This is a genomic window from Leucobacter musarum subsp. musarum (assembly GCF_001273845.1).
In the GTDB taxonomy this organism is placed as follows: domain Bacteria; phylum Actinomycetota; class Actinomycetes; order Actinomycetales; family Microbacteriaceae; genus Leucobacter; species Leucobacter musarum.
The window spans coordinates 229,292-285,832 of sequence record NZ_JHBW01000065.1; the positions used below are offsets into that span (position 1 = coordinate 229,292).

The 56,541-nt window shown below is 67.8% G+C and carries 51 protein-coding genes and 2 riboswitches (2 of these 53 only partly in view); of the genes, 28 read left to right on the forward strand and 23 right to left on the reverse strand.

Features of this window, described 5'->3' with window-relative positions; all coding sequences use genetic code 11:
• Positions 1-99, forward strand: partial view of a TetR/AcrR family transcriptional regulator gene (locus tag CH42_RS03930; RefSeq protein WP_053351893.1) — the 3' end only. Its footprint begins 462 nt before the window's first position; 99 of the gene's 561 nt are visible here — the last part of the coding sequence; its start codon lies off the left edge, out of view; it ends in the stop codon at positions 97-99.
• Between the two features lie 18 nt (positions 100-117).
• Here the strand turns inward: CH42_RS03930 and CH42_RS03935 are convergent, their stop codons facing one another.
• The 4 genes from CH42_RS03935 to CH42_RS03950 all read right to left on the reverse strand — a co-directional run bounded on the left by CH42_RS03935 (position 118) and on the right by CH42_RS03950 (position 5,365).
• Positions 118-1,599: an MFS transporter gene (locus tag CH42_RS03935; protein ID WP_053351894.1), complete on the reverse strand. Its 1,482-nt coding sequence runs from the start codon at positions 1,597-1,599 to the stop codon at positions 118-120.
• Positions 1,596-2,942 carry a M20/M25/M40 family metallo-hydrolase gene (locus tag CH42_RS03940; RefSeq protein ID WP_053351895.1) on the reverse strand — a complete coding sequence of 449 codons (1,347 nt, stop codon included), beginning with the start codon at positions 2,940-2,942 and terminating at the stop codon, positions 1,596-1,598. Before CH42_RS03940 ends, CH42_RS03935 begins: the two co-directional genes overlap by 4 nt.
• Positions 2,943-2,976: 34 nt before the next feature.
• Positions 2,977-5,004, reverse strand: a complete 2,028-nt coding sequence (locus CH42_RS03945; protein WP_053351896.1) for an NADPH-dependent 2,4-dienoyl-CoA reductase — start codon at positions 5,002-5,004, stop codon at positions 2,977-2,979.
• Between the two features lie 157 nt (positions 5,005-5,161).
• Entirely contained in the window at positions 5,162-5,365 is a 204-nt protein-coding gene (locus CH42_RS03950) for a cold-shock protein (protein WP_053351897.1), read from the reverse strand.
• Positions 5,366-5,717: 352 nt separating this feature from the next.
• On the opposite strand from CH42_RS03950, the gene CH42_RS03955 reads away from it, so the two are divergent.
• The 5 genes from CH42_RS03955 to CH42_RS03975 are packed head-to-tail and all read left to right on the forward strand — an operon-like array spanning position 5,718 to position 11,812.
• Positions 5,718-6,668, forward strand: coding sequence for an NUDIX hydrolase (locus CH42_RS03955; protein ID WP_053351898.1), 951 nt, complete (start codon positions 5,718-5,720; stop codon positions 6,666-6,668).
• Positions 6,665-7,996 (forward strand): quinolinate synthase NadA, encoded by a 1,332-nt coding sequence (gene nadA / locus CH42_RS03960; protein WP_082309281.1) that lies wholly within the window; start codon positions 6,665-6,667, stop codon positions 7,994-7,996. Before CH42_RS03955 ends, nadA begins: the two co-directional genes overlap by 4 nt.
• A complete protein-coding gene (locus CH42_RS03965; protein WP_053351899.1) occupies positions 7,993-9,741 on the forward strand; it encodes an L-aspartate oxidase in 1,749 nt (582 codons plus the stop codon). Before nadA ends, CH42_RS03965 begins: the two co-directional genes overlap by 4 nt.
• On the forward strand, positions 9,735-10,583 hold the full coding sequence (nadC, locus tag CH42_RS03970) for a carboxylating nicotinate-nucleotide diphosphorylase (protein ID WP_053351900.1): 849 nt from the start codon (positions 9,735-9,737) through the stop codon (positions 10,581-10,583). Before CH42_RS03965 ends, nadC begins: the two co-directional genes overlap by 7 nt.
• Positions 10,580-11,812 (forward strand): cysteine desulfurase family protein, encoded by a 1,233-nt coding sequence (locus CH42_RS03975; RefSeq protein ID WP_053351901.1) that lies wholly within the window; start codon positions 10,580-10,582, stop codon positions 11,810-11,812. The genes nadC and CH42_RS03975 overlap by 4 nt, the downstream gene beginning before the upstream one ends.
• On the opposite strand, the gene CH42_RS03980 is transcribed toward CH42_RS03975, so the two are convergent.
• Together CH42_RS03980 and CH42_RS03985 are read right to left on the reverse strand one after the other, a co-directional pair.
• On the reverse strand, positions 11,781-13,127 hold the full coding sequence (locus tag CH42_RS03980; RefSeq protein ID WP_053351902.1) for a DUF4192 family protein: 1,347 nt from the start codon (positions 13,125-13,127) through the stop codon (positions 11,781-11,783). The two genes, CH42_RS03975 and CH42_RS03980, sit on opposite strands and share 32 nt — an antisense overlap.
• 239 nt (positions 13,128-13,366) lie before the next feature.
• Entirely contained in the window at positions 13,367-15,157 is a 1,791-nt protein-coding gene (locus CH42_RS03985; protein WP_053352053.1) for an FAD-binding protein, read from the reverse strand.
• A gap of 77 nt (positions 15,158-15,234) precedes the next feature.
• Between CH42_RS03985 and CH42_RS03990 the strand changes: the two genes are divergently transcribed.
• Entirely contained in the window at positions 15,235-16,200 is a 966-nt protein-coding gene (locus CH42_RS03990; RefSeq protein ID WP_053351903.1) for a LysR family transcriptional regulator, read from the forward strand.
• A gap of 41 nt (positions 16,201-16,241) precedes the next feature.
• Here the strand turns inward: CH42_RS03990 and sufU are convergent, their stop codons facing one another.
• The 5 genes from sufU to CH42_RS04015 all read right to left on the reverse strand — a co-directional run bounded on the left by sufU (position 16,242) and on the right by CH42_RS04015 (position 20,524).
• Positions 16,242-16,712, reverse strand: a complete 471-nt coding sequence (gene sufU, locus CH42_RS03995) for a Fe-S cluster assembly sulfur transfer protein SufU (protein WP_053351904.1) — start codon at positions 16,710-16,712, stop codon at positions 16,242-16,244.
• The gene (locus CH42_RS04000) at positions 16,709-18,028 is read right to left on the reverse strand and encodes an aminotransferase class V-fold PLP-dependent enzyme (protein WP_053351905.1); all 1,320 of its coding nucleotides are present in this window, start codon (positions 18,026-18,028) and stop codon (positions 16,709-16,711) included. Before CH42_RS04000 ends, sufU begins: the two co-directional genes overlap by 4 nt.
• A gap of 97 nt (positions 18,029-18,125) precedes the next feature.
• Positions 18,126-19,427, reverse strand: a complete 1,302-nt coding sequence (locus CH42_RS04005; protein WP_053351906.1) for an MFS transporter — start codon at positions 19,425-19,427, stop codon at positions 18,126-18,128.
• A 38-nt stretch (positions 19,428-19,465) separates the two neighbouring features.
• Entirely contained in the window at positions 19,466-19,804 is a 339-nt protein-coding gene (locus CH42_RS04010; RefSeq protein ID WP_053351907.1) for a hypothetical protein, read from the reverse strand.
• 60 nt (positions 19,805-19,864) lie between these two features.
• Positions 19,865-20,524, reverse strand: a complete 660-nt coding sequence (locus CH42_RS04015; RefSeq protein WP_053351908.1) for a DsbA family protein — start codon at positions 20,522-20,524, stop codon at positions 19,865-19,867.
• A 112-nt stretch (positions 20,525-20,636) separates the two neighbouring features.
• Here CH42_RS04015 and rsmI point away from each other — a divergent pair, with 112 nt between their 5' ends.
• The 5 genes from rsmI (at position 20,637) to ispG (ending at position 26,593) form a co-directional block, all read left to right on the forward strand.
• Positions 20,637-21,455 carry a 16S rRNA (cytidine(1402)-2'-O)-methyltransferase gene (gene rsmI / locus CH42_RS04020; protein ID WP_053351909.1) on the forward strand — a complete coding sequence of 273 codons (819 nt, stop codon included), beginning with the start codon at positions 20,637-20,639 and terminating at the stop codon, positions 21,453-21,455.
• 167 nt (positions 21,456-21,622) lie between these two features.
• A complete protein-coding gene (locus tag CH42_RS04025; RefSeq protein ID WP_053351910.1) occupies positions 21,623-22,678 on the forward strand; it encodes an FKBP-type peptidyl-prolyl cis-trans isomerase in 1,056 nt (351 codons plus the stop codon).
• A gap of 112 nt (positions 22,679-22,790) precedes the next feature.
• Positions 22,791-23,879, forward strand: coding sequence for a 1-deoxy-D-xylulose-5-phosphate reductoisomerase (gene dxr / locus CH42_RS04030; RefSeq protein ID WP_053351911.1), 1,089 nt, complete (start codon positions 22,791-22,793; stop codon positions 23,877-23,879).
• Positions 23,880-23,941: 62 nt separating this feature from the next.
• Positions 23,942-25,366 carry a M50 family metallopeptidase gene (locus tag CH42_RS04035; RefSeq protein WP_053351912.1) on the forward strand — a complete coding sequence of 475 codons (1,425 nt, stop codon included), beginning with the start codon at positions 23,942-23,944 and terminating at the stop codon, positions 25,364-25,366.
• Positions 25,367-25,441: 75 nt separating this feature from the next.
• The gene (gene ispG / locus CH42_RS04040) at positions 25,442-26,593 is read left to right on the forward strand and encodes a flavodoxin-dependent (E)-4-hydroxy-3-methylbut-2-enyl-diphosphate synthase (protein WP_193392069.1); all 1,152 of its coding nucleotides are present in this window, start codon (positions 25,442-25,444) and stop codon (positions 26,591-26,593) included.
• Between the two features lie 9 nt (positions 26,594-26,602).
• Here the strand turns inward: ispG and CH42_RS04045 are convergent, their stop codons facing one another.
• Positions 26,603-28,087: an RNB domain-containing ribonuclease gene (locus CH42_RS04045; protein ID WP_053351914.1), complete on the reverse strand. Its 1,485-nt coding sequence runs from the start codon at positions 28,085-28,087 to the stop codon at positions 26,603-26,605.
• Positions 28,088-28,125: 38 nt separating this feature from the next.
• Between CH42_RS04045 and CH42_RS04050 the strand changes: the two genes are divergently transcribed.
• The gene (locus CH42_RS04050) at positions 28,126-29,226 is read left to right on the forward strand and encodes an LOG family protein (RefSeq protein WP_193392070.1); all 1,101 of its coding nucleotides are present in this window, start codon (positions 28,126-28,128) and stop codon (positions 29,224-29,226) included.
• A gap of 13 nt (positions 29,227-29,239) precedes the next feature.
• Here the strand turns inward: CH42_RS04050 and CH42_RS04055 are convergent, their stop codons facing one another.
• A complete protein-coding gene (locus tag CH42_RS04055) occupies positions 29,240-31,594 on the reverse strand; it encodes an ATP-binding cassette domain-containing protein (RefSeq protein ID WP_053351916.1) in 2,355 nt (784 codons plus the stop codon).
• A 125-nt stretch (positions 31,595-31,719) separates the two neighbouring features.
• Here CH42_RS04055 and CH42_RS04060 point away from each other — a divergent pair, with 125 nt between their 5' ends.
• Complete coding sequence (locus CH42_RS04060) at positions 31,720-32,106, forward strand: hypothetical protein (RefSeq protein ID WP_053351917.1); 387 nt, start codon at positions 31,720-31,722, stop codon at positions 32,104-32,106.
• Between the two features lie 89 nt (positions 32,107-32,195).
• A complete protein-coding gene (locus CH42_RS04065; protein ID WP_239683942.1) occupies positions 32,196-33,020 on the forward strand; it encodes a CPBP family intramembrane glutamic endopeptidase in 825 nt (274 codons plus the stop codon).
• 21 nt (positions 33,021-33,041) lie between these two features.
• Here CH42_RS04065 and aroQ read toward each other — a convergent pair whose 3' ends face one another.
• Entirely contained in the window at positions 33,042-33,482 is a 441-nt protein-coding gene (gene aroQ, locus CH42_RS04070; protein WP_053352055.1) for a type II 3-dehydroquinate dehydratase, read from the reverse strand.
• A 138-nt stretch (positions 33,483-33,620) separates the two neighbouring features.
• On the opposite strand from aroQ, the gene trmB reads away from it, so the two are divergent.
• Entirely contained in the window at positions 33,621-34,367 is a 747-nt protein-coding gene (gene trmB / locus CH42_RS04075) for a tRNA (guanosine(46)-N7)-methyltransferase TrmB (protein WP_053352056.1), read from the forward strand.
• A 50-nt stretch (positions 34,368-34,417) separates the two neighbouring features.
• A complete protein-coding gene (locus tag CH42_RS04080; RefSeq protein ID WP_053351918.1) occupies positions 34,418-35,380 on the forward strand; it encodes an NAD(P)H-dependent flavin oxidoreductase in 963 nt (320 codons plus the stop codon).
• A gap of 29 nt (positions 35,381-35,409) precedes the next feature.
• Here CH42_RS04080 and CH42_RS04085 read toward each other — a convergent pair whose 3' ends face one another.
• Entirely contained in the window at positions 35,410-36,060 is a 651-nt protein-coding gene (locus CH42_RS04085; RefSeq protein WP_053351919.1) for a M15 family metallopeptidase, read from the reverse strand.
• Positions 36,061-36,146: 86 nt separating this feature from the next.
• Between CH42_RS04085 and CH42_RS04090 the strand changes: the two genes are divergently transcribed.
• Genes CH42_RS04090 through CH42_RS04100 form a run of 3 tightly spaced genes read left to right on the forward strand, consistent with a single transcriptional unit; the run spans position 36,147 to position 38,550 of the window.
• Positions 36,147-36,857 carry a response regulator transcription factor gene (locus tag CH42_RS04090; protein WP_053351920.1) on the forward strand — a complete coding sequence of 237 codons (711 nt, stop codon included), beginning with the start codon at positions 36,147-36,149 and terminating at the stop codon, positions 36,855-36,857.
• The gene (locus CH42_RS04095; RefSeq protein WP_053351921.1) at positions 36,854-37,933 is read left to right on the forward strand and encodes a sensor histidine kinase; all 1,080 of its coding nucleotides are present in this window, start codon (positions 36,854-36,856) and stop codon (positions 37,931-37,933) included. Before CH42_RS04090 ends, CH42_RS04095 begins: the two co-directional genes overlap by 4 nt.
• Positions 37,930-38,550, forward strand: coding sequence for a VanZ family protein (locus tag CH42_RS04100; RefSeq protein WP_162231059.1), 621 nt, complete (start codon positions 37,930-37,932; stop codon positions 38,548-38,550). Before CH42_RS04095 ends, CH42_RS04100 begins: the two co-directional genes overlap by 4 nt.
• Here CH42_RS04100 and CH42_RS04105 read toward each other — a convergent pair.
• The 5 genes from CH42_RS04105 to CH42_RS04125 form a co-directional block, all read right to left on the reverse strand.
• Positions 38,544-39,272: a FadR/GntR family transcriptional regulator gene (locus CH42_RS04105; RefSeq protein WP_053351923.1), complete on the reverse strand. Its 729-nt coding sequence runs from the start codon at positions 39,270-39,272 to the stop codon at positions 38,544-38,546. The two genes, CH42_RS04100 and CH42_RS04105, sit on opposite strands and share 7 nt — an antisense overlap.
• Positions 39,273-39,370: 98 nt before the next feature.
• Positions 39,371-40,162, reverse strand: coding sequence for a 3-oxoacyl-ACP reductase (locus CH42_RS04110; RefSeq protein ID WP_204374521.1), 792 nt, complete (start codon positions 40,160-40,162; stop codon positions 39,371-39,373).
• A gap of 42 nt (positions 40,163-40,204) precedes the next feature.
• Complete coding sequence (locus tag CH42_RS04115; protein ID WP_053351924.1) at positions 40,205-41,560, reverse strand: aldehyde dehydrogenase family protein; 1,356 nt, start codon at positions 41,558-41,560, stop codon at positions 40,205-40,207.
• A complete protein-coding gene (locus tag CH42_RS04120) occupies positions 41,557-42,375 on the reverse strand; it encodes a gamma-glutamyl-gamma-aminobutyrate hydrolase family protein (protein ID WP_053351925.1) in 819 nt (272 codons plus the stop codon). Before CH42_RS04120 ends, CH42_RS04115 begins: the two co-directional genes overlap by 4 nt.
• Positions 42,356-43,726, reverse strand: a complete 1,371-nt coding sequence (locus CH42_RS04125; RefSeq protein WP_053351926.1) for a glutamine synthetase family protein — start codon at positions 43,724-43,726, stop codon at positions 42,356-42,358. The genes CH42_RS04120 and CH42_RS04125 overlap by 20 nt, the downstream gene beginning before the upstream one ends.
• Positions 43,727-43,943: 217 nt before the next feature.
• Here CH42_RS04125 and CH42_RS04130 point away from each other — a divergent pair, with 217 nt between their 5' ends.
• The 7 genes from CH42_RS04130 to CH42_RS04160 all read left to right on the forward strand — a co-directional run bounded on the left by CH42_RS04130 (position 43,944) and on the right by CH42_RS04160 (position 53,909).
• On the forward strand, positions 43,944-45,494 hold the full coding sequence (locus CH42_RS04130) for an amino acid permease (protein ID WP_053351927.1): 1,551 nt from the start codon (positions 43,944-43,946) through the stop codon (positions 45,492-45,494).
• Positions 45,495-45,587: 93 nt separating this feature from the next.
• A riboswitch (glycine riboswitch) is annotated at positions 45,588-45,689 on the forward strand.
• A riboswitch (glycine riboswitch) is annotated at positions 45,690-45,792 on the forward strand. It begins immediately after the preceding riboswitch.
• Between the two features lie 46 nt (positions 45,793-45,838).
• The gene (gcvP, locus tag CH42_RS04135) at positions 45,839-48,688 is read left to right on the forward strand and encodes an aminomethyl-transferring glycine dehydrogenase (RefSeq protein WP_053351928.1); all 2,850 of its coding nucleotides are present in this window, start codon (positions 45,839-45,841) and stop codon (positions 48,686-48,688) included.
• 8 nt (positions 48,689-48,696) lie between these two features.
• Positions 48,697-49,827: a glycine cleavage system aminomethyltransferase GcvT gene (gcvT, locus tag CH42_RS04140; protein WP_053351929.1), complete on the forward strand. Its 1,131-nt coding sequence runs from the start codon at positions 48,697-48,699 to the stop codon at positions 49,825-49,827.
• A gap of 53 nt (positions 49,828-49,880) precedes the next feature.
• Positions 49,881-50,267, forward strand: a complete 387-nt coding sequence (gene gcvH, locus CH42_RS04145; RefSeq protein WP_053351930.1) for a glycine cleavage system protein GcvH — start codon at positions 49,881-49,883, stop codon at positions 50,265-50,267.
• 16 nt (positions 50,268-50,283) lie between these two features.
• A complete protein-coding gene (locus tag CH42_RS04150) occupies positions 50,284-51,711 on the forward strand; it encodes an L-serine ammonia-lyase (RefSeq protein ID WP_053351931.1) in 1,428 nt (475 codons plus the stop codon).
• 62 nt (positions 51,712-51,773) lie between these two features.
• Entirely contained in the window at positions 51,774-53,195 is a 1,422-nt protein-coding gene (locus CH42_RS04155; RefSeq protein ID WP_053351932.1) for an MFS transporter, read from the forward strand.
• Between the two features lie 42 nt (positions 53,196-53,237).
• A complete protein-coding gene (locus tag CH42_RS04160) occupies positions 53,238-53,909 on the forward strand; it encodes a dihydrofolate reductase family protein (RefSeq protein ID WP_053351933.1) in 672 nt (223 codons plus the stop codon).
• On the opposite strand, the gene CH42_RS04165 is transcribed toward CH42_RS04160, so the two are convergent.
• Both CH42_RS04165 and CH42_RS04170 read right to left on the reverse strand, forming a co-directional pair.
• Positions 53,906-54,712, reverse strand: a complete 807-nt coding sequence (locus tag CH42_RS04165; protein ID WP_053351934.1) for a DUF1206 domain-containing protein — start codon at positions 54,710-54,712, stop codon at positions 53,906-53,908. The two genes, CH42_RS04160 and CH42_RS04165, sit on opposite strands and share 4 nt — an antisense overlap.
• A 76-nt stretch (positions 54,713-54,788) precedes the next feature.
• Entirely contained in the window at positions 54,789-55,385 is a 597-nt protein-coding gene (locus CH42_RS04170; protein WP_053351935.1) for an isochorismatase family protein, read from the reverse strand.
• Between the two features lie 110 nt (positions 55,386-55,495).
• On the opposite strand from CH42_RS04170, the gene CH42_RS04175 reads away from it, so the two are divergent.
• Complete coding sequence (locus CH42_RS04175) at positions 55,496-56,452, forward strand: GlxA family transcriptional regulator (RefSeq protein WP_053351936.1); 957 nt, start codon at positions 55,496-55,498, stop codon at positions 56,450-56,452.
• A gap of 16 nt (positions 56,453-56,468) precedes the next feature.
• On the opposite strand, the gene CH42_RS04180 is transcribed toward CH42_RS04175, so the two are convergent.
• Positions 56,469-56,541: the final stretch of a GntR family transcriptional regulator gene (locus CH42_RS04180; RefSeq protein WP_053351937.1), read on the reverse strand. It continues 623 nt past the right edge of the window; 73 of the gene's 696 nt are visible here — the last part of the coding sequence; its start codon lies off the right edge, out of view; its stop codon occupies positions 56,469-56,471.

The window sequence follows — 56,541 nt, forward strand, 5'->3', positions numbered from 1 at the left end:
AGTACCGTGTGGCGCTGGGCGCACCTCGGAGCCGGGCGTCACCAGCTCAACGCGCTGTTGCTTGAATCGCTCGGCGCGGCCGACACGGTCTTCGCATAGACGAATCGCGGTGCGGGATCACCCCGCCTGCGACGGCGACACCGGTTGCGGTGCGCTCTCCCGATCGCGGAACGCCTGCTGCGGCACGACGAACCTCAGCGCGATGGCAGCGACCAAAGCTGATCCACCGCAGACGCACCAGACGATGACATAGCCGGTGAACGATCCCGCGGTGCCCCCGCCGGCCTCAGCGCCCGTGGCTCCTGCAGCTCCCGCGACGCCGTGCATCAGGGCGATCCCGAAGATCGCGGAGGCGATGGCACCGCCGACGGTCTTCGTCGAATTGGTGAGGCCGGTCGCGACGCCCGTGAGATGATCCGGTGCGCCGGCCGCGGCTGCTGCGGGCAGTGCGGCGACCAACGCGCCCGAGCCCAGCCCCGCGATCATCATGTTGGTGACCATGTGGGTATAGGTGTCGTGGAACGGGAGGAACAGTAGATAACCGATCGCGACGAGCAGCGCGGCCCCCGCGAGCGTGTTGCGGGGCGTGCTGAGCCGGGCGACGAACGGGTAGAGCAGCGCGCCGATCACCATCGCGATGAGATACAGCCCGATGACGAGCGACGTGGCGAAGCCGCCGATGCCGAGGCCGTACCCCGCGGACTCGGGGTCGGTGCGAATGAACGTCGACAGGGGCGCTTGAGCGCCGAGCACGCTCATGCCGAAGAGGGCGGCGGTGACGAAGACCGGAGCCAGAGCCGGCGAACGGAACATGCGCACGTCGATCAGTGGATCGGGGTGGCGCAGCTCCCAGCGCGCGAACGGCACGACGAGCACGAGGCCGAGCAGTACGACCGCCCAGGCGAGCACACTGCCCACGCCCTGCAGACGCAGCAGGCTCAGGCCGCCGGTGAAGGCGAGGAGCGCCACGGTGATGAGCATGAGGCCGACGTAATCGAGGCGGCCGCCGAGCTGCTCGGGTGACTCTGCGACACCGAAGGCGATCACGAAGAAGCACAGGGTGACGAGCACTCCCGGCACCAGCAGCACGCCGAAGATCGGGAACGAGTCGATCAGCTGCCCTCCAATGAGTGCGCCCGAGATCGCGCCGGCCTCGAGCGCGGCGACGAGAATGCCGGCGGCGCGAGCGGTGAGCAGTGAACGGCCGTCGCGACCAGAGGTGCGCGACCAGACGAGCGCGATTTCGAGCGGCAGCCACACGACGTAGACGCCCTGCAGTGTCCACGCGGCGAGGAAGAGTGGGAAGGTCTGGGCGAACGGCAGCGCGAGGCTTGCGACGGCGGTGATCGCGGTCGACCAGAGCAGGATCCGCTTGTGCCCGACCATGTCGCCGAGTTTGGCGAGCGCCGGCACGACCAGTGCCGACAGCATCAACTGCGAGCCCTCGAGCCAGTTCACATCGGCATCGGGCACATCGAGGTGACGCGCGATGTTCGAGAGCATGGGCGTGTAATAGCCCTGCAGAAACCCGCTCGTGAACTCGACGAATGCGAGGAAGCCGACGATGCCGGCGAGTACGCCGAGCCGCACGCGGGTCATGCGGCCGAATCCCCGCCGGGCAGGCTCTCGATGAGACTGCGGTGGAATCGGGCACCCCGCTCGAGTTCGTCGATGGCGACACGCTCATCGACGCCGTGGATGGTCGCGCGGAGCTCGGCCGACATCGCGAGAGGCGCGAAGCGGTAGACCGCGGGGGCGAAGCGATGGAAATGCCGGGAGTCGGTGGCGGCCATCATGATGTACGGCACCGTTTCGGCCGCCGGATGCGACTGGCCGACCGCGCGCGCGATGAGCCCGAACTGCGTGTTCTCGCTCGACGATTCGGGTGAGGGCTCCTCGCCGTCGACGACCTCGATGGTGACTCGCCGGTCGGCGATCCGTCGACGAATACGGTCGGTGGTGCGCGCGACCGTTTCGCCCAGGGCGATGCGCAGATTCACCGTGGCGCTCGCCTGCGAAGGGAGCACGTTTGCCGCTGTGCCGCCTTCGAACATCGTCGGGGCGACCGTGGTGCGCACCATCGCGGCGGGTTCGCCTCCGAGCCGCTCGAACACCCGTGCGGTGAGCCAGGGCTTCGCCGCCAGCAGACGGTACAGCGGTCGTGCGGCACCGCCCGAGCGCGGTGCGAAGCGCGCGAGCATGCGAGTGACCCCTTCGGGAGCATGCGCGGGGAACGTGCCGGGCGTGAGGCGCCCGACAGCTCGTGCGATGCGTGCGACCGCGGTGAGCGTCGGAGGGGCGGAAGCGTGACCGCCGTCGCCTCGGGCGCTCAGTCGCACCGTCATCGGCCCCTTTTCACCGACACCGACCATCGCGGCTTGCCCACGCACGAACGGGAGCGGGGCATCGACCACCGCCCCGCCCTCGTCGAGCACGAGCCAGGGGATGATGCCGCGTTCCTGGAACGTCTGCGCAATGGTGTGCGCCGCCTCGCCGAACGTCTCCTCGTTGCCGCCGAATGACAGGTAGACGTCGCGCGCGGGCACGAAATCGTCGGTGAGGAGCGCCTCGACGGCCTCAAGCACAACGAGCAAGGGGCCCTTGTCGTCGAGTGCGCCGCGGCCGTAGACGAAACCATCGGCAATGCGTCCGTCGAACGGGGGATAGGTCCACGCATCGGACGCATCGACGGGTACGACGTCGAAGTGCGCCATCAGCACCACCGGATCGAGCGCGGAATCGGCGCCGCGCCAGTGAAAGAGCAGCCCGAGATCGGTGATGCGCTCGCGCTGCAATTCGGCATGCACCCGCGGGTAGAGCTCCTCGAGCAGCGCGACGAAGGCCTCGAACGGTTCGGCCCCGCGCTCGTCGATCTCCGCCGACACCGTCGGAATCTGGATCATGCGGGAGAGGCGCTCCGCTGCACCGGATGAGCTCGTCATGGCATCACCGTATCCGATCGTCGTTCCGCAGCGTTCACAGTGCGGCCGCGAGTCGAGTGCCCTGATCGATCGCCCGTTTCGCGTCGAGTTCGGCCGCGACATCGGCGCCGCCGATCACGTGCGACGCGCGCCCCGCCGCGAGCAACTCGTCGTGCAGCTCCCGCGACGGGTCTTGGCCGGTGCACAGCACGATGGTGTCGACCTCCAGGGTGCGCAGGGCGCCATCGATATTGATGTGCAACCCGGCGTCATCAATCGCGAGGTATTCCGCGCCGGCGATCATCTGCACCCCGCGGCGCGCGAGTTCGGTGCGGTGGATCCACCCGGTGGTCTTGCCGAGGCCGGCACCGAGCTTGCCCGATTTGCGCTGCAGCATCACGACCGAGCGCCTCGGCCGAGTTTCCACTGCGACGGTGAGCCCGCCCGCGCGCGCGTATTCCGCGTCGACGCCCCAGTGCGCGAGGAACCCCGAGACATCCCGCGGGTCTTCAGCGTGATCGGTCGTGAGAAACTCGGCGACGTCGAAGCCGATGCCTCCGGCGCCCAAGATTGCAACGCGGTCGCCGACCGGCACGCGATCGCGCAGCACGTCGAGATAGCCGACGACGCTCGAGTGGTCGAGCCCGGAGATGTCAGGCCGCCTCGGCTGCACGCCCGTGGCGAGGACGACCTCGTCGAACGCCCCGGCGTCGAGCTCTGCGGCGCTCACCCGCTCGCCGAGGCGCAGCTCGACTCCCGTTTCGGCGATCCGGCCCGCAAAGTAGCGCAGGGTCTCGCGGAACTCGCTCTTGCCCGGCACCTGCAGCGCCACATTGAGCTGGCCGCCGATGCGCGAGTCGGCCTCGTAGAGCACGACCTCGTGGCCCCGGGATGCTGCCGTGGTGGCGCACGCCAACCCGGCCGGGCCCGAGCCGACGACCGCGATACGTTTGCGCCGGGTGGTGGGGGCGATGATCAAGTCGGTCTCGTGAGCGGCGCGCGGGTTCACGAGGCACGAGGCGACCTTGCCCGCGAAGGTGTGATCGAGGCAGGCCTGATTGCAGCCGATGCAGGTATTGATGCGCTCCGGAGTGCCGGCGGCCGCCTTTGCCATGAACTCGGGGTCCGCGAGAAAGGGGCGGGCGAGCGACACCATGTCGGCGCAGCCATCGGCGAGCAGCTGCTCAGCCGTCTCGGGAGTATTAATGCGGTTCGTGGTGATCAGTGGGATCGACACTGCGCCCATGAGTCGGTGCGTGACCCACGAGAACGCGCCGCGCGGCACTGAGCTCGCAATGGTCGGAATGCGCGCCTCGTGCCACCCGATACCGGTATTGAGTAGCGTGGCGCCGGCGGCTTCGACATCGAGCGCGAGCGCAATCACTTCGTCGAGCGTGGACCCGTCGGGCACGAGATCGAGCATGGAGAGACGGTAGATGAGGATGCCGTCGTCGCCGACCGCCTCGCGCACCCGCCGCACGATCTCACGCGGAAAGCGGCGGCGGCGTTCGGCATCGCCGCCCCAGCGATCATCACGATGATTCGTGTGCGCCGCCGCGAACTCGTTGATGAGGTAGCCCTCCGAGCCCATGACCTCGACACCGTCGTACCCGGCCTCACGGGCGAGCCGAGCCGTGCGGGCGAAATCGTCGATGGTGCGCTCGATCTCGGTGTCGGTGAGTTCGCGCGGGGCGATGGGGGATATGGGGGCCTGCACCGGGCTCGGCGCCACAATATCGGCGTGCGCACCGTACCTGCCGGCGTGCAAAATCTGGAGGAGGATGCGCCCGCCCACCTCGTGCACGGCGTCGGTCACCAGGCGGTGGCCGGCGACATCGTGTGCGTCGGTGAGCATCGCGGCATGAGCGGTCAACCTGCCCTCGGCATTCGGCGCGACCCCGCCGGTGACGATGAGCCCCGCACCAGCGGCGGCCCGTTCGCGGTAGAACGCGGCGAGGCGTTCGAAGCCCCCGGGAAGCTCTTCGAGGCCCACATGCATGGAACCCATCAGTACGCGGTTCGGGAGGGTGATGCCGCCCAACTGCAGCGGGGCGAGGAGGTGCGGGTACGTCTGCGTCGACATGGAGCTCCGGGTGTTCTCGGATCGGATCGCCCGGCCGTGCGGCACGAGCGCGATGTTCCGAATGTAGCGATGCTCTGAAAACCTGTCGACAGAAATGTGCCGAACATACAAAAACGAGGTGCGGGGGAAACCCCCGCACCTCGAATGTTCGCGCGACTTAGAGTGCGCGGATGTTGCTTGCCTGCAGGCCCTTGGGGCCCTGCTCGACGTCGAATTCGACCTTCTGCTCTTCGAAGAGGTCGCGACGGCCGCTGCCCTGGATCGCGCTGAAGTGCGCGAAGACGTCGGATCCGCCGTCATCGGGCGTGATGAAGCCGAAGCCCTTTTCGGAGTTGAACCATTTCACGGTGCCGGTGGCCATACTGTTTTCCTTCATGTTGCTGGTCGCGAATGCGACCTGGGTGCCACGGCGACGGCGCCGACGTGGAGACTGGTAGCGTGCCGCATCGCTGCGGCAAATAAAACGTGCTGGAGAATCCCTACGTTCGGCATTACTGGTCTTACTCTGTGAGCCTATACCCACGGTGTGACATGGCGCGAGCGTCGGCTACGCAATCGTTACCTTGGGTGACGATTGTTCATTCGGCTTGACAGTTGCACGATCGCGCGTGATGCTACTTACAGTCATAGTGACTCTAAGTGACCGCCTCGCGTCGATCGCCTGATGCCATCAGAGATCCGCGCGCAAGGTCACCGCGAACCCGGGAGCAGCGATGGAATACGCAGAGGCGAGTGCGAGCGCGCGGCGCACGCTGCCGCCTGCCGTGGCGGTGTCGAGTGTGGCTTTCGCGCTCCAGCCGCCCTCCGGCGCGTTGCGATGCGGTGGAAGCGGCTTTCCAAGTGTCGACGCTGAGCTCGACGACGCCGCACCGTCGCTCTGGATTCCGCTGGTGCGGCGCATTCGCGAGCCCTTCCGAGGGCAATGGGCCCTGCCGGGAGGGCCGACGCACTGGGATGAGACCCTCGCCGACACCGCCCTGCGCTCGATTCGCGACGCCGCGGGGCACGACCCCGGCTACCTCGAGCAGCTGTACGCATTCGGGGGCGTCGAGCGGTCGGCCGATGCGCAGCGTCTCGTGACCATCGCCTACTGGGCGCTCTTCGGTGAGGCCGATCTGGTGAGCGCGCCGTCGATGCCGTCGGCTGATGCCCCCTCTGCGGCGACGACTGCGGACGCGTCGGCCACTCGTGCGGGTGCGGACGATGGACATGGCCGAGAGGCCCAGCGCTGGGATGATCCGGCACCGAAGCCTGCGTCGGTGCGCGTCGCACCCCTGCCGCGAGACCGAGACGTGTCCGATGAACCAGGAAACGTCGCGTGGTGCGCCGCCGACCGGCTCCCGGAGCTCGCCTTCGACCACGCTGAGATCGTCGCCTACGCGCTGGCGCGATTGCGCAGCAAGACCGCGTACGCCGCAGTCGCGCACCGTTTTCTCGGGCCCGTGTTCACGATCGCGCAGTTGCGGGCCGTGCACGAGGCAGTGCTGGGTCACGCCGTCGAGCCAGCGAACTTTCGACGGCAGATGCTCGCTCAAGGCACCCTCACCGACACCGGAGCGCGCGAGGTGGGCACTCCCTACCGGCCCGCGCGGCTCTATCGCTTCCGCGAGGAGGCGGCGCCGAGTTTTCCCACCGATCGTCCCGAACCGAGGAGCCGACCATGACGAGCGTGCACGAATTGATCCGCGGTGCCGCGGCGCGCGAGCGATCCGCAACTGGGCGCCCCGCCGCTCCGACATCGCCGCACCGCAAGCCGATCGCGTTGCGGGCGACCGGGGCGTCGAGCTGCGATTCCGGGCTGGTGCAGGATCCCTGGACCATCGACCGCGCACCCGGGTACGGGCCGGGGGCGTCGAACGTCGACGTCATTCCCGGTGACGCGCCGCGCCAGGGGGCACTGCCGGCGCGATACACGTCGGCGAGCGATGCCGAACTGCACGATTGGATTGTCGCCGCTCGGGCTGCACTCGGCAACCGCGTGCAGATTCTCGGCCACTTCTACCAGCGCGACGAGATCGTGCAGTACGCCGATTTTGTGGGCGACTCGTTCATGCTCGCGCAGGCGGCGAAAGGCAGCCCCGGAGCAGAGGCGTTCGTGTTCTGCGGCGTGCACTTCATGGCCGAAACCGCCGACATTCTCTCGGGCCCCGAGCAGGCCGTGATTCTGCCGAACCTGGCAGCCGGATGCTCGATGGCTGACATGGCGACGATCGAGCAGGTCGAAGACTGCTGGCGCGAACTGACGGCCGCGCTGCCCCAGACCGAGAATGGTGGCCTGCAGCCAGTGATCCCGGTGACCTACATGAACTCGTCGGCCGCCATCAAGGCATTCTGCGGACGCAACGGCGGAATCGTGTGCACGTCGTCGAATGCGCGCACAGTTCTTGAATGGGCCTTTGCCCGCGGCCAGCGCGTCGTCTTTTTCCCCGACCAGCATCTCGGACGCAACACCGCGAAGGCGATGGGCATCGGAGAAGACCAGATGCCGCTCTGGCGCCCGCACCTTCCGCTTGGCGGCAACACGGCGGAGCAACTCACCGATGCGCGCGTGATCCTCTGGAACGGATTCTGCTCCGTGCACAAGCGCTTCACCGTGGCGCAGATCGACCGCGCGCGCAAAGAGTTTCCCGGCGTTCGCGTGATCGTGCACCCCGAGTGCCCCGCGGACGTCGTCGAAGCCGCGGATGGTGCCGGATCGACCGAGTACATTCGTCGCGAGATCGAGAACGCGCAGCCCGGCAGCGTCATCGCGATCGGCACCGAGATCAATCTCGTCAACCGACTGCAGCAGCAGCACCCCGAGCTGACGATTTTCTGCCTCGACCCGGTCGTGTGCCCCTGCTCGACCATGTATCGCATCCACCCCGCCTACCTGGCTTGGACGCTCGAGTCGTTGCTCGCCGGCGAAACCCCCAACCGCATCAGCGTGAGCGACGCGGTTGCGGGTGACTCACGAGTGGCGCTCGAGCGCATGCTCGCCGCGAAACCATGATCGTCGTCGGCACCGGTGTCGCCGGGCTCTCGGCGGCGCTCGCCGCGCTCGAGCGCGATGCAGACGTCACGGTCGTCACCGAGGGCGACCTCGATCACGACCCGGCGGGAAACACCCCACGAGCGCAGGGCGGTATCGCGGCGGCGATCGGCGCGGGGGATCGCCCCGCTGATCACCTCGCCGACACCCTGGCGGCGGGGGCGGGGCTCGTCGACCCCGGCGCGGCCGAAGTGCTGACACGCGAGGGAGCCCGCATCATGCGAGGGGTGCTGGCGGACGGGTTCGCGGCCGATCGTGTGCCGGTGCACGGCAGCGCGGGCGGTGAGCCGGTACTCGGTCTCGAGGCGGCCCACGGTCGCGCGCGCATTGTGCACGCGGGCGGCGACCGGACGGGAGCCGTGCTGCACGCTCACCTGGCCGCACGGGTGCGCACTGCGGCGCGTGCCGGGCGGCTTAGGCTGATCGAGCGTCGTCGTGTGCGGTCTCTCGTGGTCGATGCCGGTACCGTGCGCGGCGTGGTGCTGGCGGCGACTGGCTCGGTGCGCGAGGAACGGGTGTGCGACGACGCTGTGGTGCTCGCGACCGGCGGATACGCATCGCTGTTTCCGGCGAGTACGAACCATCCGTCGTCGGTGGGGCACGGAGTCGTGCTTGCCGCGCGGGCGGGTGCGATGCTCGCCGACCTGGAGTTCGTGCAGTTTCATCCGACCGCGCTCGTCGCTGCGGGCGGCGGCTCCTTTCTGATTTCTGAAGCGGTGCGCGGTGCCGGTGCAGTGCTGCGCGATGACGCGGGCGCGCGATTTCTCGATGGTGAGCATCCGCTGGCGGAATTGGCGCCGCGCGATGTCGTGGCGCTCGCCACGCACCGTGCGTTGCGACGCAGCGGCCAATCTGCGGTGTGGCTCGACGCAACCGGGATCGAACGAGCCGGAGGACCAGGCACCCTTGCTCGTCAGTTCCCCGCAATCTCGCGCGTGCTAGCCGACCTCGGGTTCGATTGGCGCACCGACCCGGTACCAGTCGCCCCCGCGGCGCACTACACGATGGGGGGCGTTGCGAGCGATCTCGACGGGCGTACGAGTGTGCCCGGACTGTTCGTCGCGGGCGAAGTCGCGTCGACCGGCGTGCACGGAGCAAATCGACTGGCGTCGAATTCGCTGCTCGAAGGCCTTGTCTTCGGCACACGGGCGGGTGCCGCCGCTGCGGCGTATCGCGCACGTCTCGATCCGTGGCCGGTGCGCGGCGCGGGAATGGCCGCACTGATCGCGAAAGCGGCAGTGGTGGAGATTCCGAACATGCCGGCCGCGGGTGACAGCGGCCGCTTGATCGATCGGCCCAGCGAAACGTCGATTGAGTCACCCGTCGTCGCACGGGCGGAAACGTCGGAAGTGCTCTCCTCGCTTTCTGAGACCATCGGTGCGCAACTCGGAATCGAACGCGAGGCTTCGGGGCTGGCGGAAATGCGTCGTAGCGCTGAGCACGCCATGCAGACGACTGATGCAGACGTGGTAAACCGGGCAGCGCTCGCCGCAGCGATTGCCCAGGCGGCCGATGTTCGCGAGGAATCGCGCGGGGCCCATCGACGCGCAGACTTTCCGCAGGTCGACGAGCGGTACGCGACGCGTCGCGCGCTGTGCTGGGTCGACCGTGCGGGTGCTGGGGCACCTGCCGTGTCCGCCCGATCACACCCATTCGCGAGTGGCGAACCTGCCGCTCAAGCACCGAGGAGCGTTTCCGCATGCTGACTGCAGCCCTGATCGAATCGGTCGTGCGATCCGCACTCGCCGAAGACGCGCCGTGGGGTGACCTCACCGTCGAACTCGCCATCGCCGAGGACGCTGTGCTCGACACCCGTCTGGTGGCTCGTGAAGCTGGAGTCTTCGCCGGTGGCGCGCTCGTGCGCGAGGCGTTTCGGCAGCTCGACCCCCGTGTCGCCGTGACTGACCTCGTTGCAGACGGGACGTCATTCGCAGCGGGGGACACCCTCGCGCGAATCGCGGGGCCGGCACGGGGGGTGCTGACGGCTGAGCGCGTGGCGCTAAATTTCGTGCAGCGTCTGAGCGGCATTGCGACGCTCACCGCACAGTTCGTGAGCGCTGTCGCGCACACGTCGGCGCGGATTGCGGACACGCGGAAGACGACTCCGGGGCTGCGGGCGCTGGAGAAGCATGCCGTGCGTGCCGGTGGCGGCTCCAACCATCGATTCGGGCTCTCGGACGCGATGATGATCAAGGACAACCACCTCGCAGCGCTCGGTGCGCATGATGCAGAGTCGATTACGTCAGCGCTGAGAGCGCTGCGCCAGCGCGCGGGGCATACGACGTCGATCATTGTGGAGGTTGACGACCTCTCCCAGCTCGACGCAGTGCTCGACGCCAATGTGACGGGAATTCTACTCGACAATTTCTCGACCGATGATCTCGCGGTGGCGGTCGAGCGGATCGCGGGGCGCGTGGTCGCCGAGGCCAGTGGGGGCGTGTCGCTCGATACCGTCGCCGGGATCGCTGAGAGTGGCGTCGATGTGATCTCGGTGGGCCAGCTGACGCACGGTGCGCGTGCGCTCGACATCGGTCTCGACGCCGCATGAATGCGGATGCGGATGCGGGTACGAGTGCGGGTGCCACGAGTCACTGGTACCTCGATGCCGCCGCGACCGCACCCTTGCGCCCGGAAGCTCGCGCGGCGATGGTGGCGGAATTCGACGCCGGCGCAGCGAACCCGTCGAGCGTGCACCAGGCCGGATATCGAGCGCGGGCGTCCGTCGACGCTGCCCGCGCCGGGATCGCGCGTGCGTTCGATACTCGGCCGAGTGAGGTCGTCTTCACCTCTGGTGGAACCGAGGCGAACAACCTCGCGATCATTGGTCTCGCACTTGCGAATCCGCGTGGCCGACACGTGGTCACCTCTGCGATCGAGCATCCGTCGGTGCTCGAGAGCTGCCGGTACCTGGAGCGCGTATTCGGCTTCTCGTGCGAGGTGTTGCCGGTCGACTCCGACGGTCGTGTCGACCCCCGTGATGTCGCACGTTGCGTGACCGACCGCACCGCGCTGGTGTCGATCGGGCTCGCCAATGCTGAAATCGGCACCGTACAAGACATGCCGAGCATCGCCGCGATTACCGCTGCGCAGGGCGCGCTGCTGCACTGCGATGCAGTGCAGGCGGCAGCATCGCTGCCGGTCTCGTTTGGCATGGGGCAGCCTCACGATGGGTGGCCGGGGCCGGGCATCGACGCGTTGACGATCGCTGCGCACAAATTCGGTGGGCCGCAGGGAATCGGCGCGTTGCTGGTGCGGCCCGGGCTCGCGATGGAGCCGTTGCTGCACGGAGGCGGACAGGAAGGCGGCCGGCGCTCGGGAACCGAAAACGTTGCGGCCATTGCGGGGTTCGCTGCTGCGGTGCGTGCTTCGCACGCCGACGTCGGGTCACGGGGCGTCGCACTGCTGGGATCACGGGAAACGCTGATTGCGCGTGTGCTGGCCGAGGTGCCGGGCGCGCAGCTCACCGGCCATCGCGAAGAGCGCCTCCCCGGCCACGCCTCATTCGTCATTGCCGGCGTGAGCGGGGAGTCCTTACTCGTCGCACTCGATGCCGCCGGAGTCGCCGTATCGTCGGGGTCGGCCTGCGCTGCCGGCTCAGACGACCCATCACCGGTGCTGCTGGCGATGGGGATCACGCCGGAGCTGGCGCAGACTGCGATTCGGTTCACGCTACCGACGGTGCTGCCGAGCGCGGTGATCGACCGTGTGCTCGCCGTGCTGCGGTCTGAAGTCAGTGCTCGAACGGTCATGCGGCCTCCGGCTCCACCAGCGGCGTAGTCGCCCCACCGGCCGCTCCGGCGACGAAGCGCGCATACAGTGGCTGGTCGGTCAGCCGACGCAGCATGCGGAGCAGCGGATCATCGGGGTCGATGGACTGCGCTGCATCGAGTTGCCGCTGCGCCACCGATTGCGTGCCGCTCAGCCACCACACCCAGGCGCTGAGCCCCAGGAGCCCGGGTCGCAATGCCTCGGGAGTGAGCGAGAGTGCCTCCCGTAAGCGAGCGCGCAATTCGGGGAGGCGCTCATGCGCGGTGAACTCGGGGCAGATGCTCGCCAGCAGACGGTAGATCGACCAGCCCGGCGGAGGCGCATGCAGTGCACTGCGGCACACTCCGTCAGAGTCAGGCTCTCCGTGTGCGCAACGCCCGACCCACCCGGCTGCAATCGCCGCAGATGACTGCGGGCGCGAGGCAGGTGCGATGCCCAGGTCGATATCGAGCTCAATCGGGATTGCGATGAAGTTGCCGAGCGGATGCTCTCGCCCGAGTTCGACGGGGAACTCCGGTCGGGTGATGACGCCCAGAGCGAGTACGAACCAGCGGCTCGGATGCGCGGCGGCGCGGATGAGGCGCGCCACGGCGTCGGCATCGAACTCGGCATTGCCGAGCAGCCACCGTGTGACCACCGCCGTCTCCGTCATCCACCCGAGCGCGTACTCGGTGAGGTTCCCGGTCTCGGGCGGGTGCGGGGGGACACCCGCCGAGACCGGGAAATCGTGGGGCAGAACGCGGTCGAGTGCTGCACCGACCGCCTCCGCCAAATCTGGATCTGGCTCGGGGATGACACTGAGGTGGGCCAAATCGCTGGGCTCGGCTCCGTGGGAGCGCGCTTCGTGCGCGACAGGGCTCTCGGCGATCTCGCTGAGCGGTCTGCCTTCGCGAGGTGCACGCGAGTCGAAGAAGCTCACCCAGGCATCGGCAGCGAGCACGCAGAGTTCTTGCACCGGCACGCGCTCACGACGCAGTCGGCGTTCGATGCGTCGTGCCAACCGCTGCTGCGGCGGAGAGTCGGGAGAGTCGGCGAATCGTTCACTGGTCGCAATGACGATGGCGAGTGCGCATCGCGTACCGCGCGCCGTCGAGATGTCTCGTGACAGGCCGCTGATGAAGTCGAGGAGAGCCAGTGTGTCGCTCGGTGAGTCGCGTGCCGGCAGATCTGCGCGCACTGCCTGCCCGGAGCGACTTCCGTCGAAGCACACGATAAAGATGCTGTCGGTTGCGGTGAAGCCGGTGAGATGCGGCAGCGCCGCGAGGAAGTCGGCGGTGCCTTGGCACCGCACCACGGGGCGTGAATCGAGTACGTCTGGGGTCATGCGTCGATTCTGCGCGGCCGCGGAACGCGTCGGAGCGTTGTCCACAGGATGCGGACAATGGGGGCGGTGAAGTCGGGAAACTCCAAGGCTGTGAGCGCATGACCTTTCGCCTGCGGTTCCGACGCGCACCGGAGCACATCGATGGAGGCGGCGAGGCCCATCACACGACTGCGGCCGCCGACGTGACCGAGCAGATGTGCTCGGCCTCATCGACGGCCGCAGACGGGAACGTGCGAGCGCTACTCGACGAGCTTGCCCTGCACCGAGTCGTCGGCCTCGGCATAGGCGAGATCGCGGAACGACTCGGGCGCCTCGGGGAGCGGCTCGAAGACCGCGCCGCCGTCGGGCGTCCAGACGAAGTTGCCCTGCAGTGCCGCATCCTGCTCCGGGAAATCTGAGCGGTTGTGGCAGCCGCGCGTCTCGCGACGCTCGCGAGCGCACTCGAGCGTCGCGCGAGCGGCAAGCATCGAACCGTACAGGTCGAAGGCGTGCGCGAGATCATCAAAACCGGCGATATCGGGGTGCGCGGTGACGCGATCCACTCGCTCCTGCAGGGCGTCGAGCTTCTCGAGGCCCGCGGTGAGGCCGGCCTCGCTGCGCACCACGCCGACGTGTTCGGTCATGAGGTCGCGCAGCGCACGCTGCAGACGGCGCGGGCTCTCGGTGCTCTTGCCCGCTGCGCCGTCGCCCACGAGCAGATTCTGCATCTCGGCGCGAGCCTCGGCGACGGCGGCCGGGTCGCGACGCACCTCGGTGAGCCCGGTCACGTAGTCGGCGGCGTCCCCACCGGTGAGGCGTCCGTAGACGAGCAGTTCGATGAGCGAGTTGCCGCCGAGGCGGTTCGCGCCGTGCAGGCCACTTGAGGCCTCGCCGATCGCGTACAGCCCGTCGACGCCGGTGCTGTGCTCGTCGGGTGTGACCCACACGCCGCCCATGGAGTAGTGCGCAGTCGGGGCGATCTCGATGGGCTGCTCGGTGATGTCGAGCATCTGCAGGTCGATGAGCGTGCGGTAGACGCGAGGGAGCTTCGAGAGGATCTGCTCGCGCGGCAGGTGCGATACGTCGAGGTAGACGCCGCCGTTCGGGGTGCCACGCCCCTCCGAGATCTCGGTGTAGCTCGCGAGCGCCACGCGGTCGCGGGTCGAGAGCTCCATGCGCTCCGGGTCGTAGCGCTCCATGTAGCGCTCGCCGAGCGAGTTGCGCAAAATGCCGCCTTCGCCGCGCGCGGCCTCCGAAACAAGGGTGCCGGCTGCGTCAGCCGGCTCCAGGATGCCTGACGGGTGGAACTGCACGAGTTCGGCGTCGCGGATCTTGCCGCCGGCGAGCGCGGCGAGGCGGAACGAATCGCCCGTGTTCTCGTCGCGTCGCGACGAGGTGTTGCGCCAGATGCGCGTGTGGCCGCCGGCCGCGAGAATGACGGCGTCCGCGTGAATCACGACGGGCGCGCCGTCGACGATGTCGAAGCCGTAGGCACCGAAGATCTTGCCCTCGCTGACGAGCAGGCGGGTGATGTAGACGGTGTCGATGATCTGTACGCGCAGCTCGGAGGCGCGGCGCATGAGCGTGCGCTGGATCTCGAGCCCGGTGTAGTCCCCGGCGTAGGCCGTGCGGCGGTACTTGTGCGCGCCGAAGAATCGCTGGCTAATGCGGCCGTCGGACTCGCGTGCGAAGGGCATGCCCCAGCGCTCCAGGTCTTCGATGCCGCGTGCGGCGTTGCGCGTCACGGTTTCCACGATTGCGGGATCGGCCAGGAAGTACGATTCGCGCAGCGTATCGGCGGCGTGCTGCTCCCAAGAGTCCTCGGGGTCCATTGTGCCGAGCGCAGCATTGATGCCGCCGGCGGCGAGTGTGGTGTGCGCGTCGTGGGCGCGGCGCTTGCCGACGGCGAGCACCTGCACGCCGCGTTCGGCGAGCTCGATGGAGGCGCGCAGCCCGGCACCGCCCGTGCCGATGACGAGCACGGAGGTGGAGAGGAGACGTTCGCCACGGGCGGTGCCCTGGGCGTCGACGGTGGGGGATGAGGTGGTCATGCGATCCACGTTAGGTCTGCCTTATCCATTACTCCAATGAATAGAGCTGATGATCGTCATGCGCGTAGGCTATCGACATGAACCTCGAGCAATTGCGCGGCTTCGTCGAGATCGCCCAGACCGGCCACTTCACCCGCGCGGCCGAACGCCTGCACCTTGCGCAGCCCTCGCTCAGCCGACAGATCGCCACGCTCGAGACCGACCTCGGCGTCGAGCTGCTGCATCGTGTGCGGGGCAACGTGGCGCTGACGGCGGCAGGGGAGCGGTTGCTGCCGATCGCGCGACGCATGCTCGCCGACGCCGACGCGGCGCGCGATGAGATGGCGGATCTCGCCGGTCTCCGTCGCGGACGCATCCGTCTCGGTGCGACCCCGACACTGTGCACGAGCCTCGTCGCCGACGTGCTGGCCGAGTTCAGGGAGCGCTACCCGGGTATCGACATCGAGATCCTCGAGCGCGGATCCCGATCCCTCATCACCGCACTGATGGAGGGCGGACTCGACCTCGCACTCATCGTGACCAGCGTCTCCTCCGGTGCGGCGCGCGCGGTGCTCGAGCGCGAGCAGATCCTCAGCGAGCGTCTCGTCGTCGTGTCGGATCCGAGCCGCCCCGATCCGTTCGGACGCGACTCTGCCTCTGATACGCCGGTGCGCCCGATCGAAATGGCCGAGCTGGCGCGCGTGCCGCAGGTCGTGTTTCCCGAGAACTACGATCTGCGCGTGACGGTCGACGCGGCGTTCCGTGCGCACGGGCTCACGCCGCTGGTTGCCGTCGAGGGGGCCGAGATGGATGCGGCGCTGAGCTTCGCGGAGCGGGGCATCGGGGTGGCCGTGGTGCCCGCGATGGTCGCGGCGGATCATCCCACGCTGCGCACGGCTCCCCTCGCCGATGCTGCGCTCGCTCGTACCGTCAGCCTGGCTCGCCGCGCCGACATGGCCCCGACACGAGCCGGCGCTGCGCTGCAGGCCGTGGTGCGCGAGATCGCCGATCGGGTTACTGCTCCCGGGGCTGAACTGTCGAGTCTCGTCACGCGCGTGCTGTGACAGGAGCGCCGCGATCCGCCTCGCGGTGACGACGCGCGAGGTCAGGCCCGCTGCGCCTCGACCTGCTTGAGGTCGGCCTCGAGTGCCACCCAGCCGAGCATCGCGCACTTCACGCGCATCACATACTTCGACACACCCTGGAGCGCGACGGCGTCGCCGAGCAACTCCTCGTCGGGTTCACCCTCGCCGCGCGCGTGGATCATCTCGCGGAACGCGTCAACGCGAACGCGCGCCTCGTCGATAGTGAGCTGATCGTCGCGCACGAGTTGCGACAGAATCGACGCCGACGCCATCGAGATCGAGCAGCCCTGCCCCTCCCAAGCGACCTGGTCGATACGACCGGTCTCGGGGTCGACCGAAATGGAGAGATCGATCTCGTCACCGCAGCTGGGGTTGAACTCGTGGTGCGACGCGGTGAGCGCCGACTCGGCAGCGGCGAGTTCGCCCTTGCCGATCGGTCGTTTCGAGTGATCGAGAATGACCTCTTGGTACAGCCCGTCGAGCGCGCTCACGCCGACACCTCCGCTCCGAAGTACCGCTGGGCGCCGCGGAGCGCGTCGAGGAATCGATCGACCTCGTCTACTGTCGTGGTGAAATGCACGCTGGCGCGCGTGCTCGACGTGATGCCGAGTGCGCGGTGCAGCGGCTGGGCGCAGTGGTGCCCCACGCGCACGAGCACACCCTGCTCGTCCAAAAACTGCCCGACGTCGTGGGCGTGCACGCCTTCGACCGACACTGCGGTGAGCGCGACGCGCTGCGTCGTGTCGGCGGGGCCGAGCAGCCGCAGGCCCGGCGTCGCTTCGATACCGGCGACGAGGCGCTCGACGAGCTCGTGCTCACGCGCTGCGGATCGTGCCATGCCGATCTCTTCGAGGAACGCGACGGCGGCGCCGAGCCCGACGGCTTGCGACACCGGTTGCGTGCCCGGCTCGAAGCGCTGGGGAGCGGGCATAAACAGCGCCGATTCCATGGTCACCTTGGTGATCGCGGAGCCACCAGTGCGCGACGGCGGCAGTGCATCGAGCAGCTCGGGCTTGCCGTACAGCACGCCGATGCCGTTCGGGCCGAGCATCTTGTGGCTCGAGAACGCGGCGAAGTCGACGCCGAGGGCTGCGAAATCGACGGGAATGTGCGGTACGGACTGGCATGCGTCGAGCACCGTAATCGCCCCGACCGCTCGTGCGAGTTCTGCGAGTTCAGCGACGGGCGCGACGAACCCGGTCACGTTCGAGACGTGGGCGAACGCAAAGATGCGCGTGCGCTCAGTCAGAGCTTCGCGAGCGTCATCGAGGGTCCAGGTGCCGTCTTCGCGCACCGGGATGTATCGGAACATTGCACCGGTCTTGGCCGCGAGCCGCTGCCAGGGAATGAGGTTCGCGTGATGCTCGGCCTCGGTCACCAGGATTTCGTCACCGGGCTCAAGCGTGAATCGATCGCTGCCGGCGACCCCCAACCCCGCGTTCGCCTCGCCGATGCCGAGCGCGACGATGTTCAGCGCGTCGGTCGCGTTCTCAGCCCACACGATCTGCTCGGCGCTCGCCGCGCCGACGAACGCGGCGACGGCGGCTCGGGCGCCCTCGAATGCTGCGGTCGCTTCGCCCACGGCGCCGCTCGTACCGCGGTGCACCGCGGCGTTCGCCGTTTCCAGGAAGTGCCGCTCCGCGTCGAGCACTCGTGCGGGTCGCTGCGAAGTCGCGGCCGCGTCGAGATACGCCGGCGCAGAGTGGAGCGCGTCATTCGCCGCGAAGTAGGGGAATGCGGCTCGCAGCTCGGTGACGTCGGCCGCGGTGAGCTCTGTGGTGAGTGCGGATGCAGGCATGATCTCCATTCTTCCACTCGGTGAGTGGCGATGCTGGCCTCCCGTGCAACGCCGCGTTGCTCTGGCCTATTCCGCGTGCACGGTCGCGCAAACGGGGTGCCCCGGGTTATTCGGCGGCGGGGGCCGCGATGTGCACGGGAGCGGTGTTCGGCCCACTGCCGGCTCGGTCGCCCGGGCCGCTCAGCCACCAGTTCACGGCTCCTGTCGCGAGGGCGAGCAGTGCAGATGCCAGGGGGAGAACCAGAGCGGCTTGTGTGCCGAGGTCGGTCGCGATGACGCCGGTGAGGGCGGCAGCTGCGGATTGGCCGACCATCAGACCCGAACCCAGCATCGTCATGACGGTCGCCGAGCGGCCGATCGGGCTGCGTTGTGCGCCGAAACTGTAGAGCGTGACGAGCAACGGGCCGACACCGATGCCCATGACCGCCAGGCTCAGGAGCATCGTCGGAAGGTCGACCGCGAATTGGAGCAGCGCGGTGCCCGCGATGATGCAGAGTGCAAAGACCGGCCAGCGTGCGCGCAGCGAGAACCTCGGGGGGAGTGCGGCGACACCGATCGCGAAGATCGCGGACCCGACGCCCATCGCGCCGTAGATCAATCCGGCCTGCTCGGGGTCACCGCGATCTTGCATGAAGGAGGTGAGCGACGTCAGCATCGAGCCGAAGAAGAGCCCGACCGTGATGATGCCGGCGACGGTGACGAGCAAGGCGGGGCGCGCGAGATGCGAGGCCGGCGCAAGCACCGCCGCGCGCTCCGCGGCGGTGCTTGCGGGCGTCGCGGTGTGGTGCAGTGCAAATGCGGTGACGAAGATCAGGGTCAACGCACCGGCTCCGGCAACCGGCGCCCACGCACCGAATGCCGTCGCGAGCACGCCGACGATGACTGGGCCGAAGACGAAGATGACTTCGTCGGCAGCCGACTCGTAAGCGAGCACGTTCGAGAGCATCCGCGGACGGCGTGGGGCGGGCAGCTCGTGCGTCACAATCGTGACGAGTCGCGATCGTGACATGGGCGAGGTCTGCGGCACGGTGGCGCCGGCCAGGAACGACCCCACGAACAGCACCCAGATCGGGAGCGACGAGAACGCGATCCACGCAAGCACCCCGAGCAGCACGCTGTTGATCGCAGCGGCGATGAGGAGCGTCGGTCGCTGGCCGAAGCGGTCGGCTGCCGCGCCGATGATCGGTCCGAAGCAGGCGACCCCGAGGCCGACCATTGCGGAATTGATGCCGCCGAGTTCGACCGATCCGCGGGCCGAGACGACCAGCGTGAGTACCCCGATCACCATCATCGCGAACGGAAGCCGCGAGATCAGGGCCAGTGGAAAGTACGCCTTACCGGTTCGCGAGAAGAGCGTCGGCGTGGCCGCTGACGCGTCGGGAACTGGGTGCTCGCTCGTCTGATGCATAGCCGACCGACTCTACCAGGAGTTTGCGGGCGGTAGGGCTAGGAGGCGGCGCCCACCGCGATGCCCTGACCGGCGAGAAACTTCGTAAAGGCGCCCGAATCATCGAGCGCGCCGGAGTAGGGCACTCCGTCGACGACGACGAACGGCGTGCCCGTGATCGCGAGATCAGGGTCTTCGGCGTGCGGCACCGGGTTGGCGAACGCCCAGCTGTTCAGCGCCTGCGCAAACGGAACGAATTTCTCGGTTTCGATGCAGGATCGCGCATCGTCGTTCAAACCGCCGGCACCGGCGTCGACCGCGTCGATGAGCGCGGCATTGTCGAGTCCGGGTGTGGACTCTGCGGGCTGCACGTTTCGGTCGAAGAGGTGTCGGTTCACGTCCCACGCAGCCTCGGGCTGAGCATCGGCGACGCAGGCAAGCGCGCCGGCCGCGCGAGACTAGTAGTAGTCGGTGCCGATGCGATCGAGGAACGAGAGCGGGGTGAGTTCGAGTGTGACCTGGCCGCTCGACACAATCTGATCGAGGGTCGTGCCGTTCGTGGATTCGAACTGGCCGCAGTAGGGGCAGCGGTAGTCGACGTATAGCTGCACCCGGTGTTTCGTCGCTATGGAATCGGTCGGTTCGGGGGCCTTCGACTCGGGGGCATCTGAGGGCGCCACTCCGTCGGTGGTAAAAGTGACGGCTCCCGTCGCCATATTGCGCGGCCAGACAATCTCCGCGTTCGTGCCCGACTGGCCGAGGGCGCCCGTCGAGCCCCCACCGGCGGTCGGTGTCGCCGACACGATCAGCAGCATGACGCCCACGATGATCGCGGCGATCAGGGAGATCGCCCCAGAGATCACCCCGACGAGCGCAGGAACCTTCAGTAAACGAGAGATGAGGCCGAAGATGCCGAGCACCACCGCGGCAAGACCGAGGAGCGCGGCGAGGATCGCGCCGGGCGCGAAGTAGAGCAGCGAGATCACCGCGGTGACGACGCCTGCAAGGCCGGCACCCATCGACGCGATCGACAGCGCGCCCGAACCGCGCAGGGCGGGGCGCTCGGGAACGGCGTAGGGGTGCGGAGGCGGGGCGGTCGGCAACTGTGGATCGCTCATGCGTTCCATTCTGGCAGCGACCACCGACATCGAAGCTCAGGCCGAAACCCTCCGAAGGCAGTCAGCGGTTGCGCCGCGCACAGCGACTGGTGGCTGCGCCTACGATTGACGCATGATCATTCTCGCCGCGACTCCCATCGGCAATCTCGGTGATGCATCGACCCGTTTGCGCGCGACGCTCGAGATCGCCACGGTCGTTGCGGCAGAAGACACCCGCCACACCGCGCAGCTGCTGCGGCTTCTCGAGATCGAGAATCGCCCAGAACTCATCGCTTTGCACGACCACAATGAGCACGAGCGTGCAGCATCGCTGGTGGAGCGCGCGCGTGACGAAGACATCGTGCTCGTCAGCGACGCGGGCATGCCCACCGTTTCGGACCCCGGCTTCCGCGTCGTACAGCTCGCGGCAGAAAGCGGAGTCGAGGTGAGTGCCATTCCGGGCCCGAGTGCCGTGATCACCGCACTCGCCGTTGCGGGGCTGCCCACGGATCGATTCGCGTTCGAGGGCTTTCTGCCGCGCAAAGCGGGCGAGCGATCCCGTACGCTCCGCGAACTCGCCGCTGAGCGACGCACCCTGGTGTTCTTCGAGGCGCCGACGAGGCTCGCCGCGTCACTCACCGACTTGGCGTCGGCCTTTGGCGATGACCGCCCCGCCGCGGTGTGCAGAGAACTCACCAAACTGCATGAGGAAGTGCGTCGCGGGGGCCTGAGCGATCTCGCTGCCTGGGCCGCCGATGGCGTTCGGGGTGAGATCGTCGTGGTGGTCGGGGGCGCTCCCGAAGTCGAGACCTCACCGGAAATCGCACTCGTCGAGGTGCAGGAACGGGTGCGCGGGGGCGAACGCCTGAAAGACGCGACGCGAGCGGTGGCGGAAGCGACCGGCCTGTCCTCTCGCGAGTTGTACGCTGCGGCGCTCGCCGATCGCGGCTGAAACTCCGCACCAGACTCTGCACAGGGGAACTTCGGGCGCCTCTCAGCCGAAACGGCGCGGAATGCGACATACTCGGAGTGCATTCATGGCCGCACTCCGACCGTCTCGTATCGCAGCACGCTGATCGGGTCGCGTGGCCTCTCGCGAACCAAAGGACTTCAACCACTGTGAAATTGACGCGCGTACTCGCCCCCGCCGCTCTTGTCGGTGCCCTACTGCTGGTCGGGTGCACCGCCGGCGGGTCGGCGAAAGCCGATGCTTCGGGAGCCGACTGCCTCGCCGGGGGTTCCGCGAGCTCGGGTGTGAAGATATCGGGCTCGGTAGGTGAAGACCTCAAGCTCACTTCTAAGACACCGGTGTCGGCGAAGAAGGTCGAGCGTTCCGTACTCAAAGAGGGCTCGGGCGACGTTGTCGAGGAGGGGCAAAACGTACTGACCTCGATGACACTTTTCAACGGCGCAGATGGTTCAGTGCTGCAGCAGCTGCCGGCGAGTGAAATCACGGTCGCCAAAGATGGCTTAACCGAGTGGGCCTACGACGGTCTGCGTTGCGCAACGAAGGGCGAGCAGATCGCACTTGCCGCACCGTATGCTGAGGTGTTCGGCGATGCGGATCCCGCGGATAGCGGGCTCGAGGGCGTGACGAAAGACGACTCGCTCGTCATCGTCATGGAGTTCGGTGAGATCGCTGATGCATCTGCCGACGACTCGGCCGACGATTCCGCGGCTGCCGGTCAGCCCGGCACGCTGTCTGATGACCAGCTGCTCAAGAAAGCCGAGGGCAAGACGGTCGCCGCGCCCGATGGATACCCGACCGTGACGCTCGCCGACGACGGCGAGCCCACAATCACGATTCCGAAGGACGTCGACCCGCCGTCAAAGCTCGAGATCGCGACCCTGATCGAGGGCGACGGCGAGACAGTGGAAGCGGGCGATCGCGTGTATGTCAACTACCGTGGGGTCATTTGGCGCACCGGCGAGGAGTTTGACTCGAGCTGGAGCCGAGGCGCGCCGACCGACTTCACGACGGACGGTGTGATCGGTGGATTCCAGAAAGCGCTTGAGGGTCAAAAAGTCGGCTCGCAGGTCATTTCGATCGTGCCCGCAGAAGACGGTGGGTACGGCGCGACCGGGCTTGAGCAAATGGGGCACGAAAGCGACGACGTCATGGTGTTCGTGCTCGACATCTTGGGAACGGTGCACGCGGACGCGTCAACTCAGTAGCGCATCAACTCAGCGGTTCGTAGATGTGCAGTGCCCCGGTGCTTCCAAGCATCGGGGCACTGCTGTGTGCGGGCTCCGTGCAGTCCGCGCGGTCGCCGAGTAGCCTGGACGCATGAAGCGCGTCATCATTCTGGGTTCCACCGGTTCGATCGGCGAACAGGCGCTCGACGTCATTCGCAAGCACCCGGCGAGGTACCAAGTCTCGGGCCTCGTCGCGGGTTCGCAGGCGGATCGGCTACAGCAGCAGGCCGATGAGTTCAACGTGGAGCATACGGCGCTCGGTGCGGCCGACGCCGTGCGGCTGATCCATGACGTGCAGGCCGACCTCGTACTCAACGGCATCACGGGCTCGGTCGGCTTGGGGCCGACGATTGCCGCACTCGAAGCCGGTCGCACCCTCGCGCTCGCGAACAAGGAGTCGCTGATCGTCGGGGGAGACCTCGTCACCGGGCTCGCGAAGCCGGGCCAAATCGTGCCGGTCGATTCCGAACACTCGGCCATCGCGCAGGCATTGCGCTCGGGCAGCCGCGATGAAGTGCGCCGGCTGATCCTCACGGCCTCAGGCGGCCCGTTCCGAGGCCGCACTCGTGACGAACTCCGCGGGGTGACTCCGGCCGAGGCCATGGCCCACCCGACCTGGAACATGGGGCGCGTGGTCACGACGAACTCTGCGACGCTCGTGAACAAGGGGCTCGAAGTCATTGAGGCGCACCTGCTCTTCGGCGTCTCCTACGGAGACATCGACGTCGTGGTGCACCCACAGTCGATCGTGCACTCGATGGTCGAGTTCGTCGACGGCTCGACGATCGCGCAGGCTTCGCCCCCCGATATGCGGTTGCCGATCGCGCTGGGGTTGTCGTGGCCGGATCGCATGGCGAACGTCGGGGTGCCGCTCGATTGGCGATCCGCGTCGAGCTGGGACTTCGCGCCGCTCGACGACGAGACCTTTCCCGCGGTCGAGCTGGCCAAGGAGGTCGGGCGAGCACGCTCCACTTACCCCGCGGCCTACAACGCCGCGAACGAGGAAGCGGTCGAAGCGTTCCACGCGGGGCGCATCGGATTCCTCGACATCGTCGACACGGTGCGCGAGGTGGTCGAGGCGCACGCGACGCCGGCAACGCTGACGCTCGAAACGCTCACGGAGGCCGAGCGCCAGGCGCGCGAGCGCGCGCAGCAGGCGATTTCTGCTCGCACTCGGTGACGCACGGCTCCTCCCCGGGGTGCTCCCCGAAACCCCACAGCACCGCGCAGTAATCTGAGCTGGTGACTGAGGTTCTGCTCTACGTGCTCGGCATCTTGATCTTCGTGGTCGGGCTCGCCGTTTCCATTGGCTTGCACGAAATCGGGCACCTGGTGCCGGCGAAGCTCTTCAAGGTGAAGGTGACCCAGTACATGCTGGGGTTCGGTCGCACGATCTGGTCGAAGCGGAAGGGCGAAACCGAGTACGGGGTCAAGCTGATCCCGCTCGGCGGCTATGTCGCGATGACCGGCATGTTCCCTCCGGGCAAGCCGGGGGAGGCTCCTCGCGCGTCGACCACCGGGTTCTTGAACACGGTGGTGCAAGAAGGCTCGGCGCTCGGCACGTCGGGGGCCAGTACGAACGTAGAGGCGCGACCCGATGAGGCGCCGAAGCGCGGCGTCGTCGGCATGGTTGAAGATGCGCGGCTCGCGAGCGCGGAGTCCATTGACGAGGGCGAGGATCACCGCACCTTCTATCGGCTGGCGCCGTGGAAGAAGATCGTCATCATGCTCGGCGGGCCGCTGATGAACCTCGTGCTCGCGTTCGTGTTCTTCGCGATCGTGCTCGTCGGATTCGGTGTGCCGCAGAACAGCACCACGCTCGGCCAGGTGAGCGAGTGCCTCGTGTCGGCATCGAGCACGGCGACCTCGTGCAGCAGCGATGATCGGGCAGCCCCCGCAGCAGCCGCCGGCTTGCGCCCGGGAGACACGATCATTTCCGTCGATGGCACGGACATCACGAGCTGGGACCAGTTCCGATCGATCGTCTCCGAGGCCCCGGGCACATCGCTGGCGGTGCGCATCGAGCGCGACGGTGCCGAGCAGACGCTGCAGCTCACCCCCGTCGAAAACGAGCGCGCGGTGACCGACGCGTCGGGCAAGGTCGTCGAGAACGCCGACGGCACGGTGAAAACCGAAGTCGTCGGCATGATCGGTGCGACCCCGGCCAGCGAGAACGTGCAGCAGCCGATCACGGCGGTGCCCGCATTCCTGGGTGAGAACGTGCAGAGCGTCGTCGGCATCGTGGTGCGGATGCCCGAACGCATGGTGGACGTCTGGAACGCCGCGTTCGGGTCGGAAGCGCGTGACCCGAACGGGCCCATCAGCGTTGTCGGTGTCGGCCGCATGGCAGGCGAGATCGTCAGTCTCGAAGACGCGCCGGTCGCGGCGCGCGCCCAGACCATCATCGGGCTGCTCGGTTCGCTCAACGTCGCGCTCTTCGTGTTCAACCTCGTGCCGCTGATGCCGCTCGACGGCGGTCACATCATCGGTGCGGTGTACGAGTGGTTGAAGCGCGGTATCGCTCGAATGCTGGGCCGGCCCGATCCGGGGCCGATCGACACCGCCAAGATGGCGCCGGTCACCATGGCGGTCGCCGTCGTGCTCGGTGCGATGTTGGTGCTGCTGGTCTACGCGGACATCGTGAAGCCGGTGTCGTTGTTCGGCTGACCGGCAGCTGTGACCGTCGCGTCGGCACGTTGAGCCCGGGGGTCGCACGCATTTCGCGAGAGTAGACTCGGCCGCGTGCCAGCAGTCAATTTGGGAATGCCCCAGGTCCCCGAAGTACTCGCCCCGCGCCGCAAATCCCGGGCGATTCAGGTCGGGTCGGTCACGGTGGGCGGAAACGCTCCGGTCTCCGTCCAGTCAATGACCACGACCCCCACGACCGACATCAACGCGACGCTGCAGCAGATCGCCGAGCTCACCGCCGCCGGCTGCGACATCGTGCGCGTGGCCTGCCCCAGCCGCGATGATGCCCAGGCGCTGCCGATCATCGCGAAGAAGAGTCAGATCCCGGTCATCGCCGATATCCACTTCCAGCCGAACTACGTGTACGCGGCGATCGACGCCGGTTGCGCCGCGGTGCGCGTGAACCCCGGCAACATTCGCAAGTTCGACGACCAGGTCGGCGAGATCGCGCGTCGAGCCCAGGCCGCCGGTGTCTCCCTGCGCATCGGTGTCAACGCCGGGTCACTCGACCCTCGACTGCTGCAGAAGTACGGCAAAGCCACCCCCGAGGCGCTCGTTGAGAGCGCGGTCTGGGAGGCGTCGCTGTTCGAGGAGCACGACTTCCACGACTTCAAGATCTCGGTGAAGCACAACGACCCGATCGTCATGGTCAAGGCGTACCGGCAACTCGCCGAGCGGGGCGACTGGCCGCTCCATCTCGGCGTCACCGAGGCGGGCCCGGCATTCCAGGGCACCATCAAGAGCGCGACGGCGTTCGGCATCCTGCTCTCCGAAGGCATCGGCGACACGATTCGCGTCTCGCTCTCGGCGCCCCCGGTCGAGGAGGTCAAGGTCGGGCTGCAGATCTTGCAGTCGCTGAACCTGCGCGAGCGCAAGCTCGAGATCGTGTCGTGCCCGTCGTGCGGCCGAGCTCAAGTCGACGTGTACACACTTGCCGAAGAGGTGACGCAAGGGCTCGAGGGCATGAGCGTGCCGCTGCGAGTCGCGGTCATGGGCTGCGTCGTGAACGGGCCGGGCGAAGCGCGCGAAGCAGATTTGGGTGTGGCCTCGGGCAACGGCAAGGGCCAGATCTTCGTCAAGGGCGAGGTCATCAAGACGGTCCCTGAGAGCGAGATCGTGGCGACGCTGATCGAAGAGGCGAACCGACTCGCTGCCGAGATGCCCGCATCGGTGGGCTCCGGATCACCGGAGGTCGTCACGGCCTGAGCCGAGTGGTCAGGCGCTCGCGCGGTGCGTTGTCGCGCTCGATGGCGTCGTGTCTGTAACGGAGGGCTCCGGCGCTTCTGCAGGCTCCAACTGCACGGTTCCCGACGCGACATCCGCAGCCGCGACGCGCACATCCACGCGCGTGCCGGCGGTGAAGCCGCTCGCCGAGACCTGTGCGGTGACCGCCGGGTCATCGAGCTGCACGCGTGCGCGCTCGCCGCGCACCTCCACGACGACGGCAGAGAGCACCTCGCCGACGCGGTCGCGCAGCAGCGCCGCCTCGACGCGGTCGATCGCTGCGGCACCGATCTGCCCAGCGCGCTGATTCGATGAGCGCATGAGCGAGGGCAACTCGTCGAGCGACTCGCGTGCCCAGCTCGGAATCGGCTCGCCCGCGCAAATCGCGGCGCAGATGACGAGGCCCCACCGATCGACGAGGCGGCGCAGGGGTGCGGTGACGTGGGCGTAGGGGGCCGCAATGGCGGCCTGCAGCGGCTGCTCGGGCGGGGTGCCATCGAACGGGGTGTAGTCGGCGCCGCGGAACAGCGTCGCGGCGGCCTGCAGCACACCCGGCGTCGTGGGCGAGTGCTCGTCGAGGCGCTCCAAGTACTCGCCGTACGCGAGGTCGCGGGGCCAGGGGTGTCCGAGCGCCGCAACCTTCGTGCGGAAGCTGGCGAGCGCGTCGTCATCGGGAGCCGGCATAGTGCGCAGGATGCCCACTCTCGCCTCCAACATCATGCGGCCGGCCGTGATACCGGCGAGCAGCGAGAGCTGCGCGTTCCATTCTTCGATGGGCAGCGCGTAGCGGCGCACGATCCGATACCCGTCGGGGTCGCGCACGACCTCCTCATCGGGCATATTCAGGCTCGCGCCGCCGCGGGCGCGCTCCTGCGCGATGCGGAGCTTGCCGACTTCAGGGAGCAGCTGCAGCATCTCGTCAGCCGCGCCCGCATCGAGGTCGGCTTGGGCCGCCGGGTAGTCGAGCTGTGCGCGCGAGCGCACCTGCGCGCGTTCCACACGACCGGAATGGTCGGCACCGGCCGCGTCGACCTCGACGGTCCACACGTAGGCGACGCGATCCTCGCCCGGGAGCAGCGACGCACGGCCCTCGCTGAGTTCCGGCGGATGCAGCGGAACACGAGCATCGGGGAGGTACAGGGTTTGACCGCGCTCGCGCGCCTCGCGATCGAGCGCGCCGCCCGGAGCGACGAAGCCGGGGAGGTCGGCGATGGCGTAGCGCACGACGAACCCGGTCTCCGAACGCTCGATGTGGAACGCCTGATCCAGATCTTGTGATCCGGGCGGGTCGAGCGTGACGAACGGGATGTCGCGCAGGTCGAGATCGGGCACCGTCGTCTGCGCGGCGGCTGCCTCGGCGACCGCGTCCTCGGGGAACCCGTCAGGGATCGCGTTCGCCTCCCGGAGCGCGGCGAGCGCCGCCGCGAGTTGTCCGTGTGCGGTCTGGGGGGAGAGGTGGGCGCGCCGTGTCGGCATGCGGCCAGCCTACTGGTCGGCGCTCCTAGACTGTGAGCGTGAGTACCGAAGCCCAGCAACACTCAGATGATCCGCAGGCCGCGAGCACCGTTGTGGAGGCTGCTGCCGCCCACCCTGAGGCCGTGCGCGAGCAGCTCGACGCGCTCATCGAGACCGCTGGTGCCGGGGCGCAACGGGGGTTGATTCGTCGCATTCTCACCGCGGGATTGGGCCTGGGATCTGATGGAACCAGCCGGCTCGACCTGAAGATCACGGCTTCCGCGGTCGAGGAGATGCGCGCCGCATTCCGACTGTTCGCGCCGTTCGTCGGCATCCCCAAGGTCACGATTTTCGGTTCGGCGCGCACCCAGTCGCAGGATCCGCTGTGGCTCGGTGCCGAGGCCGCCGCGCGCGGGCTCGCGGAGCGCGGGTGGATGGTCGTCACGGGCGCCGGCCCCGGCATCATGGAAGCGGCCGCGACGGGTGCGGGGCCCGAGCGGTCGCTCGGCGTCTCCATTCGACTGCCGTTTGAGGAGACACCGCTCGACGAGCCGGCCGACGATGGGCACCGCGTCGCGATGAAGTACTTCTTCACCCGCAAACTCATGCTCGTGAAGGAATCGCGCGGCTTTGTCTGCCTGCCCGGTGGATTCGGCACGATGGACGAGACGTTCGAACTGCTCACCCTGCAGCAGACCGGCAAGATGGAGCCGATGCCGATCGTGCTGCTCGATCGCGCGGGCGGCACGTATTGGCGCGGGTTCGCGCGCTTCGTGATCGAGGAGCTGGCAGGCGCGGGCCTGATCTCCGTTGATGACCTCGACCGGGTGCTCATCACCGATTCTCCGGAGGCCGCGATCGCCGAGGTCATCGGGTTCTGGCGCAACTACGACTCGCTGCGCTGGCAGGGCGAGCAACTGGTGCTGCGGGTGCGCGCTGCGCCCACCGACGCCGAGATCGCCGACCTGAACCGGCGCTTTGCCGGGTTGTGCGAAACCGGCGAGATCGCACGCACCGAGCCCCTCGACTCGGAGCGCGCTGACCACGATGCGCTCGACCTGCATCGCATCGTGTTCACGCCGCGTCGGCGTGCGGTGGGCGACCTCTACCGTCTGATCCGAGCGCTCAACGAGTTGGAGAGCGCCCCGGCCGCGGAGTAATGGGCAAGCGGCGTCAGCCCGCGACGTACTCCGCGAGGTGTTCGCCGGTGAGGGTCGACTTGGCGGCGATGAGGTCGGCGGGTGTGCCTTCGAACACGATGGTGCCGCCCTGCTGGCCCGCGCCGGGGCCGAGGTCGATGATCCAGTCGGCGTGCGCCATGACTGCCTGATGGTGCTCGATCACGATCACGCTCTTGCCCGCATCGACGAGGCGATCGAGGAGGCCGAGCAGCTGCTCGACGTCGGCGAGATGCAATCCGGTGGTCGGCTCGTCGAGCACGTAGATGTCGGCGTCTTCGAGCATGTGGATCGCGAGCTTGAGACGCTGACGTTCACCGCCTGACAGCGTGGACAGCGGCTGGCCGAGCTTGATGTACCCGATGCCGACGTCGACGAGCCGGTCGAGAATTTTCGCGGCCTTGGCGATCTTGGTGTCGGGTGCGGAGAAGAACTCACGGGCCTCGGCCATGGAGAGGTCGAGCACCTCGGCGATATTCTTGCCGCCGTAGGTGTAGTCGAGCACCGCGGAATCGAAGCGCTTACCTTCGCACACTTCGCAGACGCTCTCCATCGTGGCCATCATGCCGAGATCGGTGTAGATGATGCCCGCGCCCTTGCACTCCGGGCAGGCGCCCTCCGAGTTCGCGCTGAAGAGCGCGGGCTTCACGCCGTTCGCCTTCGCGAATGCCGTGCGCACCGGATCGAGCAGCCCGGTGTATGTCGCGGGGTTCGAGCGTCGGGATCCCTTGATCGCTCCCTGATCGACGGCGACGACGTCGTCGCGGTTGGCGACGTAGTTGCCGATCAGGGTGCTCTTGCCCGACCCAGCGACCCCGGTCACGGCGCAGAGTACGCCGAGGGGCACGTCGACGTCGACGTTCTGCAGGTTGTGGCGATCCGCCCCGCGCACTTCGAGGGCCCCTGACGAGGTGCGCACCGAATCTTTCACCCGTGCCCGGTCATCGAGGTGCTGACCCGTGAGCGTGCCCGAGGCGCGGAGTTCGGCGACAGTGCCCTCGAAACAGATCTCACCACCGTTCGTGCCTGCCCGCGGTCCGAGGTCGACGACGTGGTCGGCGATGGCGATCATCTCGGGCTTGTGCTCCACGACGAGCACGGTGTTGCCCTTGTCTCGCAGCTTCAGCAGGAGCTGATTCATGCGCTGGATATCGTGCGGGTGCAAGCCGATTGAGGGCTCGTCGAAGACGTACGTCGCATCGGTGATGGGGGAGCCGAGGTGCCGGATCATCTTCGTGCGCTGAGACTCGCCACCGGAGAGGGTGCCGGTCGGGCGATCCAGGCTGAGATAGCCCAGCCCGATCTGTACGAACGAGTCGAGGGTGTCGATGAGCTTTTCGACCAGCGGCGCGATGCCCGGATCGTCGATGCCGCGCACCCACTCGGCGAGGTCGGTGATCTGCATTGCGCAGACATCGGCGATCGACTTGCCTGAGATCTTTGAGGAACGCGCGGTCTCGTTGAGGCGGGTGCCACCGCAGTCGGGGCAGGCGTGGAAGACGATCGCGCGATCCACGAATGCCCGAATGTGGGGCTGCATGGCCTCGCGGTCTTTCGAGAGCATCGACTTCTGGATGCGCGGGATGAGGCCTTCGTACGTGACGTTGACGCCGTCGGCCTTGATCTTGCGGGGCTCGTCGTGGAGCAGCACGTGCATCTGCTCGTCGGTGAAGTCACCGATGGGCGTGTCCATGGGCAGCAGCGCGGCAAAGATGCGACCGTACCAGCCGTCCATGCTGAACCCGGGCACTTTCAACGCGCCATCGGCCAGCGACTTCTGGGCGTCGTAGAGCTCATCGAGCGCGAAGTCGCTGACGGTGCCCCGGCCCTCGCAGGTCGGGCACATGCCGCCGAGAATCTCGAAGCTGCGGCGCTCCTTGACCGTCTTGCCACCCTTCTCGAGCGTGACCGCACCTGCGCCGCTGATCGAGGCGACATTGAACGAGAACGCATTCGGAGACCCGATGCGCGGAGCACCGAGGCGCGAGAAGACGATGCGCAGCATCGCGTTGACGTCGGTGGCCGTGCCGACGGTGGAGCGCGGGTTGGCGCCCATGCGCTCCTGATCGACGATGATGGCCGTCGTAAGGCCCTCGAGCACGTCGACATCGGGGCGACTCTGCGAAGGCATGAAGCCCTGCACGAAGGCGCTGTAGGTCTCGTTGATGAGGCGCTGCGACTCGGCCGCGATCGTGCCGAACACGAGCGAGCTCTTACCCGAACCCGAGACCCCGGTGAACGCCGTGAGCCGCCGCTTTGGCAGGTCGACGCTGACATCTTTCAAGTTGTGCTCGCGGGCACCCCGGACTCGAATGCGGTCGTGCGAATCTGCGACGTGAGAGGAGGTCATGGAGCCAGAATAATGGGGGCCGCCGACATTGACTTCTCGAATCCTGATCGACACTCGCAGCACGCGCGAACCCGCATATGAACTCGCACTCGAACCCGACCGGAGCAGCTTGCTAGGCTCGCTGCATGAGCCTTCCCGAGAGTTGGATTCCGCATCGCCGCGAAGACGGAGAGCTCGTCGGCTGGATCGAACCCGAGGGCGATGGGTTCGTGCCGTTCGACCTTCTGGGGCGCCCTCGTGCCACCGCGCCGATCGACTGGCTCGACGCTGAAGCCGCACTCGAAGAGATCGGCATCGGGTATCTCGCTGAGATCTACGCACTGCGCACCGATGCCGGCGAGTGGATCCGCGCGCGCATCGTCGAGGTGTCGCCCGAAGGCATCGGAGCGAAAGAAGACGACTTCGGAGACATCGCTGCCGTCGTCGCGAGCTTCGCACTGCCGTTCCCGATCGACGATCGACTGGTGCTGCTCGCCGACGCGCCGGGCCCCGTGAGCGGGCACTTCAGCTGATGCCCGGGCGCGGGGGCGGAGCCGACACGCTGACGCTTGCGCGGCGCACGCGCCCCGCGGCCGTCTGCGCGGCGCTGCTGGTCTGCCTGATGGCGCCCGCCTGGTTCGTGCTTCACCAGATCTGGCTCGGGATCGGCCTCGGCGTCGTTGGCCTCGCGCTCGCGGCCTGGGCCTCTCGCGCCGGGCGCGACGACGCGACGCCGGTAGGGGCAACCGCCCGTGCCAGTGAACGCTCGCCGTCGTTGCTGCGCGATCTGTCGCTCATTGCGATTGGCCTGTCGATCGTGCGGGTGATCCCGCTCGCCGCACACCTCGACACCGCGTCGATGGTGAAGTTCACGCTTGCGCTCGGGGGCGCCGTCGTCGTGCCGTATCTCATTTCGAGGTACGTCTACCGCGACCGCGCCACCTCATTCCCCTGGCGCGGCGCGGGGAGCGCCCGGGGTGAACGCTGGGGCAGATACCACTGGGCCTGGTTGGTCGCGGTGCTCGTGCTCGCGTGGCTGATCCTGCCCTGGTATTTCATTTCATCGGGCGTCTACGCGAACTGGCCCGTCGTCGACACCCCCGAACTCATCGCCCGGCTCTTCGTCGGTGTCGGCGCCGTCGGGATCTGGGACGAACTCTTCTTCATCTGCACGGTGTTCGCGCTGCTGCTGCGGCACTTTCCGGCGTGGGCGGCGAATTTGCTGCAGGCGATCGTGTTCGTGTCGTTCCTGTGGGAACTGGGGTATCGCGCCTGGGGACCGTGGCTCACGATTCCCTTCGCGCTCGTGCAGGGAATCATTTTCTTGCGCACCCGGTCGCTGTCGTACGTCGTGACCGTGCATCTGCTGTTCGACGCGGTCGTCTTTGCCGTGCTCGTGCACGCGCACCAGCCCGAACTCTTCGACTGGTTTCCGACCGCGCGGTGAACGGGGGCGCCGCAGCGTCGCTCAGCCGGCGAGCAGCGCTGCGATGCGACGCACCGCGAAATCGTACCCCTGCACGCCGCACCCGACGATGACTGCGGCGGCCACACCCGAGAGATAGGAGTGATGGCGGAACTCTTCGCGGGCGTGCACGTTCGAGATATGTACCTCGGCCGTCGGCAGCGCAACGCCGGTGATGGCATCGCGAATCGCGACCGAGGTATGCGTGAAGGCTCCCGGGTTGATGATGATCGCCGCGCAGTCTTCGCGAGCCGCATGGATGGCGTCGATGATCGCGCCCTCGTGGTTGCTCTGCACGGCGCGCACGTCGAGCGAGAAGTCTGCGGCGACCCGCGTGACGAGCGCCTCCACATCGGCGAGCGTGTCGGTGCCGTACACCTCGGGCTCCCGGGTGCCCAGCAAATTGAGATTCGGTCCGTTCACCAGCAGGATGCGTCTGGTCATGATGGGCCCCTTCGCTCGAATGCGGTTGACTCCCATGGTAGCGGCGACACCGAGGCGGGGAAGGGAGCTCGGGATCGCCGCGCGACCGAGATGCACCTCCGCTTTGCCCGTGCGCCGTCGCCCGACTACCGTTATGGGGTGACCGAGCAGCAGCCACTCCCGTACAAGAGCTTCGACCCGACGACCTTTCGCAAGAAGCCCGTCTCGTTCGTGCGCCGCAGCGGCCGCATGACGCCCTCTCAGGAGCGTGCGTGGGCCGATCACCACGAGACCTACGTGCTCGACATCGCTCACGGGCCGGCCGCGACGAGCGTCGCCGATGGCGCGCACGGCGACCCCGCAGGGATCTTCGGTCGAACCGCGCCCCTCGTCGTCGAGGTCGGATCCGGGCAGGGCCATGCGATCCTGCACGCCGCAGAGCAGCGGCCCGACACGAACTTCCTCGCCGTCGAGGTGTTTCGCGCCGGGCTCGCGCGCACCATGATTCGTGCCGAGGTCGCCGCGCTCGACAACCTGAAGCTCGCCGAGGTGAACGCTCCTGAACTGCTCGAGAAGTATCTGCCAGCCGGGTCGGTCGACGAGATCTGGGTGTTCTTCCCCGACCCGTGGAAGAAGGTGCGTCATCACAAGCGCCGTCTGGTGAGTGACGACTTCGCCCGTATCGCGTACCGTGCGCTGCGCCCCGGTGGTGTGCTGCGACTCGCCACCGACTGGGAGGACTACGCGGAGCAGATGCGCGAGGTGCTCGACGCCGCCGAGGGGTTCACCCGTGAATTCTCTGGTGAGTGGGCGGATCGCTTCGACGGTCGTATCTTGACGGCGTTCGAGCAGAAGGGCATCGATGTGGGTCGCCACATCCGCGACCTCACGTATCGCCGCGCGTAAGCGCAAGGCGGCCCGCGCGCGACGACGCGCTGCGGAGTAGCGTAGGCGCTATGAGCGAGCGACGACTGACCGAATGGGCCCGTGAACTCGGGCTCACCGCACCGCTGATCTGCGCTCCCATGGGCGGCGTCGCCGGCGGAGCGCTGGCCACCGCGGTCTCGCGCGCGGGTGCGCTGGGCATGATCGGCATGGGGAGCGCCGGGTCGGTGGCTGCGCTGGAGCGCGAATTGGCCGCGCTCGGCGACGATCTGCGGGGAGCCGACGGCCTGCCGTTCGGGATCGGACTCGTGGAGTGGGGTATCGCGCGCGATCCCGATATGCTCGGGCGTGCGATCGCGGCCGCACCCGCGCTCCTCTCGGTGAGCTTCGGAGACTGGAGCGCATCGGTGCCCGCCCCGCACTGGGTCACGGCGGCCCGTGACGCTGGAATACTCACCGTGACGCAGGTCGCGACGGTGCAAGAGGCCGAAGTCGCGGCCGCAAGCGGAGTCGATGCGATCGTCGCGCGCGGCAGCGAAGGCGGCGGGCACGGGGATCACCGAGAGCCGCGAGACTCCCTGCTCGCTGCAGTGCTCGGCGCCGTAGAGGTGCCGGTGATCGCAGCGGGCGCGGTCTCATCGGCCGCCGATGTGGCGCGCGTGCTCGATGCCGGCGCGGTGGCCGCGTGGGTCGGCACGGCATTCGCTGCGGCGGAGGAAGCGCTGACGTCACCGGGCGCCCGCGCGGCGCTCATCGCGGCGACGGGGACCGATACGGTCGTTACACGCGCCTACGATGTCGCCCTGGAACGCCCGTGGCCGGCACGGTTTCCCGAACGCCTCGTGCGCACCGAATTCATTGATCGCTGGCACGGGCGCGAAGCGGAACTGGCGCACGACACCGAAGCGCGTGCGGCGTTCCGTGCCGCCGCAGCCGCGGGCGATTACTCCGTCGTTCCGATGGATGCCGGAGCAGGCGTCGGGCTCGTCACGCGTGTGCGCCCCGCCGCCGAAGTCGTCGCCGACTTGGCCTGAGGCGACGCCGTCGCGGTGGGTGCTCAGGTTCAGCCCGTCATGCGCGGATCGAACGTCGGATCGGCGTAGGGCTCGGCGCACCCATTGACCGGAGCGTCGGGCTGCAACTCGAAGTGCCATGATTCATTGGCGTACGTCTGGCAGAGCCCATACCCGGCGCCGTTCAGACCAAGCCAGTACGCCGCATCGAAGTCTCCGATGTCGATCGCGCGGCCGGCGACGTGCTCGGAGGTCTCGGGCGTCGCCACCCACCTGGCGGCTTCTTCAGCCGACCCGTACTGCGTGACGGCGTCATCCAACAGCTGCTGCTGGTAAGCGGAGGATCTCCACCCGCTCGTCACCGTGAACTCGATGTCGCTCGCGGCGGCATCGACGGCTGCGGCCTGCACCGCAGCGAGCAGTGCCGGGTCGAGGTTGCCGATCCCCGGCAGGTCGGTATCGGTCACACGCGCGTCCTCGGGCAGGTTGCCATCCGCTGCTGAGAGCGAGCCAGTCGGCAGCACAGAACGCACCGCGGTCTGCAGATCGGAGCGCGCCGTGCCCGTGTCTGCTCCCGCGGCGCGGACGGCGATGACGCAGACGGTGACCGCGACGGCCGCGATGAGAAGGGCGGCCGCTGCGGTGACGATCACGGCGACGACGCGGCGGCGAGCCACGTACGTGGTGTAGGGAATGCTCATGCTCTCAGTGCATCGCACCGGATGTTGCCGCAGCGTATGGGAATTCCGATACGCCGACGATATGCGCCCCCTTTTACGATTGAGGCATGCGCGTACTGATCGTGGAAGACGAACCCTTCATGGCCGAGGCCATTCGTGATGGGTTGCGTCTCGCGGCAATCGCAGCGGACATCGCCGGCGACGGCGAGACCGCACTCGAACTGCTGAGTGTGAATGCGTATGACGTCGCCCTGCTCGATCGCGATGTTCCCGGCCCGAACGGCGATGAGATCGCGCGACGCATCGTCGCTTCAGAATCGGGGCTGCCGATTCTCATGCTCACCGCGGCGGATCGGCTCGATGACAAGGCGACGGGGTTCGAACTCGGCGCCGACGACTACCTGACGAAACCGTTCGACATGCGTGAGCTCGTGCTGCGCCTGCGCGCGCTGGCGCGCCGACGCATCCATGCACGGCCCCCCGTGCGCGAGTTCGCCGGGGTGCGGCTCGACGCATTCCGCCGCGAGGTCGTGCGCGATGGTCGGTACGTCGCGCTGACGCGCAAGCAGTTCGCGGTGCTCGAGGTACTGCTCGATGCCGAAGGCGGCGTGGTCAGTGCCGAGACGCTGCTCGAGCGGGCGTGGGATGAGAATGCCGACCCGTTTACTAACGCCGTACGCATCACGATGTCGGCACTGCGCAAGCGACTGGGCGAGCCCGGCATCATCGAGACGGTCGCCGGGGTCGGGTATCGCATCGCATCGGAGCCCGAGACTGCTCCGGAGACGGGCGCCGCAACCGAGGAGCGCGCCGAATGACGCGGCCCCCGGGCCTCAGCGTGCGCTGGCAGCTGACGCTGAGCTATGTCGCGGTCGTCATGGTGACCGGCGGCCTGCTTCTCGCCATCGTTTACGTCTTTCTCCTGCGCTACGTGCCAGTGCAGGCGTACGTCGGGCCGGAGGGGTTAATTCCGGGGCGCACCGATCTGCTCCGCGCATTTCTTCCGCCGGCGGCGTGGATGCTCGCGGCGCTGCTGGCCGCGAGCACGCTCGGTGGCTGGCTGCTCGCCGGGCGCGTGCTGGCCCCGCTCACGCAGATCGCCCGAGCGACGCGTCAGGCCGCTGCCGGCTCGCTCGGGCACCGCATCGCGATGCCCGGCAGACAAGACGAGTTTCGGGAGCTCGCGGACAGTTTCGATGGCATGCTGGCCCAACTCGAATCCCAACTCGCCGAGCAGCAGCGCTTCGCGGCCAATGCGTCGCACGAGCTGCGCACCCCGCTCGCGATCACTCAGGCGCTGATCGACGTCGCCGCAGACGACCCTGCTGCCGACCGCTCCGCCATGCTGCGGCGGCTGCGCGAGGTGAACGCGCGTGCGATCCATCTCACCGAAGCGTTGCTTGTGCTCAGCCGCGCCGACCAGCGCGCATTCACCACTGAACCGGTCGATCTCTCATTACTTGCGGAGGAGGCCGCCGAGACGCTGCTGCCGATCGCCGAGCAGCGCGGGATCTCGCTTGAGGTGCGCGGAGACACAGCGATCACTCCGGGATCATCGGCACTGCTGCTGCAGCTCGTGACGAATCTCATGCAGAACGCGGTCGTGCACAACGCCTCGCATGATGGCTGGGTGACTGTGAGCACGGCGCGCGGTGTGGATGCAGTCGAGCTCACCGTCGAGAATCCGGGCGAGCGCATCACGGCAGAGGTGCTCGGCACCCTGGTGGAACCGTTCCAACGCGGGGCCTCGCGGGTGCGAGACGGTCGTGACGGCCACGGACTGGGGCTCGCCATCGCGCGCAGCATTGTGAGGGCCCATCACGGAGAACTGCAGCTCTCCGCGCGAGACGCAGGTGGTTTGCTGGTGTGCGTATCGTTGCCGGTGACATCGTGACTGCGACACTGACCCGGCCGCTGGCACACACCCCGCGTCACCCGCGGCGCCCATCACCGCGCACGCTCGTCGTCGTGCTGACCGGATATCTCGTGCTGCTGACCTGGGTGATCGTCTGGAAGCTTGAGCTCCCGCAGATCGGAGACGGGTCGCTGCGCACGATCAAGCTCGTGCCATTCGTCGCAGGCGCCGGTCTGGGGAGGAACGCGCCCCTCGAACTCGTGGCGAACATCGCGCTCTTCGTGCCGTTCGGGGTGCTGCTCGCGCTGCTGGAGCGCCCGCGCAGGAGCGGGATCGCGCTGCTCGCGTGCATGTTCGGCAGCGTGATGCTGGAAACTGCGCAATACGTATTCGCTGTGGGGCGGTCGGATCTCACCGACGTGCTCATGAACACGCTCGGCGGCGCGATCGGGCTCGGGGTCGTCGCCGTTTCGCGAAAGCTCTGGCGTCGTCGCGGCGACCTGCTCGTGCTGCGCGCGACGATGGCCGGCTTTCTCGGCCTGCTCCTCGCCGTGGGTGTCGCGTTCACCGCGCCCGCGATGCCGGGCTCGGGAGACGGAGGAACGGTGTTCACCGAGCTCCCTGACGTGCACGTCGCGCTGGGCGACGCCTACTGATTCGAGAGGAAGCCGCGCAAGAGGGCCGACGAGCCCTCGATGTGTTCGAGCATGGCCTCGGCCGCCGACTCCGGTCTGCCCGCGAGTATTGCCGCGACCACGGCTTCATGCTGGGCATTTGAGTGCGCGAGGTTCGGTGCGAGCATCGGAATCTCTTCGAGCAGCGCGTTGACGCGAGTACGCAGGTTTGCGACCAGCGGCACGAGGCTCGTGGATCCTGACAGCTCCGCGATCAGCAAATGCAGGCGGGAGTCAAGGCGGCGGTGATCGGACTGCGCCGAGGCCGAGCAGTCTTCGAGCGCGCGTGTCAGCGATGCGCGTTCGTCAGCGGTCAGATCTCGTGCGGCGGCCTCGCGGGCCGCACCGACTTCGAGCACCCGCCGCAGCGTGGTGACGTCTTCCACCTCAGCGGGGCCGAACCCGCCCTGCAGGGCTCCGAGTGCCGATTCGCGCGGCAGTGAGTCGACGACGAAGGTGCCACCGTACCGGCCGCGCCGCGATACGACGTAGTCGGCCTCGGCGAGCGTGGCGAGCGCCTCGCGCACCGTGTCTCGACTGACCTTGAGCATCGCCGCGAGGTCGCGCTCGGCGGGGAGCCGCTCACCTGGCCCGATCAGCCCGAGCCGAATGGACTGGAGCAGGCGCTGCATGGTCTCTTCGTACGCGTTCGTCGGTCGCACCGCGCGCACGAGCAGCTCGATACCGTCGCCGGTCGCGGTCATGGGTGCCTCCGATGCTCGTCACGCGGTGTGACTCTGCGAGTGTACGCGCGCTCGGCGCCGGGAGCTGGAGACCGCCCGGCGCCGAGCGCAAGAGCCCGTTAGAGCGGCGTGGTGTACGCGCTCGTCAGGCCGCCGTCGACGAGGAAGGTCGAGGCGGTGATGAACGAGGCGTCGTCGCTCGCGAGGAACGCGACGGATGCGGCGAGCTCCTCCGGGCGAGCGAAGCGGCCGACGGGCACGTGCACCAGTCGGCGAGCGGCGCGCTCCGGGTCTTTCGCGAACAGCTCCTGCAGCAGCGGGGTGTTCACCGGACCCGGGCACAGCGCATTCACTCGGATGCCCTGGCGAGCGAACTGCACGCCGAGTTCGCGGGTCATGGCGAGTACGCCGCCCTTCGACGCCGTGTATGAGATCTGCGAAGTGGCGGATCCCATCACCGCGACGAACGAGGCCGTGTTGATGATGGAGCCGGATCCCTGCGCGGTCATGTGGCGCAGCGCCGCCCGCGAGCAGAGGTAGACGCTCTTCAGGTTCACGTCTTGCACTTTCTCCCAGGCCGGGAGCTCGGTGATCTCGATCGAGTCGTCGTCGTCAGGGGAGATGCCCGCATTGTTGAACGCGATGTCGACGCTGCCGTACTCGCGAGCGGCGGTATCGAAGAGGTTGTTGACCTGAGCCTCGTCGGTGACGTTGACCTGCACGAAGAGGCCGTCGACCGCAGCCGCGGCGGCTTCGCCCGACTCCGGGTTCATGTCGCCGATCACGACGCGGGCGCCCTCGGCGCGGAAGCGCTTCGCGGTGGCGAGCCCGATGCCGCTCGCGCCACCGGTGATGACGGCGACCTTGCCGGCGAGTCGCTGGGTGAGATCGATGGGGGTGATGTCGCTCATGAGTAGTCCTTTGCAGTCAAGAAAGAAATGGGAAAACGGGGGTCACTCGCTGGCGAAGAACACGTTCTTCGTCTCGGTGAAGTGCTCGGCGGCGTCGGGCCCGAGCTCGCGTCCGAGCCCTGACTGCTTGAAGCCGCCGAACGGGGTCGTGTACCGCACCGACGAGTGCGAGTTGACGGAGAGATTGCCGCCCTCGACGCCGCGGGCGACGCGGATGCCGCGACCGAGGTCGTTGGTCCAGATCGAGCCGCTGAGGCCGAAATCCGTGTCGTTGGCAAGCTGCAGCGCATCGGCCTCATCCTCGAACGGGAGTACGGCGACGACCGGTCCGAAGACTTCCTCCGTGGCGATGCGCGAGCCGCGCTCCGGAGTGACGACGGTGGGAGCGAACCACGAACCGGGGCCGTCGGGGCAGGATCCCCGGAACGCGACCGGCACATCGTCCGTGAGGAACGCCGTGACGCTCTCCTTATGCGCTTGCGTCACCAGCGGGCCCACCTCGGTCGACTCGAGCGTCGGGTCGCCGACGACGACGCCCTGCACAGCCTGCTCGAACTGCTCCATGAATCGGTCGTAGACGCTGCGCTGCACCAGGAGCCGGCTGCGCGCGCAGCAATCCTGGCCCGCGTTGTCGAACACCGAGTACGGTGCGGTCGCTGCGGCGCGTTCGATGTCGGCGTCGGCGAACACGATGTTGGCGCTCTTGCCGCCGAGCTCGAGCGTGACGCGCTTCACCTGATCGGCGCACCCCGACATGATGCGCTTGCCGACCTCGGTGGAGCCGGTGAACACGACCTTGCGGACCGTCGGATTCGTGACGAAGCGATCGCCGACCACGGAACCGCGGCCCGCCAGTACCTGGAAGAGCCCCTCGGGGAGCCCGGCTTCGAGGGCGAGCTCGCCCAGGCGAATGCTGGTGAGTGGGGTCCACTCCGCGGGCTTCAGCACGACGGCGTTGCCGGCGGCGAGCGCGGGCGCAAACCCCCAGGAGGCAATGGTCATGGGAAAGTTCCACGGTGTGATGACGCCGACGACGCCGAGCGGCTCGTGGAACGTGACATCGATGCCGCCGGCAACCGGAATCTGCTGGCCGATGAGTCGCTCCGGGGTGCCCGAATAGTACTCGAGCACGTCGCGCACATGACCGGCCTCCCAGCGGGACTGTGTGATCGGATGCCCCGAATTGGTGGTCTCGAGCTGCGCCAGGTGTTCGATGTCGCCGTCGACCGCGTCGGCGAAGCGGCGCAGCACGCGCGCGCGGTCGGCCGGTGCGACCGCCGCCCAGTCGCGCTGGGCGCGGGCCGCCGACTCAATGGCGCGGTCGGTCTCAGCGGCGTCGAGGTGCGCGACCTCGGTGACGGCTTCGCCGGTGGCGGGGTTGATGACGGTGTAGCTCACGGCTGCTCCTTCGATGCGGGCTCGATCGGGGACGACGGTGGGGTGGCGCGACGCGAGGCGCGGTAGGCGCTCGCCGCATCGACCAGACCCTGGAAGAGGCGGCGATCGGCGCGGTTCTCTTCGGGATGCCACTGCACGGCGACGCCGAAGGGCAGTGCGTCGAGCTCCACCGCTTCGATGATGCCGTCGGCGGTGCGGCTGGTCACGGTGAGGCCGTCGGCGACATCACCGAGCGCCTGGTGGTGATAGAGGTGGGCGCGTGCGCTGCGGTCGTCGCCGAGCACTTCGGCGATCCGCGATCCCGCGTCGACTTGGACATCGATCTCGGTGAAGACGCCCTGCCCCGCCTGGTAGCGGTCGTCACCGACCACGTCCGGGAGATGCTGAATCAGGGTGCCTCCGAGCTCGACGTTGATGACCTGTGCGCCGCGGCAGATGCCGAGCAGCGGCAGCTCGGCCTCGATCGCGGCGTCGAGCACCGCGGCTTCGAACGCGTCGCGGTCGGTGCGTGGGGCGCCGGTGCGCTCGTGCGCGGCGGCACCGTAGCGTGCAGGATCGACGTCGGCGCCCCCGGAGAGGATGAGTCCGTCGAGCGACGCGACGATGCCGCGCGCGATCTCGGGGGAGACCGGCTGCGGAGGCAGTACCAGCGCAATGCCGCCGACGTCAGTGACCGCGTCAAGGTACACCTGCGGCAGAAAGGACGCGCGCACATCCCACACCCCGGTCTGCGCCTGCTCCAGGTAGCTGGTGATGCCGATGACCGGCGCGGCGCCCGCAGCGCCGGTGCCGAGTTCAGAGTCGTTCGAAGCCACGGACTCGCTCCCAATCGGTGACGGCGGCATCGTAGGCCTGGACCTCGACCCGCGCTGCATGCGTGTAATGATCGACCACGTCGTCGCCGAACACCTCGCGTGCGAGTGCCGACTGCTCGAAGAGATCGGCGGCCTCGCGCAGCGTGGTGGGCACGCGCTCCACGTCGCTCGAATATGCGTTGCCGCGCAGCGGTTCGCCGAGTTCGAGCTCTTGCTCGATGCCCGCGAGGCCCGAAGCGAGCATGCCGGCGACCGCGAGATATTGATTCACGTCGCCGCCGGGCACTCGGTTCTCGACGCGCATCGCCTGGCCGCGACCCACGACGCGCAAAGCGCACGTGCGATTGTCGTGGCCCCAGGCCACAGCGGTCGGGGCGAAGCTGCCGTCGACGTAGCGCTTGTACGAATTGATGTTCGGCGCGTACAGCAGCGTGAACTCCCGCAGGGCCGCTTGCTGGCCGGCGATGAAGTGGCGGAAGATCTTCGACATGCCGTCAGGGTCGGAGTCGTCGGCGAAGATCGGGTCGCCGGCGCTGTTGCGGAGGCTCGTGTGCACGTGGCAGCTGTTGCCCTCGCGCTCATTGAACTTTGCCATGAAGGTGATGCTCTTGCCGTGCGCTTCGGCGATCTCCTTCGACCCGCTCTTGTAGATCGAATGGTTGTCGCAGGTGGGCAGTGCGTGGGTGTAGCGGAACGCGATCTCCTGCTGGCCCAGGTTGCACTCGCCCTTCACGCCCTCGCAGTACATGCCGGCGGCGTCCATCGAGTTGCGGATGTCGCGCAGCAGCGGTTCGATGCGCGTCGACGCATGCAGGGCGTAGTCCGTGTTGTAATCGCTCGCGGGAGTGAGGTCGCGATACCCGTTGCGCCAGGCGCTGCGGTAGTCGTCTTCGAAGACGAGGAACTCGAGTTCGGTACCGACGTAGGGAATGAAGTCGTGGGCTGCGAGGCGGTCGATCTGGCGCTTCAAGATCTGTCGCGGCGACACCGAAATGCCGGAGTGATCGCTCGCGAGCGTGAGATCGGCGATGACGAGGGCGGTGCCAGGGATCCAGGGCGTGCGCCGCAGGGTCGCGAGATCCGGCAGCATCGCCATGTCTCCGTACCCGCTCTCCCAGCTGGTGAGCGCGTAGCCGTCGACCGTGTTGAGCTCCACGTCGACCGCGAGCAGATAGTTGCAGCACTCGGCGCCGTGCGACATCACATCCTCGAGGAACAACCGCGCCGAGACGCGCTTGCCGACCAGTCGGCCCTGCATATCGGTGAAAGCGACGATCACCGTGTCGATCTCGCCCGAAGCCACCGCCTCGCGCAGTTCATCGGGGGTGAGATTGCCACTCGCGGGAATCATGTGCTCTCCTTCGGCTCGTCATCGAGTTGAGATTGCGACACCGACCCGCAATCAGACGTCGCGGCGACGTCGCTCAAAAGGTCGGATTGAAGACCATTACACCACACTGTGTTGGTGGTTCCGCAAGTACCAGAGTGATAAAGGTGGTGCGAAACGACCAATAGGTGGCTATCATCGCAGTGTTCGGTTCCATCACAGCGAAGTGAAAGAGGTCGACATGGCCAAGGACACCCTGAAAGTCTCAGGTGCCACCTACACCACTGCAGAATCCGGGTATTTCGAGAAGCGGCAGCTCAAGCGCGCCGCCGGCGTCTGGGGCCTCTGGGGCCTTGCCGTCGGCGCGGTGATCTCGGGCAACTTCTCGGGCTGGAACTTCGGCATCGAAGCCGCCGGGTTCGGCGGCATGCTCATCGCGTTCGCGATCCTCGTCGTCATGTATTACGGACTCGTCTTCTCGATCGGCGAGATGGCGGCCGCGATGCCGCACACGGGCGGCGCCTACTCGTTCGGCCGTGCGGCGATGGGGCCGTGGGGCGGTTTCGTCACCGGTCTCGCCGAAACCATCGAGTACGTCGCAACGACGGCGGTGATCGTCTACTTCTCGGCGGGGTACGCGAACGGCGTTACCGAGGGATTGATGGGCTTCAGCCTGCCGACCTGGTTGTGGTGGATCATTCTCTACGCCGCGTTCGTCGGCCTCAATACCGCGGGCGCCGCGATCTCCCTGAAGTTCGCCATTATCGTCTCCTTCATCTCGATCGGTGTGCTCGTGCTGTTCGCCGTCATGGCGTTCGCGAGCGGCGCGATCGACTGGGGCAGCCTGTTCGAGATCGAGCCCGACCCGGGTCAGAACGTCTTCCTGCCGCACGGCGTGCTGCCGATCCTCTTCGCCATGCCGTTCGCAATGTGGCTCTTCCTCGGCATTGAGGAACTGCCGCTCGCAGCTGAGGAGTCGCACAACCCCGTGCGCGACATTCCGCGAGCTGGCCTCTGGGCTCGCGGCACGCTGATCGTCACCGGCCTGCTCGTGCTGGTGCTGAATACCGGCGTGCTGGGCGCGTCCGCGACCGGAGTCGCCGGTGAGCCCCTGCTGGACGGATTCCGTGCGATTCTCGGCGACGACCTCGCCTGGGTTGCTGGCCTGCTCGCGCTCTTCGCGCTCTTCGGTCTGCTCGCGTCGCTGCAGGGCATCATGTTCGCCTACGGGCGCAACATGTACTCCCTGTCGCGCGCCGGGTACTACCCGAAGTGGCTGTCGCTCACCGGGAAGCGCCAGACCCCGTGGGTGGCACTGATCGCCGGCGCCGTCATCGGGCTCGTCGCGCTCATCGTCGTCGAACTCACGGGCGGCGACAGCGGCGTGGGTGGCGCGATCGTGCTGAACATCGCCGTGTGGGGTGCCGTGCTCGCGTACTTCATGCAGATGCTGTCGTTCATCATTCTGCGACGCAAGTTCCCGAACGCGAAGCGCCCGTACGTCAGCCCGTGGGGCGTGTTCGGCGCAGCGGCCGCGGCCGTGATCTCAGCGCTCATCTTCGTGGGCTTCCTGCTCAACGAGACGTTCCGGCCCGCCATTGTCGCGATCGTGATCGTGTACATCGTCGGTCTCATCATCTTCGGCTTGTACACGCGCCACCGTCTGATCCTCTCCCCGGAGGAGGAATATGCGGTCTCGGGAGGCCTGCACGGCGACCCGCAGACCGAAGGGTATGGCGGGGCGGTCGAGGAAGAGCTGCTCGCGCTCGACGGGCGCGACGAAGAACGCTGAGTTTGCGGGTCGGGGCGCATGGCGGCCCCGACCCGCACCTCCTCAGCTCGCTCTCCGATGGTAGAGTGAGCACGACTTCTGAATATCGGCCATCAAGCTGTGGCGGGAGAGTCCATGGTCCGGCAACGGAGCCCTGGCGCCGTAGGAGCAATCCCTCCCCGGGAATCTCTCAGGCACCCGTACCGCTGCAGCGCGGCAACTCTGGAAAGCAGTGAGCGGCAACGCTCGCTCACCGACGGTGCAAGGACGCAGGTGAACCCGCGTCTGAATCTCTCAGGTCCGTTACAGAGCGGGGAGGATCCCAGTTCGATCGCGCGACCGCGCGACTACCTCCGGAGATCTTCGTGACCGAATTCCCCGCAATCCGCACTTTCCCCGACCGGCATATCGGGGTGACCGATCCGGCTCACGTGGCGGCCATGCTGTCGTCGATCGGGTTCGACTCGCTCGACGCCCTCGTCGACGCGGCCGTGCCGGCGTCGATCCGTAAGACCGAGCCGCTCGACCTCCCCGCGGGCCGCAGCGAGGAACAGATCCTCGCTGACCTGCGCGCACTCGCCGCGAAGAACGTGCTGAAGACGCAGATGATCGGGCAGGGGTTCTCCGATACGCACACGCCGCCCGTGATCCGCCGCAACGTGCTCGAGAGCCCGGCCTGGTACACGGCCTACACGCCGTACCAGCCCGAGATCTCGCAGGGTCGCCTCGAGGCGCTGCTCAACTTCCAAACGATGGTGTCGGATCTGACCGCACTCGATGTGGCGAATGCGTCGATGCTCGACGAATCGTCGGCGGCGGCCGAGGCCGTGCTGCTCATGCGTCGCGCTGGTCGGGCTCCGGCGACGGCCCGGGCCGTGCTCGATGCCAACCTGTTTCCGCAGACCATCGCCGTCATTCAGGGGCGAGCGGAGGCGCTCGACTTCGCGGTCGAGGTTGCCGACCTGTCGCAGGGGCTGCCCGAGGGCGACATCTTCGGTGTCGTGCTGCAGCAGCCCGGCGATGACGGCGCGGTGGTCGACCACTCGTCGGTGATCGCAGCGGCGAAGGAGCGCGGCGCAATGGTCACGGTCATCGCCGACCTGCTGTCGCTGACACTGATCACCCCTCCGGGTGAGCAGGGCGCCGATGTCGCGGTGGGCAACACGCAGCGCTTCGGGGTGCCGCTGTTCTTCGGCGGGCCGCACGCCGCGTACCTCGCGATCCGCTCGGGTCTCGAGCGCTCGCTGCCGGGCCGTCTCGTCGGGGTATCTCGCGACAGCGCCGGTCGGCAGGCGTACCGGCTTGCGCTGCAGACGCGCGAGCAGCACATCCGCCGTGAGAAGGCGACGAGCAACATCTGCACCGCCCAGGCGCTGCTCGCGATCACGGCGTCGATGTACGCCGTCTACCACGGTGCCGACGGGCTGACCGCGATCGCGGCCCGCGCCCATGCGCACGCCCGCTCCATCGCGCAGGCGTTGGCCGCGGCCGGTGTCGAGCTGGCCTCCGAGTCCTTCTTCGACACCGTGCGTGCCGTGGTGCCGGGTCGTGCCGACGACATTGTTGCGGAAGCCGCTGAGGCGGGCATCAACCTGCGCCGCATCGACGCCGACACGGTGAGCGTGTCCACCGACGAGACCACCACCGACGCGCACGTTGCCGCGGTTGTGCGGGCCTTCGGAGCGTCGTTCGACGGCGCCGTCGTGCCGGGCGATTTCGGGTTCCCGGCGGCGCTGACTCGCACGAGCGACTTCCTGACGCATCCGATCTTCACGTCGATCCATTCGGAGACGCAGATGCTGCGCTACCTGCGCCGCCTCGCCGATCGCGACCTTGCATTGGATCGCACCATGATTCCGCTGGGGTCGTGCACGATGAAGCTGAACTCCACCGCCGAGATGGAGGCCATTTCGTGGCCGGAGTTCGCGGGCATCCACCCCTACGCGCCCGAGTCGCAGACGCGCGGGTGGCGTGAACTTATCGAAGATCTCGAGCGTCGTCTGGTCGAGATCACCGGCTACGCCGGTGTCTCGCTGCAGCCCAACTCGGGGGCGCAGGGCGAGTACGCGGGTCTGCTCGCGATTCGCGGGTACCACCGGTCGCGCGGCGATGAGCAGCGCACCGTGTGCCTGATCCCTGCCTCCGCGCACGGCACGAACGCGGCATCCGCGGTGCTCGCGGGGATGCGCGTCGTCGTCGTGAAGAACACCGACTCCGGGCACATCGACCTCGACGATCTCACCGCGAAGATCGAGACCCACCGCGACGAGCTCGCGGCGATCATGATCACCTACCCGTCCACGTACGGGGTGTACGACGATGACGTGCGCGAGGTCTGCGACCACGTGCACGCCGCGGGCGGGCAGGTCTACATCGACGGAGCGAACATGAACGCGCTCGTGGGGCTTGCGCAGCCGGGCCGGTTCGGGGGCGACGTGTCGCACCTGAACCTGCACAAGACGTTCGCGATTCCGCACGGCGGCGGCGGACCCGGCGTGGGCCCGATCGGCGTCGCCGAGCACCTGCTGCCCTTCGTGCCGAACGATCCGACGGGCACGTACTCGGTGAGCGGCGGCGTGCCGGTCGTCGCGACCCTGTTCGGGTCAGCCGGCGTGCTGCCGATCTCGTACGCATACATCGCGATGATGGGCGGAGAGGGTCTGACGCTCGCGACAAAGACCGCGCTGCTCGGGGCGAACTACATCGCGGCGCGCCTGACCGAGCACTTCCCGGTGCTGTTCACCGGTGCGACGGGGCTCGTCGCCCACGAGTGCATCCTCGACCTGCGCGAGCTCACCGCGCAATCGGGCATCACGGCGGAAGACGTGGCGAAGCGCCTCATCGATTTCGGCTTCCATGCCCCGACGCTCGCGTTCCCGGTCGCGGGCACGCTGATGGTCGAGCCGACCGAGTCCGAGGATCTGGCCGAGATCGACCGCTTTATCGAAGCGATGGTCACCATCCGTGCCGAGATCGACGCGGTGATCGCGGGCGAGATCGCCGTCGAGGCCTCGCCGATCCGACTCGCACCGCACACCGCCGAGAGCCTGATCGCCGGGGAGTGGGACCGCGCCTACTCTCGCGAAACGGGTGCGTACCCCGTCGACGCGCTGCGCACCGACAAGTACTTCCCGCCTGTGGGTCGCATCGACGGCGCCTACGGCGACCGCAACCTGATCTGCGCCTGCCCGGCGCCCGAAGCGTTTGAGAACTGAGGCCGAAGATGACTGCAGCACCCGAGAACTCCACGCCGAAGCACACCGCGCTGCACGACGAGCATGCGGCACTCGGTGCCTCGTTCACCGATTTCGGCGGTTGGGACATGCCACTGAAGTACGGCTCCGAGCTCGCCGAGCATCGCGCGGTGCGCGAGACCGCCGGTCTCTTCGACCTCTCGCACATGGGGGAGGTGCGCGTCGCAGGCCCCGACGCCGCAACGTATTTGAACTCCGCCCTCGTCGGTAACCTCGCCGCGATCGCGGTGGGGCGTGCGAAGTACTCGCTGATCTGCGCGGCAGACGGCGGCATCATCGACGATCTCATCACGTACCGTCTCGCCGAAGATGTCTTCCTCGTCGTGCCGAATGCCGGCAATGCGCAGACCGTCGCCGAGGCCCTCATCGAGCGTGCAGCAGGGTTCGACGTCGAGGTGACGGATCAGTCGGCAGACACCAGCCTCGTCGCGGTGCAGGGGCCGAACGCCGTGGCGATCCTGCACGCCCTGGTGCCTGAAGAGCAGCGTGCGCTCGTCAGCGATCTGAAGTATTACGCCGCCGAACAGGCAGTGATCGCCGAGATCCCCGTGCTGCTCGCGCGCACCGGGTACACCGGCGAAGACGGGTTCGAACTCTACGTGCCGAACGCCGAAGCCCCGGCACTCTGGCGTGCACTGCTCGCCGCGGGAGTCGACCACGGGCTCGTGCCCGCCGGGCTCGCCTCGCGCGACTCGCTGCGACTCGAAGCCGGCATGCCGCTCTACGGCAACGAGCTCAGCCGCGAAGTCACTCCGTTCGATGCCGGGCTCGGCCCGGTGGTGTCGTTCAAGAAGACCGAAGACTTCGTCGGCCGCGAGGCCCTCGAGGCGCGCCGCGACGCTCCAGGCGAGCGCGTGCTCGTCGGTCTGCGGGGCGATGGACGACGCGCAGGCCGCGGCGGGTACGCCGTGCTCTCGGGCACGGAGACGGTGGGGCGCATCACGAGCGGCCAGCCGAGCCCGACGCTCGGGTACCCGATCGCGCTCGCGTACGTGACGCCCGAGCATGCCACGGCCGGCACTCGTCTCGATGTCGATCTGCGCGGCAAGGCCGAACCGTTCACCGTCGTCGATCTGCCGTTCTACCACCGTGGCGCCTGAGCCATCTTCCACGCCTCCCTCGATCACCCCTGACCCGTAAAGGAACCCACATCATGAGCACCGTCAAATCAGGACTCCGCTACTCCGCCGAGCACGAATGGATCACCGGCGACAGCCCCGCCATCGTCGGCATCAGCGAGGTCGCGGCCGATGCCCTCGGCGAGATCGTCTATGTCGACCTGCCCGAGGTGGGCGCCACCATCGAGGTCGGAGCCGTCGTCGGTGAAGTGGAGTCGACGAAGTCGGTCTCCGAACTGTTCTCGCCGGTCGCCGGAGAGGTCGTCGAGGTCAACTCCGCAGTCGTCGACGACCCGGCACTGCTGAACTCCGACCCGTATGGCGCCGCGTGGCTGTTCAAGGTCGCCGTCACCGCTGAGGGGCCCCTGCTCGACGCCGCGCAGTACGCCGCAGACAACGGCGCGGAGATCTCCGCCGCGTAACCTCGCGGATGTCATCATGGCCGTCAGCGTCTTCGACCTCTTCACGGTCGGCATCGGGCCCTCGAGCTCGCACACAGTGGGCCCGATGCGCGCTGGGCGCGCGTTCGTCTCCGGGCTCGCCCGCCGCTCCGGCGGGGTCGGGAGGGTGCGCGAACTTCGCGTCGACCTCTTCGGGTCGCTGGCGGCGACGGGGCACGGCCATGGCACCTTCACCGCGGTGCTGCTCGGTCTCGAAGGATTCGACCCCGAGACCGTGCTCCCCGAAGAAGTCGATGCGGCGCTCGCGCGGCAGGAGCGGAGCGGTGAACTGCGCCTCGGGGGCGAACTCGACGGCGACCCGAATGTGCTGCGTTTCGGCGTCGCAGATATTGTGCTGCGACCGCTCACGGTGCTGCCGCAGCACACGAACGGTATGCGGTTCACCGTGCTCGATGCCGACGACGCCGTGATCGAGTCGGAGACGTACTTCTCGGTCGGCGGCGGGTTCATCGTGCGCGACGGCGACGGCGAAGGCAGCGAGCACGATCTGCACGATCAGCGCGACCACCTGGCTGCCGAGCAGCCGTTTCCGTTCACCACTGCGGCCGAACTGCTCACGCACGCCCGCGGTGCGGGGATCTCGATCGCTGACGTGATGCTGGCGAACGAGCGCGTCTCGCGCACCGAACGCGAGGTGCGCGAGGGGCTCGCGCATATCTGGGACGTCATGGAGGCGTGCAAGAACTCAGCACTCGAGCGCACCGGCGTGCTGCCGGGTGGGCTCAATGTGCGACGCCGTGCGCCCGACTGGCACCGCCGGCTGACGGAGCGCGATCCGCACCGCGACCCCGTGTTCTGGCAGGAGTGGATCAACCTCGTCGCGCTCGCCGTCAACGAAGAGAACGCGTCTGGGGGCCGTGTGGTCACTGCGCCGACGAACGGCGCAGCAGGCATCATTCCGGCCGTTCTCTTCTACGCCACGCACTACGCGCCCGGCGCGGCCTCGTGGAGCAGCGAACAGCGGCAGCGCGCGGTCGCCGACTTCATGCTCGCAGCCGGTGCGGTCGGTGTGCTCTACAAAGAGCAGGCGTCGATTTCGGGTGCCGAAGTCGGCTGCCAGGGCGAGGTCGGTTCCGCTTCATCGATGGCCGCGGCGGGTCTCGCGCAAGTGCTCGGCGGCACCCCCGAACAGGTCGAGAACGCAGCCGAGATCGCGATGGAGCACAACCTCGGTCTGACGTGCGATCCGATCGGCGGGCTCGTGCAGATTCCGTGCATCGAGCGCAACGCGATCGCCGCCTCGAAAGCGGTGAACGCCGCGAAGATGGCGCTGATGGGCGACGGTGACCATCGCGTCAGCCTCGACCAGGTGATCGTCACGATGCGCGAGACCGGCAAAGACATGAGCGACAAGTACAAGGAAACCGCGATGGGCGGCCTTGCAGTCAACGTAGTGGCCTGCTGAGTGCGACAGCCGTCGCCGACTGACTGCTGCGCGATGTGGGTGGTGAGCCCTACGATGAACCCATGACCGCAACCTCGACGGGCGAGCGCCGCTCGCTCGCGCAGCGCCTCGACGCGCTCCCGTTCACTCGCAAGCACGGCAAGATCCTGGGAGGGTCTGGCATCGGCTGGGCGCTCGATGCCATGGATGTGGGGCTGATCTCGTTCATCATTGCTGCGCTGACGCAGCAGTGGGGCATTGATAAAGCCGAGGGCGGGCTGATCGCCTCGGTTGGCTTTGCGGGCATGGCGATCGGCGCGAGTCTCGGCGGGTTGCTGGCAGATCGCTTCGGTCGGCGCCACGTCTTTGCGATTACCCTGCTCGTATACGGACTCGCGACGGGGGCGAGCGCGCTCGTGGGCGGCATCGCCGTGCTGCTCGTACTGCGCTTCTTCGTCGGTCTGGGGCTCGGTGCCGAGCTGCCCGTGGCGTCGACCTATGTGAGCGAGTTCGCGCCGGCGCGCATCCGCGGTCGACTGATTGTGATTCTCGAAGCGTTCTGGGCGGTCGGGTGGACGGCGGCCGCGCTGATCGGCTACTTCGTCGTTCCGGCATCTGAGAATGGCTGGCGGTGGGCGTTCGCGCTCGGGGCGATTCCTGCCGTGTACGCCTTCGTCGTGCGCTGGGCGCTGCCCGAGTCGCCCCGCTGGCTCGCCGGTCGGGGGCGCACCGCCGAGGCCGAGCAGATCGTCGCCTCGTTCGAAGCGGCTGCCGGATCACCGAGCGACGTCGCACCGTCGCCTGCGAAGGTGGCTTCGGCTTCGGCTTCGGCTTCGGCTTCGGCTTCGGCTTCGGCCCAGGAGGCCACTGGAGTCGGGGCGGCCCCCGCAACTCCCGCCTCATCAGGATCCCGTCTTGCGACACTCTGGTCGGCGGAGTATCGCGGCCGCACCCTGTCGATCTGGGTCGTATGGTTCTGCGTGAACTTTGCCTATTACGGCGCGTTCATCTGGATCCCCAGTATCCTGGTCGACGCCGGTTTCAGTCTCGTCCGCTCGTTCGGCTTCACCCTGATCATTACGCTCGCGCAATTGCCGGGGTACGCGGTCGCCGCGTGGCTGATCGAAGTCTGGGGGCGCCGCTTGACGCTGTCCGTCTTCTTAGTCGGGTCGGCTGCCTCCGCGATCGTGTTCGGCACGGTGCATACTGAAGCCGCGATCATCGCTTCAGGGATGGCGCTGTCGTTCTTCAACCTGGGCGCCTGGGGTGCGCTGTACGCGGTCACCCCCGAGATCTATCCGACGTCAGCGCGTGCCACCGGTGCGGGCTGGGCAGCCGGGGTCGGGCGCATCGCTTCGATCGTGGCGCCACTCCTCGTGCCCGTCCTGCTCATCGCGGGAGGATCTGCCCTGACATTCGCGGTGTTTGCGGTGTTCTTCGTGGTCGCCGCAGGGGCGACCTGGGGGCTCGTCGACCGCAAGGGTCGCGCCCTCGACGACCGCTGACGCACGCCGCACTCTGCGAACCCCGAACGAACGGAGCCACTGATGCCTCTTGCACGCGCACACAACATCGCCATCTCGCTCGACGGCTACGGGGCGGGCGCCGACCAGTCGATCGATGCGCCATTTGGCCACGCCGGAATGCGGCTCATGCAGTGGTTCTTCCCGACCGCGACCTTCCAGGGACTTTCTGGCGATCGCGAGCGGCAGGCGGTCGACCCGGCGACGGAACCCGACGATCGTCACGCGCGCCGCGCCTGGGAGAACATCGGTGCAGAAATCATGGGCGCGGGCAAGTACGGCCCTCCGGGGTGGCACGACGACGCGGAGTGGGGCGGCTGGTGGGGTGACGAGCCGCCGTTTCACTCGCCGGTGTACGTGCTGACGCACCATCCGCGCGCATCGCTCACCCGTGGCGAGACGACGTTCCACTTTCGTGAAGCGACACCGCACGACGTGCTCGCCGAAGCGTTCGCAGCGGCGGCAGGGCAAGACGTCCGCATCGGAGGCGGCCCGAGTACGGTGCGCGAGTTCTTGGCCGCCGACCTGATCGACGTGCTGCACGTCGTGCAAGTTCCGATTCTGCTCGGCCGCGGGTCGCAGCTGTGGGAAGGACTCGAAGGGTGGGAATCGGGGTTCTCAGTCGAGTCCGAGACGACGCCGAGTGGTGTCACGCACCTCACGTTCAAACGCTGCCGAGGAGGCCTCGGGCATTAGAGATCGGCAAAGCGTGCCCGGAACTGGCAGAAGAGGCCGTAGGCGAGGAAGCTCACTCCGATCAGCACGATCGCGACGTTGCCGCCGGGAAGCTTCGAGAGTGAGGTGATCGCGGCGTCGAGCGCGCCCGCCGACGTCGAATCGCGTTCGAGCCCGGCGAGCGCCAGCACACCGCCGACGGTGAGCAGAGCCGCACCCTTGCCGACAAAGCCGACGGCCCCGAGCCCGGCGATGGCGTGACCCGCGGCACTGTGCGGCAGGGTCATCTGCTTGCGAAAGCTCCTCGCGATGCCCATCCATACCCAGGCGCCGCCGACGATGGCAACGGCGATGCCGACGATGACCAGCAGCACGGAACCGCCGGGGAACGTCAACAGGCCGCGACTCGCTTGCTGCGCCGTTTCGTCGGGGTCCGGGCGGGCTCCCAACGCCACAGCGACCGAGATACCGCCCATGACGCAGAAAGCGATGCCCTGGCCCCACTCGGCAAGCCGGCGACCCCAACGCTTGCGGCGCGACGAGAGGTCGAGGGCGAAACCGTGGACGACGTGGAACACCCCGAGCGCGAAGAGGAGCGCAGCGACGACCCAGAGTGCGGCGAAGCCGAGCGGGATGCCGGCGATGGCCGAAAGCGCGCCGACTTGATCGGCTTCCGCGGCTCCGCTCCGCACCACGACGGAGATCGCAAGCGCACCGATGAGTGCGTGCACGAGACCACTGGCAACATACCCGCCGCGTGCGAGTACACGAAACGCACGGCTGTGCTCCGTTGCGCGAGCGGCGTGCTGCAGACGATCGTCCATGCGTCGAGCGTAATGGAGTCGCTGCGGGCGGGGCAGCCCCTGGACACGGGGGTACAGGGGCTGCCTGAGTCGCGCCCTAGTTCAGGTCGCTCGCGCTGGGCACGACGACCGCGTAGATGTCGCCGATCGTTGCGAGCGCGCTGCGGTGCAGCTCTGCGGCTGGTACGACTCCGCCACCCACAGTCGGCAGCGAGCGGGTCGCGGTCGCGTCGGCGACCACCGTGGGGCGGTTGCCGCGCAAGAACGCGCCCTCCGAGGTGAACGTCACGCACATGTGGGTCATGAACCCACCGATGATGACCTCCTCGTTGCCGGCAGCATCGACGAGATCGCCGAGGTTGGTGCCGACGAACGCATTTGGAGCGCCCTTGACGACGATGGCTTCGCCGTCGATCGGGGCGACGCGCTCGTGGATCGCTCCGATCTCGGAGCTGATGTCGTAGGGGGAGCCGGGGCCATCGTCGTGCACGACGTGGATGATGGTGGATCCTGCTGCGCGAGCTCGCGCAAGCAAGTCTGCGGCCGCGTCGAGTGCGGGGTCCCATCCGTCGAGTTCCATCACCCCGGTGGTGTAGGTGTTCTGGTAGTCGACGAGGATGACCGTGGCGTTGGCCAGGGTCGCGGCCTCGGTGGGGAGCCCGCTGAGCTCGCGGAGGGTGGACGATGCGGTCATGATGATCCTTTCGGTTGCGTCACGTACAGTGTGACTCGGCCGATTGCGGTGGAACAGATGCAATCGGGTCGCACTGCATGGAAAACGGACGAAAGCGCAGGATCACACGCATGTCAGCACCACGTGTCGCGGTAATCGCGTTTCCCGGGATCAGCCCGTTCCATCTTTCGGTGCCGTCGCTGGTGCTCGGGCCAGAGACCCCCGCGGGGGAGTCGGAGCCCTGGACGATCGGCGTCTGTGCGGAGCAGGCCGGCCCACTCCCGACGAGTGCCGGGTTCGACATCATGGTGCCGCACGACCTGGGGTTGCTTGACGACGTCGACGTCGTGGTTGTGCCCTGGTGGGGTGCACCGCACGAGGCGGCCCCGGGTCCCGTCGTCAGCGCGATCCGGCACGCACACGAACGTGGCGCAACGATTGTCGGCCTCTGCTTAGGGGCGTTCGTGGTGGCCGATGCCGGCGTGCTCGATGCTCGAGCCGCCACCACGCACTGGAAATGGGCCGAGGTGTTTCGGGCGCGCTTTCCTGAGGTTCGTCTCGACCCCGCCGCGCTCTATGTCGACGAGGGGTCGGTGCTGACGGGAGCGGGGGCGAGTGCGGGCATCGATACGTGCTTGCATCTCCTGGCCTCGCGCAGCGGGCAGCACATCGCGAACCGCACCGCGCGACGCATCGTTGCCGCACCGCACCGGCCGGGCGGCCAAGCGCAGTTCATCGAGACGCCAATTGTGCCCGAGATCGACGATCCGGTGGGGCGCGCCTGCAGCTGGGCGCTCGACCACCTCGATGAACGGCTCACGATCGATGTCTTGGCGGCGCACGTGCACGCCAGCCGCAGTGCGTTCACGCGCGCGTTTCGGCAGCGCACGGGGTCGACCGTTTCTCGGTGGGTCGCTCAGCAGCGGGTCGTGCGGGCCCGTGAATGGCTGGAGACGAGTGATGCCTCGATCGAGGAAATCGCGGGTCGCTGCGGGTTCGGCAATGCTGCTGTGCTGCGGGATCGGTTCCACGCCGAAACTGGCACGACGCCGGCGAACTACCGCGCAGCTTTTCGCGATGCAGCGTGATCACCTGGCGTCGGGGTCAGGCCCCCGGGGTCTCGTGCCACGTTGCCGGCGCCCAGGCGGGGCCGGGCAGCGGCAGACGATGCATGTCT

Excerpts from the sequence above, each read along its gene's own strand:
- rsmI (WP_053351909.1), top strand. The coding sequence starts at position 20,637 with ATGATCATTCTCGCCGCGACTCCCATCGGCAATCTCGGTGATGCATCG.
- CH42_RS04110 (WP_204374521.1), bottom strand. The coding sequence starts at position 40,162 with ATGAGCGACATCACCCCCATCGATCTCACCCAGCGACTCGCCGGCAAG.
- CH42_RS04165 (WP_053351934.1), bottom strand. The coding sequence starts at position 54,712 with ATGGACGATCGTCTGCAGCACGCCGCTCGCGCAACGGAGCACAGCCGT.
- CH42_RS04045 (WP_053351914.1), bottom strand. The coding sequence starts at position 28,087 with ATGCCGACACGGCGCGCCCACCTCTCCCCCCAGACCGCACACGGACAA.
- dxr (WP_053351911.1), top strand. The coding sequence starts at position 22,791 with ATGAAGCGCGTCATCATTCTGGGTTCCACCGGTTCGATCGGCGAACAG.
- CH42_RS04055 (WP_053351916.1), bottom strand. The coding sequence starts at position 31,594 with ATGACCTCCTCTCACGTCGCAGATTCGCACGACCGCATTCGAGTCCGG.
- aroQ (WP_053352055.1), bottom strand. The coding sequence starts at position 33,482 with ATGACCAGACGCATCCTGCTGGTGAACGGACCGAATCTCAATTTGCTG.
- CH42_RS04155 (WP_053351932.1), top strand. The coding sequence starts at position 51,774 with ATGACCGCAACCTCGACGGGCGAGCGCCGCTCGCTCGCGCAGCGCCTC.
- CH42_RS04170 (WP_053351935.1), bottom strand. The coding sequence starts at position 55,385 with ATGACCGCATCGTCCACCCTCCGCGAGCTCAGCGGGCTCCCCACCGAG.
- CH42_RS03975 (WP_053351901.1), top strand. The coding sequence starts at position 10,580 with ATGAATGCGGATGCGGATGCGGGTACGAGTGCGGGTGCCACGAGTCAC.
- gcvH (WP_053351930.1), top strand. The coding sequence starts at position 49,881 with ATGAGCACCGTCAAATCAGGACTCCGCTACTCCGCCGAGCACGAATGG.
- CH42_RS04085 (WP_053351919.1), bottom strand. The coding sequence starts at position 36,060 with ATGAGCATTCCCTACACCACGTACGTGGCTCGCCGCCGCGTCGTCGCC.
- CH42_RS04000 (WP_053351905.1), bottom strand. The coding sequence starts at position 18,028 with ATGGAGATCATGCCTGCATCCGCACTCACCACAGAGCTCACCGCGGCC.
- CH42_RS04095 (WP_053351921.1), top strand. The coding sequence starts at position 36,854 with ATGACGCGGCCCCCGGGCCTCAGCGTGCGCTGGCAGCTGACGCTGAGC.
- CH42_RS03965 (WP_053351899.1), top strand. The coding sequence starts at position 7,993 with ATGATCGTCGTCGGCACCGGTGTCGCCGGGCTCTCGGCGGCGCTCGCC.
- CH42_RS04105 (WP_053351923.1), bottom strand. The coding sequence starts at position 39,272 with ATGACCGCGACCGGCGACGGTATCGAGCTGCTCGTGCGCGCGGTGCGA.
- CH42_RS04150 (WP_053351931.1), top strand. The coding sequence starts at position 50,284 with ATGGCCGTCAGCGTCTTCGACCTCTTCACGGTCGGCATCGGGCCCTCG.
- CH42_RS04160 (WP_053351933.1), top strand. The coding sequence starts at position 53,238 with ATGCCTCTTGCACGCGCACACAACATCGCCATCTCGCTCGACGGCTAC.
- CH42_RS03990 (WP_053351903.1), top strand. The coding sequence starts at position 15,235 with ATGAACCTCGAGCAATTGCGCGGCTTCGTCGAGATCGCCCAGACCGGC.
- CH42_RS04060 (WP_053351917.1), top strand. The coding sequence starts at position 31,720 with ATGAGCCTTCCCGAGAGTTGGATTCCGCATCGCCGCGAAGACGGAGAG.
- CH42_RS03950 (WP_053351897.1), bottom strand. The coding sequence starts at position 5,365 with ATGGCCACCGGCACCGTGAAATGGTTCAACTCCGAAAAGGGCTTCGGC.
- CH42_RS03945 (WP_053351896.1), bottom strand. The coding sequence starts at position 5,004 with ATGTCGACGCAGACGTACCCGCACCTCCTCGCCCCGCTGCAGTTGGGC.
- CH42_RS03980 (WP_053351902.1), bottom strand. The coding sequence starts at position 13,127 with ATGACCCCAGACGTACTCGATTCACGCCCCGTGGTGCGGTGCCAAGGC.
- CH42_RS03935 (WP_053351894.1), bottom strand. The coding sequence starts at position 1,599 with ATGACCCGCGTGCGGCTCGGCGTACTCGCCGGCATCGTCGGCTTCCTC.
- CH42_RS04065 (WP_239683942.1), top strand. The coding sequence starts at position 32,196 with ATGGCGCCCGCCTGGTTCGTGCTTCACCAGATCTGGCTCGGGATCGGC.
- CH42_RS04005 (WP_053351906.1), bottom strand. The coding sequence starts at position 19,427 with ATGCATCAGACGAGCGAGCACCCAGTTCCCGACGCGTCAGCGGCCACG.
- CH42_RS04125 (WP_053351926.1), bottom strand. The coding sequence starts at position 43,726 with ATGATTCCCGCGAGTGGCAATCTCACCCCCGATGAACTGCGCGAGGCG.
- CH42_RS04130 (WP_053351927.1), top strand. The coding sequence starts at position 43,944 with ATGGCCAAGGACACCCTGAAAGTCTCAGGTGCCACCTACACCACTGCA.
- CH42_RS04175 (WP_053351936.1), top strand. The coding sequence starts at position 55,496 with ATGTCAGCACCACGTGTCGCGGTAATCGCGTTTCCCGGGATCAGCCCG.
- gcvT (WP_053351929.1), top strand. The coding sequence starts at position 48,697 with ATGACTGCAGCACCCGAGAACTCCACGCCGAAGCACACCGCGCTGCAC.
- nadC (WP_053351900.1), top strand. The coding sequence starts at position 9,735 with ATGCTGACTGCAGCCCTGATCGAATCGGTCGTGCGATCCGCACTCGCC.
- nadA (WP_082309281.1), top strand. The coding sequence starts at position 6,665 with ATGACGAGCGTGCACGAATTGATCCGCGGTGCCGCGGCGCGCGAGCGA.
- CH42_RS04015 (WP_053351908.1), bottom strand. The coding sequence starts at position 20,524 with ATGAGCGATCCACAGTTGCCGACCGCCCCGCCTCCGCACCCCTACGCC.
- CH42_RS03985 (WP_053352053.1), bottom strand. The coding sequence starts at position 15,157 with ATGACCACCTCATCCCCCACCGTCGACGCCCAGGGCACCGCCCGTGGC.
- CH42_RS04080 (WP_053351918.1), top strand. The coding sequence starts at position 34,418 with ATGAGCGAGCGACGACTGACCGAATGGGCCCGTGAACTCGGGCTCACC.
- CH42_RS03940 (WP_053351895.1), bottom strand. The coding sequence starts at position 2,942 with ATGACGAGCTCATCCGGTGCAGCGGAGCGCCTCTCCCGCATGATCCAG.
- CH42_RS04090 (WP_053351920.1), top strand. The coding sequence starts at position 36,147 with ATGCGCGTACTGATCGTGGAAGACGAACCCTTCATGGCCGAGGCCATT.
- CH42_RS03955 (WP_053351898.1), top strand. The coding sequence starts at position 5,718 with ATGGAATACGCAGAGGCGAGTGCGAGCGCGCGGCGCACGCTGCCGCCT.